This is a genomic window from Candidatus Hydrogenedentota bacterium, from assembly GCA_016791475.1.
GTDB lineage: Bacteria > Hydrogenedentota > Hydrogenedentia > Hydrogenedentales > JAEUWI01 > JAEUWI01.
Window position 1 is genome coordinate 48,876 of the sequence record JAEUWI010000031.1, and the last position, 40,714, is coordinate 89,589.

31 protein-coding genes are annotated in these 40,714 nt (G+C 60.2%); 21 read left to right on the forward strand and 10 right to left on the reverse strand.

What is annotated here, in order from left to right; all coding sequences use genetic code 11:
- Together JNK74_16785 and JNK74_16790 are read left to right on the forward strand one after the other, a co-directional pair.
- Positions 1 to 540: hypothetical protein (locus tag JNK74_16785; protein MBL7647840.1), on the forward strand; the 540-nt coding region annotated here is incomplete at its 5' end.
- Between the two features lie 137 nt (positions 541 to 677).
- Complete coding sequence (locus JNK74_16790) at positions 678 to 3,206, forward strand: leucine--tRNA ligase (protein ID MBL7647841.1); 2,529 nt, start codon at positions 678 to 680, stop codon at positions 3,204 to 3,206.
- A gap of 763 nt (positions 3,207 to 3,969) precedes the next feature.
- On the opposite strand, the gene JNK74_16795 is transcribed toward JNK74_16790, so the two are convergent.
- The 3 genes from JNK74_16795 to JNK74_16805 all read right to left on the reverse strand — a co-directional run bounded on the left by JNK74_16795 (position 3,970) and on the right by JNK74_16805 (position 8,060).
- Positions 3,970 to 4,452, reverse strand: coding sequence for a gamma-glutamylcyclotransferase (locus JNK74_16795; GenBank protein MBL7647842.1), 483 nt, complete (start codon positions 4,450 to 4,452; stop codon positions 3,970 to 3,972).
- Positions 4,453 to 4,468: 16 nt separating this feature from the next.
- Positions 4,469 to 6,661: a hypothetical protein gene (locus JNK74_16800; protein MBL7647843.1), complete on the reverse strand. Its 2,193-nt coding sequence runs from the start codon at positions 6,659 to 6,661 to the stop codon at positions 4,469 to 4,471.
- Between the two features lie 142 nt (positions 6,662 to 6,803).
- Positions 6,804 to 8,060, reverse strand: a complete 1,257-nt coding sequence (locus JNK74_16805) for a tetratricopeptide repeat protein (protein ID MBL7647844.1) — start codon at positions 8,058 to 8,060, stop codon at positions 6,804 to 6,806.
- 222 nt (positions 8,061 to 8,282) lie between these two features.
- On the opposite strand from JNK74_16805, the gene glgA reads away from it, so the two are divergent.
- Together glgA and tsaE are read left to right on the forward strand one after the other, a co-directional pair.
- Complete coding sequence (gene glgA / locus JNK74_16810; protein ID MBL7647845.1) at positions 8,283 to 9,698, forward strand: glycogen synthase GlgA; 1,416 nt, start codon at positions 8,283 to 8,285, stop codon at positions 9,696 to 9,698.
- Complete coding sequence (gene tsaE, locus JNK74_16815; GenBank protein ID MBL7647846.1) at positions 9,680 to 10,174, forward strand: tRNA (adenosine(37)-N6)-threonylcarbamoyltransferase complex ATPase subunit type 1 TsaE; 495 nt, start codon at positions 9,680 to 9,682, stop codon at positions 10,172 to 10,174. The genes glgA and tsaE overlap by 19 nt, the downstream gene beginning before the upstream one ends.
- Before the next feature lie 223 nt (positions 10,175 to 10,397).
- Here the strand turns inward: tsaE and JNK74_16820 are convergent, their stop codons facing one another.
- Entirely contained in the window at positions 10,398 to 12,704 is a 2,307-nt protein-coding gene (locus JNK74_16820) for a protein kinase (GenBank protein ID MBL7647847.1), read from the reverse strand.
- A 489-nt stretch (positions 12,705 to 13,193) separates the two neighbouring features.
- Between JNK74_16820 and JNK74_16825 the strand changes: the two genes are divergently transcribed.
- The 12 genes from JNK74_16825 (at position 13,194) to JNK74_16880 (ending at position 23,058) form a co-directional block, all read left to right on the forward strand.
- A complete protein-coding gene (locus JNK74_16825) occupies positions 13,194 to 13,919 on the forward strand; it encodes a metallophosphoesterase family protein (protein ID MBL7647848.1) in 726 nt (241 codons plus the stop codon).
- 12 nt (positions 13,920 to 13,931) lie between these two features.
- The gene (hisB, locus tag JNK74_16830; protein ID MBL7647849.1) at positions 13,932 to 14,525 is read left to right on the forward strand and encodes an imidazoleglycerol-phosphate dehydratase HisB; all 594 of its coding nucleotides are present in this window, start codon (positions 13,932 to 13,934) and stop codon (positions 14,523 to 14,525) included.
- Positions 14,522 to 15,166, forward strand: coding sequence for an imidazole glycerol phosphate synthase subunit HisH (gene hisH / locus JNK74_16835; protein MBL7647850.1), 645 nt, complete (start codon positions 14,522 to 14,524; stop codon positions 15,164 to 15,166). The genes hisB and hisH overlap by 4 nt, the downstream gene beginning before the upstream one ends.
- A gap of 17 nt (positions 15,167 to 15,183) precedes the next feature.
- The gene (locus JNK74_16840; GenBank protein MBL7647851.1) at positions 15,184 to 16,014 is read left to right on the forward strand and encodes a universal stress protein; all 831 of its coding nucleotides are present in this window, start codon (positions 15,184 to 15,186) and stop codon (positions 16,012 to 16,014) included.
- Positions 16,015 to 16,034: 20 nt separating this feature from the next.
- A complete protein-coding gene (locus JNK74_16845; protein MBL7647852.1) occupies positions 16,035 to 16,913 on the forward strand; it encodes an HDOD domain-containing protein in 879 nt (292 codons plus the stop codon).
- A gap of 46 nt (positions 16,914 to 16,959) precedes the next feature.
- Positions 16,960 to 17,208, forward strand: coding sequence for a hypothetical protein (locus JNK74_16850; GenBank protein MBL7647853.1), 249 nt, complete (start codon positions 16,960 to 16,962; stop codon positions 17,206 to 17,208).
- A gap of 65 nt (positions 17,209 to 17,273) precedes the next feature.
- Positions 17,274 to 18,428: a glycosyltransferase family 4 protein gene (locus JNK74_16855; protein MBL7647854.1), complete on the forward strand. Its 1,155-nt coding sequence runs from the start codon at positions 17,274 to 17,276 to the stop codon at positions 18,426 to 18,428.
- Entirely contained in the window at positions 18,409 to 19,509 is a 1,101-nt protein-coding gene (locus JNK74_16860; protein ID MBL7647855.1) for a glycosyltransferase, read from the forward strand. The genes JNK74_16855 and JNK74_16860 overlap by 20 nt, the downstream gene beginning before the upstream one ends.
- Positions 19,506 to 20,309 (forward strand): glycosyltransferase family 2 protein, encoded by an 804-nt coding sequence (locus JNK74_16865; GenBank protein ID MBL7647856.1) that lies wholly within the window; start codon positions 19,506 to 19,508, stop codon positions 20,307 to 20,309. The genes JNK74_16860 and JNK74_16865 overlap by 4 nt, the downstream gene beginning before the upstream one ends.
- A gap of 78 nt (positions 20,310 to 20,387) precedes the next feature.
- Entirely contained in the window at positions 20,388 to 22,286 is a 1,899-nt protein-coding gene (locus tag JNK74_16870) for an ABC-F family ATP-binding cassette domain-containing protein (GenBank protein MBL7647857.1), read from the forward strand.
- 117 nt (positions 22,287 to 22,403) lie between these two features.
- Complete coding sequence (locus tag JNK74_16875; protein ID MBL7647858.1) at positions 22,404 to 22,760, forward strand: hypothetical protein; 357 nt, start codon at positions 22,404 to 22,406, stop codon at positions 22,758 to 22,760.
- A gap of 76 nt (positions 22,761 to 22,836) precedes the next feature.
- Positions 22,837 to 23,058: a hypothetical protein gene (locus tag JNK74_16880; GenBank protein MBL7647859.1), complete on the forward strand. Its 222-nt coding sequence runs from the start codon at positions 22,837 to 22,839 to the stop codon at positions 23,056 to 23,058.
- Between the two features lie 127 nt (positions 23,059 to 23,185).
- Here JNK74_16880 and JNK74_16885 read toward each other — a convergent pair whose 3' ends face one another.
- The 5 genes from JNK74_16885 to gatC all read right to left on the reverse strand — a co-directional run bounded on the left by JNK74_16885 (position 23,186) and on the right by gatC (position 27,740).
- Positions 23,186 to 24,028, reverse strand: coding sequence for a serine/threonine protein kinase (locus JNK74_16885; GenBank protein MBL7647860.1), 843 nt, complete (start codon positions 24,026 to 24,028; stop codon positions 23,186 to 23,188).
- Positions 24,029 to 24,055: 27 nt separating this feature from the next.
- Entirely contained in the window at positions 24,056 to 24,448 is a 393-nt protein-coding gene (gene rsfS, locus JNK74_16890) for a ribosome silencing factor (protein ID MBL7647861.1), read from the reverse strand.
- Between the two features lie 12 nt (positions 24,449 to 24,460).
- The gene (gene gatB / locus JNK74_16895) at positions 24,461 to 25,888 is read right to left on the reverse strand and encodes an Asp-tRNA(Asn)/Glu-tRNA(Gln) amidotransferase subunit GatB (protein ID MBL7647862.1); all 1,428 of its coding nucleotides are present in this window, start codon (positions 25,886 to 25,888) and stop codon (positions 24,461 to 24,463) included.
- Between the two features lie 80 nt (positions 25,889 to 25,968).
- The gene (gatA, locus tag JNK74_16900; GenBank protein ID MBL7647863.1) at positions 25,969 to 27,435 is read right to left on the reverse strand and encodes an Asp-tRNA(Asn)/Glu-tRNA(Gln) amidotransferase subunit GatA; all 1,467 of its coding nucleotides are present in this window, start codon (positions 27,433 to 27,435) and stop codon (positions 25,969 to 25,971) included.
- Positions 27,432 to 27,740, reverse strand: coding sequence for an Asp-tRNA(Asn)/Glu-tRNA(Gln) amidotransferase subunit GatC (gatC, locus tag JNK74_16905; protein ID MBL7647864.1), 309 nt, complete (start codon positions 27,738 to 27,740; stop codon positions 27,432 to 27,434). Before gatC ends, gatA begins: the two co-directional genes overlap by 4 nt.
- A 318-nt stretch (positions 27,741 to 28,058) precedes the next feature.
- Between gatC and JNK74_16910 the strand changes: the two genes are divergently transcribed.
- Positions 28,059 to 29,102: a DUF1016 family protein gene (locus JNK74_16910; GenBank protein MBL7647865.1), complete on the forward strand. Its 1,044-nt coding sequence runs from the start codon at positions 28,059 to 28,061 to the stop codon at positions 29,100 to 29,102.
- Between the two features lie 278 nt (positions 29,103 to 29,380).
- Here the strand turns inward: JNK74_16910 and JNK74_16915 are convergent, their stop codons facing one another.
- Complete coding sequence (locus JNK74_16915) at positions 29,381 to 32,383, reverse strand: family 10 glycosylhydrolase (GenBank protein ID MBL7647866.1); 3,003 nt, start codon at positions 32,381 to 32,383, stop codon at positions 29,381 to 29,383.
- A gap of 542 nt (positions 32,384 to 32,925) precedes the next feature.
- Between JNK74_16915 and JNK74_16920 the strand changes: the two genes are divergently transcribed.
- Genes JNK74_16920 through JNK74_16935 form a run of 4 tightly spaced genes read left to right on the forward strand, consistent with a single transcriptional unit; the run spans position 32,926 to position 40,645 of the window.
- Complete coding sequence (locus JNK74_16920; protein ID MBL7647867.1) at positions 32,926 to 37,155, forward strand: response regulator; 4,230 nt, start codon at positions 32,926 to 32,928, stop codon at positions 37,153 to 37,155.
- Positions 37,152 to 38,018: a protein-glutamate O-methyltransferase CheR gene (locus JNK74_16925; GenBank protein ID MBL7647868.1), complete on the forward strand. Its 867-nt coding sequence runs from the start codon at positions 37,152 to 37,154 to the stop codon at positions 38,016 to 38,018. The genes JNK74_16920 and JNK74_16925 overlap by 4 nt, the downstream gene beginning before the upstream one ends.
- Positions 38,011 to 38,634: a chemotaxis protein CheB gene (locus tag JNK74_16930; protein MBL7647869.1), complete on the forward strand. Its 624-nt coding sequence runs from the start codon at positions 38,011 to 38,013 to the stop codon at positions 38,632 to 38,634. Before JNK74_16925 ends, JNK74_16930 begins: the two co-directional genes overlap by 8 nt.
- Positions 38,606 to 40,645 (forward strand): response regulator, encoded by a 2,040-nt coding sequence (locus tag JNK74_16935; GenBank protein MBL7647870.1) that lies wholly within the window; start codon positions 38,606 to 38,608, stop codon positions 40,643 to 40,645. The genes JNK74_16930 and JNK74_16935 overlap by 29 nt, the downstream gene beginning before the upstream one ends.
- The last annotated feature ends 69 nt before the right edge of the window (positions 40,646 to 40,714 follow it).

Genomic DNA, 40,714 nt, shown 5'->3' on the forward strand with positions numbered 1-40,714 from the left:
GAGGGAGAAGGCGAGGGAGAAGGCGAGGGAGAAGGCGAGGGAGAAGGCGAGGGAGAAGGCGAGGGAGAAGGCGAGGGAGAAGGCGAGGGTGAGGGAGAAGGCGAGGGAGAAGGCGAGGGAGAAGGCGAGGGTGAGGGAGAAGGTGAGGGAGAAGGCGAGGGAGAAGGCGAGGGTGAAGGTGAAGGTGAAGGTGAAGGAGAAGGTGAAGGTGAGCCAACGACCGAGCAACATGCCGAGGCCTTGCTGGAGGAGTTTCAGTCGGCCGACGCCAACAGCGACGGGCGTTTGAGCTTCTCCGAAGCCAATGCCGCCCTTGGCGCCTTCAGCCGCCAGCAGTTCAGCGATCTGGACACCAATGGCGACAACCTGCTCTCCGAATCAGAGCTACGCGCCATTCTTGGCGAGGAGGTGGAGACGCCCGGCTGCGCACTGACCACCAAGACGGTCCAGAAACACCTGGGCGACCTGTTCCTCTTCGGACTCGCCATAACGAGTCTCGCGGTGCACAGCGCAACGCGGCGTCGGGACCACGTAGGCTGATCTAGATCGAATAACTTTATTCCTGGGCCCGCGCGTTCCGTTCGCGCGGGCCCTTCGTGCACCCATGGGCCGTCGTATGCTACAATCCGCCCCTCGTTTGAATCCCGAAGCCCCAACGGCGGAGTTGTATCTTTTCCATGTCTGACGGCAATTACAGTTTCCAGGAAATTGAGAGGAAGTGGCAGCAGTTCTGGCTTGAAAACAAGACCTTCAAGACCGTGCTGGACACTTCCAAGCCCAAGTATTACTGCCTGGACATGTTCCCCTATCCCAGTGGCGACGGGCTTCACGTGGGTCATCCCGAGGGCTACACGGCAACGGATATCGTCTCGCGCTACAAGCGGATGCGGGGCTTCAATGTGCTCCATCCCATGGGCTGGGATGCCTTCGGCCTGCCCGCCGAGCGCCATGCCGTGCGCACGGGCGAACACCCCGCCATCATCACGAACAAGAACTGCGACAACTTCCGGAGCCAAATCCAGGCCCTGGGCCTTTCCTACGACTGGGACCGGGAGATCAACACCACGGATCCGAATTACTACAAGTGGACTCAGTGGATCTTCAAGGTGCTCTACGATCGCGGTCTGGCCTATGAGGTCGAAGCGCCGGTGAACTGGTGCCCCGCGTTGGCCACCGTTCTCGCGAATGAAGAAGTAAAAGACGGCAAGTACGTCGAGACCGGCGACCCGGTCGAGAAGCGCGCCATGCGCCAGTGGATGCTCAAGATTACCGAGTACGCCGAACGACTCCTTCAGGACCTGGACGATCTCGACTGGCCCGAGGGCATCAAGGCCATGCAGCGCGAGTGGATCGGCAAGAGCACCGGCGCGGATGTGGATTTCATGATCGTGGGCACGGGCGATGTGTTCACCGTCTTCACGACGCGCCCGGATACCCTCTTTGGCGCGACCTATTGCGTGCTCGCGCCGGATCATCCCCTGGTGAAGGTCATCACCAAAGACGCCCAGCGCGCCGAGGTGGAGGCCTACGTCACCGCGACGGGCAAGAAGAGCGCCCAGGACCGCATGCGCGACGACAAAGAAAAGACGGGCGTCTTCACGGGCGCCCTCGCGATTAATCCGGTCAACGGGAAAGACGTGCCTATCTGGATTTCGGATTACGTTCTATCCGAGTACGGCTACGGCGCGATCATGGCCGTGCCCGCCCACGACACGCGGGACTACGAATTCGCCAAGACCTTTGGCCTTCCCATCGTGGAGGTCATCGCGGGTGGCGACATCACGAAAGAAGCCTTCACCGGCAACGGCACCCTGGTCAATTCTTCCTTCATCGACGGCATGGACGTACCCACGGCGAAGCAGACCATGATTGAGTGGCTCGACGAGCAGGGCATCGGCAAGGGCACGGTGAACTACAAGCTCCGCGACTGGCTTTTCTCCCGCCAGCGCTATTGGGGTGAGCCCTTCCCGCTCATTCGCACGGCCGATGGCACGATGAAGACCATCCCCATGACGGATCTGCCCCTCACGCTGCCGGAACTCGACGAATACAAGCCCACCGCCGACGGCGAACCACCTCTGGCCCGCGCGACCGAATGGGTAAACACGACGGACGCGGAAACGGGCCAGCCCGCCACCCGCGAGACCAACACCATGCCCCAGTGGGCCGGTTCCTGCTGGTACTTCCTGCGCTATTGCGACCCGACCAATAGCGAGGCCGCCTGGTCGAAGGAAGCCGAAGAATACTGGATGCCCGTGGACCTTTACATCGGCGGCGCGGAGCACGCCGTGCTGCACCTGCTCTATTCGCGCTTCTGGCACAAGGTGCTCTACGACGCGGGCTACGTCCACACGAAGGAACCTTTCCAGAAGCTTTTCAACCAGGGCATGATCCTCGCCTACTCCTACAAAGACGAACAGGGCAAGTATTACTACCCCCATCAGGTCGAGAAACAGGGCGAAGGCTATGTCGTGAAGGAAAAGGGCGTCAGCGTCCACACCCAGATCGAAAAGATGAGCAAGTCCCGCTACAACGTGGTCAATCCGGACGACGTGGTGAAGGCCTATGGCGCGGACTCCATGCGCCTCTATGAAATGTTCATGGGACCACTTGATCGCGACAAGCCCTGGACCGACGAAGGCGTACAGGGCGTGCACCGTTTCCTCAAGCGCGCCTGGTCACTTTTCATCGATCAGGAAAGTGGCGCGCTCCACGGCCGCATCGTGGAAAGTGGGGGAGACGCCGCCATCACGAAAGAGGTTCACAAGACCATCAAAGCCGTGACCCACGACATCGAAGGGTTGCTTTTTAACACTGCGATTGCGCGCATGATGGAATTCGTCAACGCGGCGCTGAAAGCGCCCGCCGTGGACAAGGCCGTCATGGAGCAATTCATCCTCGTGCTCGCGCCCTTCGCCCCCCACATGGCCGAAGAGATCTGGCAGCGCCTGGGCCACAGCGACACCCTGGCCTATGCCGGCTGGCCGAAGTGGGATGAATCCCTGCTCGTGGAAAACACCATCGAGCTTCCCATCCAGATCAACGGCAAATCCCGTGGCACGGTCACCGTGGCCATCGACGCCGACAAGGACACCATCCTGGCGGCGGCCAAGGCTGAGCCGAAGATCCAGAGCGCCCTGGAGGGGATGACCGTGGTGAAGGAAATTTACGTGCCCGGGAAGATTGTGAATCTGGTGGTGAAGTAACAGTTCTTTCCCCCGAGCGTAGGATAGCTAGCTGGACTACTGACGACTTCCAAAAGTCGATACCGGAATCCGGGTGTGTAGTTCATGGGGTAGATCCAAACGGGAGAAAAGACATGGAGCGGCTGATACTCGTATTCGGTGGGTTCATAATCGTGTTCCTGACGTTAGCCAGCGCATTTATGACGATGCTCGGAGACGCGATAGGCGCGTTCTGAGGATCGCAAGTAGATCGCCAGGCTACAAAGCGCTGCGTTAACGACAAGTCCGCGTCATTGGTCCGACTTAATTTGTGTCCTGTCGTGGTTGGTAGTTTCAGTCTTGCAAAGCTGGGCTGCCCCCTGACCACATCACCCTTTCACCGGATGTAGCAAAGAGTTGGTCGATTCTGGTCGACAAGCTGGCGAAGTCGGCTTTGTGCACTGGCGTTTGGAGTGTATGCCGACTACCTGTAGTCTCGGGTCGGCAGCGATGCTAAGTTTGAGCGGAGTCTTTGCTCCTCACACTATTCTTAGTACCCGCCACTACCTGCACCCCCACATATTGCGCCGAATCGCGTTTTCCGTGTACAATTGAGGGGCAATTAAGGGCGGCATACTACGCGCGCTGTCGTGCGTCGCTCGATTTTTTTACTCAATCCAGAAGGTAGTACCCCATGGGTCTTCTTGCCCTGATCATCGATATCTCCACCAGCATCCTCCAGTTTGTCATCTTCACGATCGAAGCCATTCTGTCGGTGCTTTTCGGCACGCCCGCGGTCTAAGCGCTACGGCGTCCAGACGCCACTGGAAATGCGGTGGCCGCCCTCTCCGGTCGTTCGGATATAGGTCCACGCGGGGAGGGTGTCCCGTTCGGATGCGGCGGGGATCAGCACGCGCTGGTAGAGGCACGCCTCGCCCGAGCGCACGTCTTCATACTCGTCCAGCGGCGGAACGCAGGCGGTCGGATCGCGCAAAACCGCGATCTCGCCGTGCACCCAGCCCCAGTCGCCGGATCGCATGCGGAGTGGGTGGGTGGTGCGCCACTGCGCCGTGGTGACGTCGAGCAGGGCATCCTCCGTGCCCGTCGCCAGGACGCTTTCTTCGGGCACCTCCAGCGCGGGATAGCCCGCTTCAAGCTGGAAGAGCCGTCCCCAGACCCGTGCGGGTTCGGCATGCACCAGCCAGGGCGCCACGAGGTCATGGCGGCATTCGCCGCGCATCAGGGTGCCGTAAAAGAAAAACCGAATCGTTATTTCGCGTTCGTTCATCGCCGCCATTTCTTCTTCAAGGTGTCGCAGGGGCGACTTCGGGAATCGTGCCCCGGTAGTTCACCTCGCTCCAATCGTTGATCCCGATGACCGGCTTCGCAAACTCAATTGCCCGGTCCTCATCAGGCGTGCTCAGGGCCTGGAAGACGTACCAGACGGGCTTCCTGCCGTGGGGGTCTTCTTCGTCATCGGGATAGCGCCGCAGGCCGATGCGGAGTCCGCCCTCGTGGCGGTTGTCCACCCAGTTGTGAAAGTGAAACATGCTCACGCTGTCGAGGGGTTCCATCTTTTTCCAAAGGTAGGCCATGCAGGCGGCCTGGTCCGTCAACGACTTTTCCGAGTAGTCGGGTGAGTTTGGACCCTGCTCGGTAAACTGCAGATCGCGCCGGGTCTCGCCCCTGTACCAAGTCTCAGGATTTTTCACCCAGGCGTCAATCACTTCCATGTTCTTGAAGGTAATGCGCGGTGTGTCGAAGGAGAACCACGCAGTTTCATCTTCCCAGGCGCGGGGATCGCGCAGGTCTTCCGGATAGGGATGGTACGCGATGCCCCAGGGGAAGTCGCCCTCGGCCCGACTGAACTCGAGGAGCAATGCGAGCAACTCTTTGCCACGGTAACAGTGCTCGGCGTAGACCGAGTTCCAGTGGTGTTCCAGTGAGATATAGACCTTCGCGTAGGGGTCATATTGCCAGGCGATAAGTTGGGCCATCCGCATGGACTTGTGATAGGCGTCCATGTAGGTCAGGGGAGGCTTGTCGCCCATATTCGTCCAGACCCAGCCGGAATTCACCTCGTTGTGCAGGATCCAGTGGTGGATGCGCCCATACTGCCCGTCGGGCTTGCTGTAGCGTTCCGCCAGGAAATTCATCGCTGCCGCGTAGGCGGCCACACCCTCGGCGCTCGTGAAATTGGGCATGACGAAGATGCCTGCGGGATCCGCATCCGGGTGGGCCACGATGCGCCGGAATTCGCCCTCGGGCGCATCCTTGCCTTGATTGAGCAGGATGATGGCCGAGACGATCAGGTTGTATTTCGCGGCGGAAAGCATGTGGTCGTCCAGGTTCGCCACCGCCGCGTCGTCCGTGTACCACGTGCGCCCGCAATACGGATAAGGCGTGCGTCCCTCACCTGGCTCCGTGCGCATGTAGCTGTCCAGCATGATATTGATCGTCACGGCGGAAACACCCAGGGCCTCAATATCCTCTACGGGCCGGCCCGGCGAGAAACCGCCCAGGCCCTTGCGATTGCGCGGTTTGGCTTCGGTGAGGCCTGGTCGCGGCGTAACCTGGGTAGCGTAGGTCCCGAAAGTCATCAGTGGGTCGTATTCACTTGGTTCCTGGAGTATGGCCCATCGAGAATAAAGCCGGTCTCTACCATCCTCCGCGTATCGGGGTGCGTTGATTTCAAATTCTTCGTCCCATCCGGCGGTGATCTGTTCCAACTTGTTCAAGGAGGATGTGTCCCCATAGTCCGCTTCGATGGGAATCTCCACCAGCCAATGGGCGGCATTCGGGTTGTCGCCGTCGCTTCTCCCGAGGGCCCCGCGAATTGCAATGGTGGATTCGCCCACTGATATGTCGATCCCAGAGTGGATGTCCTGGCCGAGGTAGGCATTCAGTCTGGCATCGGCCGCCTCGGCGCCTGAGAGCGGGGGCTCGGCTTCAACGTTCCCTTGAGAATCGGACCTCCCGTTTCGGGCCGTGCTCTCATTCGCACGCTCTTCCGGGGTTTGCGCACGCAACACCATATTTCGGATCTGAATCGACCGGCCAGCCTCCCGACCGAAGTCAATGCGGAGCTGGTTGTAGGGCTGGCTTGCCCGTACCCGCGCGGGCCATATATCGATGCGACAGGACGACCAGCCCTGGCTTGGGACGAGGCCTGGACCCTTGACACTATTCTCTTCGCGTCCCGGCGGCACGATGAAAACCTGTAGGTCGGTGGTGCCCGTCAGGCTGAAGTATTCAAACTCCAGAATTGAATTGGGTGCAACCGTGGTTCCCTCCGGCAGGGGCTGAGTAAACAGATACGGGTCGGGTCCTGTGGTGTTAATCTCCACCATCCCTTCGCCAACCGTCGCGATGGTCAAGTCGTTTGCGCCGTCAGGCGCAATTGTAACCGGAAGGGGCTGCTGGGCGCGGGCGGCCAATGCCAGGATGCACGCGCAGAAGCCGCAAGAGAGGCGGTTCCACAGTGAAGGGGGGAGCATGGTTGGTTCCTCGGATGCTTCGTTCATGGGATCCTGTGCGGGGCGGAAGGGATGAATCTGGCTCAGCGCCGCGGTGCATCCATCTTTCGGATGCGAATCCGTGCCCTGGAGAAGTGAATACGTTGTGGACTCGTGGAGTTCCCTACTTGTACGCCGCCTTAAGCTTCTCTTCGAGCGCGGCATAGTCCATGCCGAAGGCTTCTTTGATAGCGTCCTGGGGCGGGCTACCATCCTTCATCCGACGGATTGCGTCCGCCATCTTTTTTGTGCCCCCTTCATTCCAGAGAATCTGGGTGGCGGCGTGTGCCTGGGCGTAGGCGAGGGCCAGTTCATTGGCGTCGAGTTGGTCCAGTTGGCGGGCCTCAAGATCCGCCAGGGAGGAGGCGTGATCGGCGGTATAGGCCTTGCGCAGCATGCGTTCACGGGACTGATCCATCTGGCGCGAAAACGTTTCGGCGAGACCTTCGTTCAACCACCACGGTACGTGTCCGCCGCCAATCTGGGCGAGGACGACATGGACATATTCGTGGGTCAGGCGGGTCGAAAGCACCTGGGGCGTGAGGAATCGCTTGTTTTTTCCGGTGATAGGGGCGCGGATCTTGCCATCGAAAAGGGCGCCCACATGGGCGGCGGACTGGGTGGCTTCCGCAAACTGTTCGCCGCTGTAGAGCACCACCTGCACGGGCTCCGTCGGAAAGGCGCCCCCCAGCTTCTCGCCTACAGACTTGTAGGCGTCTTCCAGCACGCGAAAAACGCCATCGCGCGTGGCTTCCGAAAGCGCTTCGGCATAGCGGAGCTGAAAATGGCCCGCGTCGTAGGCGGTGAAACCGGCTTCAACGCTGTTTTCGCGAGAAAGCTTGTCCATCTTTTCCTGGAGCCCCGGCCAGGCGGGATCGAGCTTGAGCACCTCGTCCCACTGGGCGCCCGCCTCCGTAAGCTTATTTTGCTGATAATAGGCTTCACCCAGGAGAAAGCGCGCTTCCTTGCTCGCGCTGTCGAGGGCAACCGCCTTCTCCAGTTGGGTGGTGGCGGCGCTCAGGTCACCCTGCTTGAGGCGGTACGCTCCGGCCTGGGCGAGGGCGGAGACGTTGTCCGGGTCCACCTCAAGCCCCAGATTGACCCGCGCCAGGGCTTCGGGCAGCTTACCCGCGACGGCCAGATCGTTGGCCATGGCCTGATGGACCGCGCACAGGTTTCGTTTGATGGAAGGATTGTTCGCTTCCAGTTCGAGGGCTTTGCCGAAGTTTTCCAAGGCCAGTTCGTAGCGTTTTTCTCCGAAGGCCATGACTCCGAGTTCGTTGAAGCCCTTGGCCGGGGGCGCCTGCTGCGCAACGGCGCCGCTCGCCGATACAAGAAGGGCAAGGAGGGTAAAAGCGTTTACTGATGCGTGCATTCGCATGGGGCGGGGTTCCAGATTGCATTGGAAACGAGTTTCGGGGGCAAACCCTCCGACCTACGATATCACGCCGCTCCAAAGTGCATCAAACACCCCGGCCCAAGCGCCATGCATCGCCCGTAGCGGATCTGGTAAAGTGTTGGGGTCAGCAACCAAGTATGGATAGGGCCCGACGTGACTACGCCAATCAAAATTCTGTTTGCCACCGCCGAGGTGGCGCCTCTGATGAGCACAGGCGGTTTGGCCGACGTTGCCGCCGCCCTTCCCAAGGCGCTGAAACAGGCGGGCCACGATGTGCGCTTGATCATGCCCTTCTACGGCACCCTGCCGGCCCTTCCGGAGTCCGCGCGCCGGGGAATGTGCGTGGCCCACATGGGCACCCACACGGCCTATGGCGCGCTGTGGGAGACGGTGATTCCGGAAACGGATATTCCCCTCTACCTCATCGAGCATGGTCACTACTTTTATCGCCCCCGGCCCTACGGCGATGGAAATCACGAGTACCACGACAACGCCGAGCGGTTCTGCTTTTTCTCGCAGGCGGCGCTGGATGCAATTCCCCAGACGGGGTGGAAACCTGATCTGGTGCATTGTCACGATTGGACCACGGCGCCGATCCCGGTCTATCTCAAGACCTCATTCGCGCGCAACCCCTTCTGGGCGGATACGCCGTGCCTGTACACCATCCACAATCTGGCCTATCAGGGGCGCTACGGCGCGGACAAGATGGCCAGCACCGGATTTGATCCGGAGCTCTTTCATCCCGAGTGCCTGGAGTACCACGGCGACCTGAACTTGATGAAAGGCGCCATAACGTTGGCGGATCGCATCTCCACCGTCAGCCCGCGCTATGCCCGGGAAATTCAGACCCGGGAATATGGCGAAGGGCTGGACGGGATCTTGCGCAATCGGGTCGGGTCCCTTACGGGCATCCTGAATGGCGCCGACTATGCGCTTTGGGACCCGGCCACGGATCCCTACCTTCCCGCCAATTATGATCGCGGCGATCTGAGCGGCAAAGCGCTTTGCAAGGCCTTTATCCAGCGAGAATTCGGGTTGCCGGAGGCGGATGTGCCGCTCTTTGGCATTGTCAGCCGCCTGGCCTGGCAGAAGGGCATCGACCTGCTGGTGGAGGCGATCCGGGCCTTGCCCGAAGGGGCGGCTCAGGTGATCGTGCTGGGTTCCGGCGACCCCTGGCTCCAGCACCAGTTGAAAGAGCTGGAGGCGCAACGACCAGCCGATGTGCGTGTTCGACTCGATTTCAACGTGCCCATCGCCCACCAGATGCAAGCCGGGATGGACTTCTTTCTGATGCCTTCCCGCTATGAGCCGTGCGGCTTGAGCCAGTTTTACAGCTATGCCTATGGCGTGATCCCCATCGTACGCCGGAGCGGTGGTCTGGCCGATACCGTATGGGATCTGAACCCGCTTAACGAGCAGCGGGGCGTGGCGACTGGCCTTTCCTTTGTACCGCTGACCTCCCATTCCCTCGCGCTTCGCATGCGGCAGGCGATCACGCTCTATGGTGATCGCGAGCGCTTCACCGCGCTTCGTGACCGGGGTATGGCCCAGGATTTCTCCTGGTCGCGTTCCTGCAGCGAGTACGTGGCGCTCTACAGAAAATGTCTGGAGGCGGCCTGATCGTGGAGTTCAGTTTCGAGACGGGATCACCGGAGCAGACGGAAGCGGTGGGTTTCTTGCTGGCGGGCCTGGTGCCTCAGGGGACGTTGGTAGCCCTTCACGGCGATCTGGCGGCGGGGAAGACCTGCCTGGTGCGGGGCATGGCCCGGTGCTTCGATCAGCACGCGCCGGTACATAGTCCCACCTTCACCTTGGTCAATCAATACGGCAGCGACGCGCCCCTGTATCACCTGGATCTTTATCGCCTGGGTGGTCCGGACGAACTGGCGGATTTGGGCTATGAAGAAGTCTTCGACTCCGAGGGCCTTTGCGTGGTCGAGTGGGCGGAGCGGGCCGAGGGCCTGCTTCCGGCGCAGCGCATCGATATCCACCTGGCCCACGCCGGGGGTGATCGGCGCACATTGCGATTCCACAACCGGGGCATTGCGCTGCCGGGGGATTTCGAATCCCGGCTGCGGGCGTTGCTCGCCGAGTAGGGACCACTACCCGGTGCTAAACCGCCAAGACGCGGAGAAGAGAGCGGGAAGGAAGCAATTCGCGACTCCGATTCCCCTCGTACGCCAATCAAGAACGATTCGTGTTGACTCACCTCTCAACTTTGCGCCTTGGCGCCTTTGCGTGAAAAAAATCCGGAACCCGGCATGCCGGGTAGTATTAGATAATCGCCAGAGTCTCGTGGTGCCGCAGTCGTTGTAACGGCTATTGCTTGTCCACCATCCGCAGGTACTGGAGGAGTTGGCCCGCCGAATCAAAGCGCTCCGCCGGATCTTTGGCGATGGCCTTCATGATGATGTTGTCCAGCAATTCGGGAACACCCTCCACGACTTCACTGGGCCGAGGCGGCATTTCGAGGATCTGGCGTTCCAACACATTGCCATCGCTGAATACGGTTTTTCCGGTGAGCAGTTCGTAGAGCACGAGGCCAATGGCGTAGATGTCCGATTTCGGCCCCACATCACCGCCACGGGCCTGCTCCGGCGACATGTAGCAGGGCGTACCCATAATCACATGGCTGCCGGTCAGTCGCTGTCCGTAGCCCTTGGCCAGGCCAAAGTCCATCAGTTTGACCAGTCCCCCCTTGGCGATGAGAATGTTGTCGGGCTTGATGTCCCGGTGGACGATACCCGCCTGGTGGATGGCTTCCAGGGCGGAACAGGCCTGGCCGATCAGGTTGACGGCCTCACGCACCGGCAGTTTGCCCTTCTGGCCGAGGTACTGGTTCAGGTTGGGGCCCTCAACGTACTCCATGGCGATATAGGTGTTGCCCTGCTCGACGCCTATGTCGTAGATGCTCAAGATATTCTGGTGGGACACCTGGGCCGCCGCCCGTGCTTCGCGCTGAAAGCGCTGGCGGAATTCTTCCGAGCCGTCCACCAGTGAACCGAGGAATTTCAGCGCTACGGGACGATCCAGTTGGGTGTCGCGCGCTTTATAGACCACGCCCATGCCGCCCCGGCCCAGTTCACGCTCCAGGTCGTAGCGATTGTGGAGACCCTTCTCGACCATGCTCATCACGGGCGACTTACCGTCCCGCGGGGGCGCCGGCGTAGCCATGGTCGGCATGGAAGAGACATCGCGGCGCACGTCGCCCCCGTGCATGGAAATTCGGGACTGGACGTTGGAGAGACGCTGGCTCACGTCGCGGAAACTCAGGTCGACACTACGAATTTTCAGCAGCGTTTCTTCCGATTCCTTCAGTTTTCCGAGTTGCTCATAGGCCAGGGCCAGCATCCAGAAGTAGTCGATATTGTCCTTGCGCACCCGCTCGCCCATGAGGTGGTTTTCAAGGGTCGCGGCGGACTGAGCGAAGGCCTTCAATTCATAGAAGGCGCGTCCCAGCAAGGCGCGGGATTCGGCAAAATTGGGATGGTTTTCCGGGAGCTTTTGAAGCAGGCGCACGGCGTCTTCCCAGTTTTTCGCGTGAACCATGGCCAGGCCGGCGCGATAGAATTCCTGAGCCCGCTCGTAGTTGGTGGCGGCCCGGAGGGGTTCATTGACCTTGGCAAAGCAATCACCCGCTTTGCGGAAGTCCCCGCCGCCCTCATAGGCCATGCCGGCTTCTTTCCACTTGCCCAGACTTTCATAATAGCGCCCGCCGATTTCCGAGGCGCGCTTGGTTTCGCCCGCCTGATTCATGCAGCGCGCGGCGGCCTCCAGTTGGCCCGCGAGCAGGTAGGCCTCGCCCGCCATCACCAGTTCGCCGGCCTGCTGGAAGAGTTTTGCGGCAACTTCCGGGCGCTTGACGCTCTGCATCCTGCGTCCGCAGTGGACACAAAGCATCCGGAGTTTTTCGTTTGGCAGCGCCGCCTGAACCTTCGGGTCCTGCAGAAACTGGGCACACGCGTCCGCGCCAGCCATTTGCGCGGCGGCGTCCTCGGAGCCGGGCGTGGCGAAGTAGGCCTCAAAGGCAGCGAGACTGTCCGTATAACGCCCGGCCAGATGAAAGCTGTCCGCGGCCCGGGCGAAGGATTTGGCCAGTTTGAAGGACTTTGCGGCGGAGCGGTAGCTCTTCTTTTCCATATACAGTTTGCCGGCGGCCTCATATTCACCGGCGCTATAGAGGAGGCGCGCAGCCTTCTGGGGGTATCCCGCTTTGACCCATTCCGCAGCGGCCTCTTTTTTTCGACCGCCCCGTTTCCAGGACTTGGCCGCTTCCTTGTGGCGTCCCAGGGCGGCGTAGACCTCGCCAAGCTTTTCGTGGCTGCCCTCCTTCTTGAGTCTCCCGATAATGCCCTCGGGGTTCTCCTTGACCGCCTTGTGCTCTTCTCCCGAGAGGCCACTGCCGCCGAGCTTCCCGTAGGCCTTCAGCTCCCGGTTGTAACTGCTGCGGCGGCGATATTCCTTGAAGCGGAGGTAGATCTCATAAAAGAAGATGAGAATGCCGATGGTGCAGGCGATCTTGAAGGCGATTTCCTTCCAGCCGAACATATCGATGCCCAGGTACTGCACCACCCAACCGAGGGGTACATTGAGCACCCCGTTCCAATAGCTGTCCAGAATACCCATAGTTTCGCCTCGTTGTGGGAAAAAGAATGATGCCTGTTGATAATGAAAAAATCTATTGAGTATCCTACTCGACGTTTGGCGACGGAGACAAGAGGCTTGTTGTGGCGTCTTGAGGTGACCCGGAGCGCGGCCAGCGGGGAGAAGAATGCCCCGGAAGTGTGGCTTTTTTCGCCTGGACACGGCGTCGCAATCCCTGACATTGAAGGTTCCATACTATTGAGCGGAGTGGCGCGGCGGGCCCGGAGGTGAAGTGCGGGGCCGGGCTGGCTTGTCCCCCGTCGGGGTGGAAAGTTCATAAGCGCTTGAAAATCCTCGCGGTTCCGTGCAAAATATGGGGGGAGCAATTGGAGAGTAGTGCGGCAGCAGGCAAACACCCATGTAACGTGTACGACAGCGGCGTAAGCAGCGAGGCTGTGCGGTACTCAGGCACGAGTGGCGAAGTAGATTGTCGCTGGTCGAAACGAAGTAAGTAGCAGGAGATACCGTACATTGAGGTATGCCATAATTTCCGATATCCATGCCAATCTCGAGGCCTTTTGCGCGGTGCTCGAGCGAATCGAGGATATAGGTGTTGACCAGATCGTCTGTCTCGGTGATGTCGTGGGGTACAACGCCAGCCCGAATGAATGCGCCGATATCCTTCGTGAACGCAATATTATGACCGTGTTGGGCAACCACGACGCGGTGGCCTGCGGCCTGGAAGATCCCTGGGGCTTTAATCCGGTGGCGCTGGCGGCGGCCATGTGGACCCGCGAGATGCTTTCGGACGAGAACCAGGAGTGGCTCCGCAGTCTGCCGGATGTGCTGAATTTTGAGACCTTTGCGGCGGTTCACGGGGCCCCCAGGAACCGGAATACCTACCTCTTCACCTGGGAGGATATTCTGCCCCATTTGTCATTTCTCGATGAGCAGAACTGCAATATCTGCTTCATGGGGCACACCCATAGTCCGGGCATCTTTTCCACCGACGGGGTGTATTCCGTTGACGACGACAGCAAGTTCGCGCTGGGCAGCGGCAAGAGCTTTTTTATCAATCCGGGTTCGGTCGGCCAACCCCGTGATAGTAATCCCCATGCCGCATTTGGTATTCTAGATACGGACGAAAATGTTTTCGAGCAGGTACGCATGAAGTACCCGGTAGAGAAAGCAGCAAAGCGGGTGATTGAAGCCGGACTGCCCCAATTCCTGGCCGAGCGACTCGCCCTTGGAAAGTAGGGAGGCCGCCTGATGCGTCAAGCACAGGTTAACCGGAAGACCAACGAGACGGAAATTGCCCTGCGTGTCAACATTGACGGCACGGGGGACGGTCGTATCGACACGGGCATCGGCTTCTTCGACCATATGCTCAATCACATTGCCCGCCACGGCCTGATTGATCTCGATATCCAGGCGGTGGGGGATTTGCACATCGACCCGCACCACACCGTTGAAGATGTGGGCATCTGCCTGGGCAAAGCACTCCTGGAGGCGGTGGGTGTCCCCAAAGGCATCCGGCGCTACGGCCATGCCGTCATTCCGATGGACGAGGCCCTGGCGGAAGTCGCCGTGGATTTCAGCGGGCGGCCCTTTCTTGTCTTTAACGCCGATTTACCGAAGGGCAGCCTGGGTGGTTTTGACGTGGAGCTGGCGGAGGAATTCATGCAGGCCGTGGCGGTCAACGCCCGTCTGACGCTCCATGTAAACCTGCGCTACGGCAGGAACACACACCATTGCATCGAGGGTATTTTCAAGGCGTTGGCGCAGGCCTTGCGCCGCGCGCTGGAGCTGGATCCGCGAAACGGCGACACCATACCCTCCACAAAAGGAATGTTGGAAACGTGATAGCCATTGTCGACTATGGCATGGGAAACCTTCGAAGCGCGCAAAAGGGATTCGAGAAGGCCGGTCATCGCGCCGTGATCACGCGGGACCCCGACGTCATCGACTCCGCCGCGGGCGTGGTGTTGCCCGGCGTGGGCGCCTTCAAAGACTGTATCGACGGGCTGCGCGAGCGCGGTCTGGTGGACTCCGTGAAGGCCGCCGCGGAAAGCGGGCGTCCCTTTCTGGGGATATGCGTCGGCCTCCAATTGCTTTTTGAGTACAGCGAAGAAGGCGAAGGCGCGGCGGGGCTGGGCATTTTCAAGGGGCGGGTGGTGCGTTTTGACCCCGCCTCGGAAACGGGTCTTAAAGTCCCCCACATGGGCTGGAACCAGCTTCAGTGCATTGGTGAACCGGGTCCGGAAAACCTGCTCGAATACGCCAGTCGGGACCCCTACGCTTATTTTGTACACAGTTATCGTGCCGTGCCCGCGGACAGCGGGATTGTCCGCGCGACCTGCACCTATGGCACTACTTTTCCCGCAATCATTGGCGAGGGCCATGTTTTCGCGACCCAGTTTCACCCGGAAAAGAGCCAGCAGGATGGTATTGCTATTCTGCGTGCCTTCGGAAATCTGGTTTCCGGGATGAGGCGCGTGGCGTAACCCGGATGGAGACACACATGATCAAGCGAATCCTGGTACCAACGGACGGCAGTGAGTTGGCGCAGACGGGGGCGGCCTATGCGATTTCCCTTGCCCAGTCCTTCAAGGCGCACATTCAGGGTATTTATGTGATTGACGTGAAGCTTCTGGAGGGACCCTTCCTCCAGGACTTATCTGCATCGCTGGGCACGGCCCCCTATGTCAACTATCAGGGCAACATTTCCATGCTTCTTGAGGAGCGGGGGAAAAGCGCCCTGAAGGCGTTGTCCGAGGCCTGTGAGGCGGCGGGCGTGCCTTGCGAGACGACCCAGGCATCCGGTGTGGTGCCCCGGGTTATCGTCGAGCACAGCGGTCTGGCGGATCTTATCGTGATGGGGCGAGGCGGTGAGCACAACGAATGGCTGGACGGACTGGTGGGTTCCACGGCGGAAGCGGTCATCCGCCGCTCCGAGTTGCCCGTTCTGATTACGGGGACACCGGATCCGGGCCACGAGCGCGTGCTGATGGCCTATGACGGAAGCAGCCATTCCCAGAACGCCCTCCGCACGGCGGTGGCCTTTGCGGAGATGTGGAACACGTCCCTGAACATTCTTATCGTGGGTGATGGTTCCAATCCGGCGGCCGCCGCGGAGGTGGCGGGATACCTGGAGGCACACGGTGTCAGTGGCCAGGTCATCGAGTCGACGGGTGATTCCGGTGAGCAGATCGTGGCCCATGCGAAGTCCACGAATGCGGACCTTATCGTGATGGGGGCCTACGGCCATTCAAAAGTTCGTGAACTCGTGGTGGGTAGCACGACAACTTATGTCATTAATCATGCGGCGTGTCCGGTGCTTCTGGCGCGCTAACCTTTTCTGGAGTACCCTTTATGTCGGAGGAGAAGCAAAGCGCACCGGAGCAGGTGATTGGGGTGGTGGGGGACCTTCCCGCCCTGCCGGCCGTGGTTGCCGAGGTGCTGCGCATCACCGAGGATCCATCCACGTCCACTGCGGACGTCAGCGATATCATACAAAGTGATCCCGCGATGACGGCGAAAGTGCTTCGGGTCAGCAATTCCTCCTATTACGGCATGAAGCAGTACGTGGGGACGCTCAAGCTCGCTCTGGTGATCCTCGGGGTTCGCGAGGTGCGCAACATCGTCCTGGGTATATCGGTGTTCGAGACACTGAACGAGCAGGGCGGCGACATGAAGATCGCTCAGGAGATCTGGAATCGTTCCCTGAAGACCGCCGGTCTTTGCAAGAAGCTGGCGGGCACGCTGGCTCTGGGGCTCCAGGGCGAAGAGTTTATCGCGGGGCTCCTGTCGGATATCGGTGTGATGGGCATGCTTCGCAAAGACGGCAAGGGCGCCTACCGCTCGATCTACGAAACGCTCGGCCACGATCCCCGTATCCTGTGCAAGGCCGAGAAAATGCAGTATGGTTTCACCCACGCGGCGGTAAGCCGGGCGATGGCCATGCAGTGGAGTCTGCCCCAGACCCTCTCGGATGCCCTGGGCCACCAGTATCGGGCCGAGGGGGAGAGCCTGCGCACGGCCAAGGATCCGAAACTGGCCGCCGTTATCCGCATTGGCAAGGCGATCGGCCACACCGGGGACAACGAAACCCGGATCGATCTGGCCCTGGAAGAGCTGGAGGCGTGGAATATTCTCTCGGATGCCCGCAAGCCCATTGCGGACGACGCCCGCGGCCCCCTGCTCCTCGAATTTCTGGACGAAATGCAGTCCGTCGCCGCCCTTCCGCTCTAACCAGCCCCCTATTGTCCGCAGTTGTTTCGATGAGGTCCGTTTCCGGATGGCAAGCAAAGAAAAAGTAGAAATTAAGCGTTCCGACAAGTTTCAAGAGGTCGACGAAGAGTTGACGCGTGCGATGGCGGAGCTGGATTCCACGATCGAGCGGGTCAGCCTCATCTTTCAACCGGAATCGGACCTCGCGGCGACAGGCGGGGAAGACCTGAAGTCCGGGGATGGTCAGCCCGCGGAACGGGAGGCCCTGGAAGCCGAGGCGCCGGAAGAGCAGTCGGCTTCGTCCGAGGAACAGTAGCGCCCTCCTGGCCTTCCGGCCGGGAACGGGATGGCCAGGCGCGTGCCCGGGGCCGAGGAAACGGAATGTCAACAGGCCCTTTGCATATCTTGCTGACCGACCCCCACAGCGATGGCGGCGGGCAGGTGCGCTACGTGCAGAGTCTCGCGGGCGAACTCCGGCGCATGGGGCACCGCGTCACGATCGGTTGCCGCCCGGGGAGTGTGCTGGTCCAGGTGGCGCGTGATACGGACAGCGACGTTCTCGATTGTTTCCACTACGCCCGGGGAATGCGCCCGGCCCGCTGGATGCGGGATATCCGCGCCATGGGACGTTTCGTGCGCGATGCGCGCCCCGACCTTGTACACGTGAACGGCTCCCAGGATCACTGGGTCGCCGCGCTGGCCTGGACACTTTCCGGCCGCGACTTTCCAATCTTGAGAACGCGCCACAACACCTACTCGGTGAAGCGCGGCGCAATAAACCGATGGCTGAACTCCCACTGCACGCGGCACCAGATTGCCGTATGCGAGATGGTGCGCCAGTCGCTGGCCGCCCACCCGGCTTTTGAAGCGTCGCGCCTGACCGCGATTCACAATGGCGTGGACACGGCGCGTTACGCCCCGGATCCCGTCATGCGGGCCACGGTGCGGGTGGAGTTCGGCTACGGCGATGACGACATCGTATTCGGCATCGCCGCCCGACTGGTGGAGGCGAAGGGACACACCTACCTTTTTGAGGCCGTTGCGCGGATTGCCTCGGAAGTACCCGCCCTGCGCGTGCTGGTTCTCGGCCAGGGCGCGCTGGAATCGAAGCTGAAAGACCAGGTGCGGCGTCTCGGGCTGACGTCCAGGGTCCACTTTGGGGGGTTTCGAACGGACATGGAGCGCTGCGTGCACGCCTTTGACGTTGGGGTGCTGCCGTCTATCGACTGCGACACCTCGTCGTTCAGTTTAAAGGAGCAGATGTCCGCCGGAATTCCGGTCATCACCTCCGATTACGGCGGTCTTCCCGAGATCGTGAGCGATGGGCGGGAGGGCCTGGTAGTGCCCAACGGCGCGATCGCACCCCTGGCCCGGGCGCTGTCCGAAATGGCGCTCCATCCCGAGCTCCGGCGCCGGATGGGTGAGGCCGGGCGCGCGCGCGTACTGGGCGAGTTTTCCCTGCAGGCTTTTGCCGGGCGGACCGTGGACGTTTACCGAAACCTACTGGAAACAGCCGATGAACATACTTCATCTTGACGATCAACTGGGATGGCGTGGTGGCGAGCAGCAGGCAAGCTGGCTGGTCCAGGGGCTGGTGGCCAAAGGCCACAAGGTCTGGATTTCTGGCAAGGCCGACGGCGAGTTCCTGAAGTCAACCCACGGTGGCGCGCCCCTGATCCGGCTGCCGCTGCCTTTCTGGGCGGAGGTGGACCTCTATACGTGCTGGCGACTCGCCCAAGTGGTCTATCAGGAGGAAATCGATATCATTCACGCCCACACCAGCCACACCCACACCATCGCCTGCATTACGAAGGCCATGGCCCGGCGGGGATCGGCCGTCGTTTCGCGCAGGGTAAGTTTCCCTCCAAAGACTGACCGATTCAATCAGTGGAAGTATCGCGCGCCCGATGCGCTCCTCGCCGTCTCCGAAAAAGTGGCGGATGTATTGCGGGAGAGTAATCTTCCCCAGGAGAAAATCATTCGCGTGTACAGTGCCATCGATCTTGCCCGGCTCGATGTGCCGCCCGCAACAAGGGAAAGCCTGGGGCTGGACGAAAAGGCGACCTTCATGCTCTCCGCCGGCGCGCTCGTGGATCACAAGGATCACGCCACGCTCCTGAGCGCCATGCCCGCGGTCGTTGCGGCGGTACCGAAGGCGCGCCTCCTGATCGCGGGCGAGGGAGAGCTTCGCGGGGCCTTGGAACAGCAGATTGCGGCGCTCGACCTCGGCGCACACGTCACCTTGCTCGGCCATCGTACGGATGTCCCCGCGCTGGTGAACGCGGCGGATCTCTACGTGTCCTCCAGTTGGTCCGAGGGCCTGGGAACTTCGGTACTTGAGGCCCTCGCCTGCAAGACCCCCGTGGTCGCGGCGGAAGCGGGCGGTATACCGGAAATGATACTGCCGGGGAAAACCGGGCGTCTGGTGCCGAACCGGAATCCGGAGGCGCTGGCGGACGCGATCATTGATGCCCTGAAACACCCGAAGGAAAGCGCACGGATGGCAGGCGCGGGGAAGAAGCTGGTGGAGCAATCCTTTACCGCATCGCGAATGGTGGAGAGCACGCTGGAAGTCTATTTGAAGCTGATTGCAAAGGCGCGGGAGTATACGCCATGAACGGGGCTCCCACAGTGCCGCGCGCGCATGCCCTTACGGTCTTGATTCTGGTTCCCAATGCGCAGGACAGGCTCGAACGTTGCCTTGAGAGTGTGACCTGGGCCGATGATATTTTCTGTGTGGTCGATTCCAAGACAAACGACGGATCCGAGGCCATCGCCCGTCGCTACACGGACCACGTGGTGACCCACACCTACGAGAACGCTGCGGCCCAGCGCAATTGGGCCCTTCCACAAATCGGGACGGAGTGGACTCTCGTGCTGGATGCGGATGAATGGATTTCCAATGAACTTGCCGCCGAAATCCGTCGGATTATCGCGGCCCCCGGCGGCCTCAATGGCTACCAGATAAAGCGGCTGTCCTATTTCTTCGGGAAGCTGATTCTCCACTGCGGCTGGCATCGCGACTACAACCTCCGTCTCTTCCGCACGGCCCAGGGCCGCTACCTCGACAAGAAGGTCCATTCCCGGGTGGTGGTGGAAGGCGCCGAAGGCCGTATCGACGCGATCATGTATCACGACACCTACCGAAACTTTGACGAGTATTTTCGAACCTTCCAGCGGTTTACAAGTTGGGGGGCCGAAGATGCCTACGCCCGCGGCAAGCGGGCCGGTCTGCTTGACCTGACCGTGCGCCCCTTTCTGCGTTTTGTTAAAATGTACATCCTCCGACAGGGCTTCCGGGACGGATACCATGGCGCGGTGCTGTGCGGCCTCGCGGCCTGCTCGGTATTCACCAAGTACGCCAAGCTCTGGCACCTCGCCCAAATGGATTCACAGGACGGCGGCCAGGACCGGTAGGCCAGTCCGTACCCGGAGTGCTCTCGAGCAGAGCCGCCCAATTCAACATTCGCCACGACAAGTCAGGTAGTAGCATTAATGAGTTTAGTACGCCTTGAAAACATAACCAAGACCTATGCCGGCCGCGAAGTGCTGGACAGTATCGACTTCCGCGTAGAGGAGGGCGAGCACGTGGGCCTGATCGGCCGGAATGGCACCGGCAAGTCCACCATATTTCGTCTCATTACCGGGGACATCGAGCCGGACAAGGGTATCGTGGACCGGATGAAGCGCATGCGCGTGTCCTGCCTGTCCCAGCTCCACAAAGTGGACGAAAGCATGACCATTTACGACATCGTGCTGGAATCCTTCGAAGAAATCCTGGCCCTGGAGGTGGAGTTGGGCGTGCTCGAAGAGCGCATGTCGACGGGCGACGAGGACGCTCTTCACGAATACAGTGAGAAGCAGGAAAGCTTTTCGATCCGGGGCGGCTATGATTTCCGGGTGCGAATCAAGCAGGTCCTTCAGGGACTGGGCTTCGCCGAGACCGAGTTCTCCATGCCGTTCATGAATCTCAGCGGCGGACAGCGCACACGCTTGATGCTGGCCCTGGTGCTGCTGGAAGAGGGCGATTTACTCCTGCTGGACGAGCCGGAGAACCACCTGGACCTGGAGGCGCGTGAATGGCTTGAAAGCTATCTCAAGTCGTGTCCAAAATCCGTGGTGATCATTTCCCACGACCGTCAGATGCTCAATAACGTGGTCGACCGGGTGGTGGAGTTGGAGCGGGGCGAAATCAGGAGCTATCCCGGAAACTACGACGAGTACCTTGCGCGAAAATCGCTCCACCGGGAGCAGCAGCAGGCCGAATTCGAGCGCCAGCAGGAGTTCATTCGCAAGGAACAGGCCTGGATTGATCGATTCCGCTACAAGAACACCAAAGCCAAGCAGGTGCAGAGCCGGATCAAGCGTCTGGAAAAGCTGGACGTGGTCGATGCGCCCCTCGCCGAGGCCAATTCGGTCAAGTTCAAGATGGGGGAGGTGGCCCGCTCGGGCGAGCTGGTGCTTGAGGCTAAAGATCTTTCCATGGGCTACGGCGGCCTGACGCTGTACAAGAAGGTCAGCTTCACCTGTTGTCGCGGCGAACGTATCGGTATCGTTGGTCCCAACGGCACCGGCAAGACCACCCTGCTGCGCCAGCTTGCCGGCCAGCATCCGGGACTTTCCGGTGAAGTCACGCTGGGCCACAAGGTGATTCGAGGATTCTACGAACAGAATCACGAGTCGCTGAACCCTTCCTTCGACATTCTGACGGAAGTCCACTCCGCCAAAGTGGAATGGACTCCGGAACAGATTCGCAGCTACATGGGCCGCTTTCTCTTTACCGGCGATGATGTGTTCAAGAGCATCGACAGCCTCAGCGGCGGGGAGTTGAGCCGGGTCGCCATGGCGAAACTCTTGCTGGGCGGGGCCAACCTGCTGCTGCTGGACGAACCGACAAACCACCTGGACATTGTCTCCCGGGAGGCGCTTGAAAAATCGCTTGCGACCTATGAAGGGGCGATTATCGTCGTGAGTCACGACCGTACCCTGATCGACAAGCTGGTGGAGAAACTGATCGTCATCGAAAATGGTGTTGCCTCGGTGCACCTGGGCAACTACAGCGACTATCGCTACAAGAACCGGGATGTCCCGGAGAAGAAGGCCGAGGCAACGGAAGAGGTGCTCAAGATCCGCCGGGGCGAGAACCGGAAGGAGAAGAAGACCGACGACAAGGAGCGGCGTAAGATCAAGCAGAAGATGGAGAAGCTTGAGCAGGACATTGAATCCATCGAGGGGCTTGTGGCGGAGATTGAGCTGCGATTCACCAAAGTGGATCCGACCGACTATGGCGCCCAGCAGGCTCTGAAGGAAGAGTACGAGGCGCTCAAGGCGGATCTAGGGGAAATGTATCAGTCCTGGGAGTCCCTCGCGTCGGGTGAGTCGGAGGTAATGTGAAAAGTGCGTTTCGGGATGCGATGAGCGCCAATGGCTCCGCCGGGGGAAGTCTGACCTGTGCCGTCGGCGTCCCGACGGCTTAAGCCGTTGCGCGATAACAGGAAGGGGTACTCGGTAATGTCCTTCGGATTCGCGGGTACTGTAGCTGAGAAATCGCGAGACCGTGAAAAAATAATTGACAATAAAAGGTTTACATGCTATTACAATGTCTGTAAAATAACGCAGGGCATGTCGGAATTCATGCTGTCGGAAGTTCAAAGCGCACAGGGCGTTGGCCGACGGCAGATTGACGTGACGGGCCAGCTACCATTTTGTGGAACGGGGATGATTCTGGGAGTGCTATCCTTTCGGGTTGCGCTCAAGTCGAATCCGAAAGTTGTAGAACAGGAGAACATCACGAATGAAACACCACCGATTGGTGAGCAAAACGCCGCAAATTTCCCAGACCAGCGGCAACTTTCAGGCCAAGGTTGACTTCAAAGTTAGTTTCTCGGCCCAGATTGTAGAATTCGTTTTTAACAAGACCTCCTAACACCAGGGAATTTGCGCAATGAAATTGAACGGACATCTTCGCTTTGTGAGCAAAGCCCCTACGGCGGCCCAGTCGAACTTCGCAATCAAGTTGCAGGGAACGCTGGACATCATCGACACGCTGCTGCTGGCCCAGCGCCAGGCACAGTGGAAGGCCTTTTTTCCCGAAGGTGGTGCAACGGGTGAATCCGGCGGTACGGATACGGGCACAGATACCGGTGGTACGGGCGGCGAACTTTAATGTTCCAGACCTGCAATTCGGCGGTGCCGGGTTGTTGATACTCCTATAAAAAAGGCCCGCCTGAAACGTAGTGCGTTTCAGGCGGGCGTTCTATTGTGTGTACAGGAAAAGTCCGGCGGTGGATCGGTCAGATGCGGCTGCGGCCCATTTCGGCAATCGCGATACGCAATTCATCGCAGTCGCCGAAGCGATCCGCGGGCTTCTTGGCCATGAGCTTCAGGATAACGTCGCCCAGGGCGTGGGGGCACTTGGGGTTGACCAGCGAGGGGTGATCGGGCTGGACACTCAGGTGGCATTGGTAGAGTCGTTGAAGATTGTCAACCTGGAAGGGGAGGCGCTCGGCGAAGAGTAGATACATCGTCACCCCGAGGGAGTACTGATCACTCTGGGGGGAAGCGCCCTCGCCCCGAATGATCTCGGGCGGCACATACATCGGCGTGATCTGCTCGCCCGCCCCTTTGTCGATGAGGTCGAGGAGTAGGCTGTTTCCGTAGAGGGAGAAGTCGGCCAGCTTCACCATGCCCGTGCGGGTGAACAGGATGTTGGCGGGCTTGATGTCGTGGTGTATGATTTTCTGCTCGTGAAGGTACTGCAGGCCGGAGCAAATCTGGGAGATGATCCCGATGCGCTCCTTGACGTTCCACGGGCGATTGATGAGGTACCACTTCAGATCGGGGCCGTCCACGTACTCCATAATCATGCACTTGCCGTCTTCGCCGTCCAGGAAGTCATAAATCTTGACCACGTTGGCGTGGCTGTACTTCTTGAAGCGCTTGACGCTCTTGACGATATCCCGCAGGTGGAGCATGTTCCGGAAGAAGTTTTCACGGAACAGCTTGATCGCGACGACTTCGCCCTTCTTGGTGTCGATGCCACGATATACCCGACCGGTGCCACCCTGGCCGAGAATTCGATCGAGCTTGTAGTGGTAGAGCTTCGGCCTGTCCGGAGTAAATTGATCTTCGGCCATGTTGTATCCCTGTCGAAGTCCCGCCCCTCAGGGCTTCAGGTCAAGCTTGAACTCTGGCGCATCCGCCCAGAGGCCGTCGAGGTCATAGAATTCCCGCGCCTGTTCGCGGAAGATGTGGAAAAGGATATCACCAAAGTCGATGATGAGCCAACCGTCGTTGTAACCGCCCTCGGTGTAGATGGAGGGTTTGCCGATTTCACGCATTCCCTCTTTAACGGCGCTGAAGACGGCCTTCACCTGGGGCTCGCTCGTGGCCGTGCAGATCACCAGCGCGTCCGTCGTCACTGTAAGCCCGTTCACATTGTAGACTTTCAGATCTTTGGCCTTCTTTTCCAGCGCGAGATCGGCCAGTTTGTAAAGATTGGCCTCAAAACGTTCTTCTTCGGATATTTCCTGTTTCTTCGGGACTAGCGTTGCCAACGGGCATGCCTCCTATTTCGCAAGTTGCTTGCGCAGTATGTCGTTTACCATTTGTGGATTGGCCTTGCCTTGGGTTGCCTTCATGATCTGCCCGACAAGGAAGCCAAGCACCTTGTCTTTACCCGCCCGAAATTCTTCCACCTGGGCGGGGTTCCGGGCCAGCACCTCCGCCACCGCGGCCTCCAGCGCGCTGCTGTCGCTGATCTGAACGAGACCTTTTTCTTCCACGACCGCTCCCGGGGTTTTCCCCGTGCGGTACATCTCCACCAGCACCTCCTTGGCTATCTTACCACTGATTGTACCATCTTCAATCAAGTTTATCATGGCGGCCAGGGCGTCGGGCGTTACTTTGATGGCCTCGATTTCGCCCTTCTCCTCCACAATCAGCGCCTGGAGATCGCCCATGATCCAGTTGGCGGCCTTCTTCGGGTCCGCCGCCTTCGCCACGGCCTCGTAATAGTCCGCCATCGCCCTCGACGTAGTCAGCACGCCCGCGTCGTAGGCGGACAGGCCGTACACGTTGACCATGCGGTGCCGACGTACGGCCGGCAGCTCCGGGAGGGACTCGCGAATCCGCTGCTCCCACGTTTCGTCAACCGCGATGGGTACGAGATCGGGTTCGGGAAAATAGCGGTAATCGTGGGCAGATTCCTTTGCGCGCTGGGAAAAGGTGACGCCCCGTTCCTCGTCCCAGCCCCGCGTTTCCTGAACGATCTTGCCACCTTCTTTCAGCACCTGAATCTGGCGGGCGATTTCGTACTGGATCGCCTTGTGCGCGCCGCTGAAGGAGCCCAGATTCTTCACCTCCGTCTTCGTGCCCAGGGTGGTGCTGCCTTTCGGACGCACGCTGATGTTCGGCTCGGCCCGCAGCGCGCCTTCCTCCATGTTGCAATCGCTCACATCGAGGTACTGAAGGATCTGCTTCAGCTCGGTGAGGTAGGCGTAAGCCTCGTCCGCGCTGTGAATGTCCGGATCGGTCACGATTTCAAGCAGCGGCACACCGCAGCGATTGAAATCCACGCCGCTCTGCCCGCCGCCCAGCGCGTGCGTATTGCGCGCCGTATCTTCCTCGATATGGGCGCGGGTAATGCCGATGCGCTTAGTCTCGCCATTGACTTCGATATCCAGATGGCCGCCGTGGTTCACGGGCAGATCGTACTGGCTGATCTGATAGTTCTTCGACTGGTCGGGATAGAAATAGTTCTTCCGGTCCATCTTTGACCAGCGGGAAATTTTGCAGTCCAGCGCCAGACCCACGGCCACGGATTTGTCCACCATGGCGCGGTTCATTACGGGCATGGCGCCGGGCATACCCAGACACACCGGACACACGTTCGTGTTCGCGGGCGCGTGGAAGTTCGTGCTGCAGCCGCAGAATAGCTTTGACTTGCAGTTCAACTGCACGTGCACTTCCAGGCCGATTACCGCTTCGTATTCCATCTATGAGCTCCTGGTCCGCGCACACGGCGCGGCACCTGAAATCTGTTTCATTCGATCAGTCTGATCAGTCCGATTCTTCCCTACCCGATCGCCGCCTTGCCCAGATTCAGGCCCGAGTGCTGCTCGTAGCAATACGCCGTGCGCAGCAGGGTCGCCTCATCGAAGGCCTTGCCGATCAACTGAACGCCCACCGGCAGGCCGGAGGCGCTCAGGCCGCAAGGCATGGAGAGGGCCGGCACGCCCGCGAGGTTTGTGGAAATCGTGAAGATGTCGTTCAAGTACATCTCCAGCGGGTCCTTCGACTTCTCGCCGCGCTTGAAGGCGGGCGTGGGGGCGGTAGGTGTGAGTATCACGTCGCATTGCTTGAAGGCTTCGTCGAAGTCCTGGGTGATCAGGCGACGCACCTTCTGTGCCTTCAGATAGTAGGCATCGTAGTAGCCGCTGGAGAGCACATAGGTGCCCAGCATGATCCGCCGTTGCACTTCAGGCCCGAAACCCTCGCTCTTGGTTTTCACGTACATCTCGGTCACGTTGTTGGCAGCGGGGTGACGGAAGCCGTAGCGCACGCCGTCGAAGCGGGCCAGGTTTGCACTCGCCTCGGCCGGGGCCACGATGTAGTAGACCGTCACGGCATATTCGGAGTGGGGGAGGGACACCTCCACAATCTCCGCGCCCTGGGCCTTCAACACCGCCGCACTCGCCTCCACCAGCGAACGCACCTCGCTGCCAAGGGCGTCGATGAAGAATTCCTTTGGAAGCCCGATGCGCAGGTCTTTCACGCCGCCCTTCAGGCCAGCCACGAAATCTTCTGCCGGCAGATCGGCGCTCGTGGCGTCATGGGGATCTTTGCCGCAGATTACGTTCATCGCCAGGGCCGTATCGGTCACATCTTTCGTGAGGGGGCCAATCTGATCCAGAGACGAGGCAAAAGCCACCAGGCCGTAGCGCGAGACGCGGCCATAGGTCGGCTTCAGGCCCACGCAGCCGCAAAAAGCAGCAGGTTGGCGAATCGAGCCGCCCGTGTCGCTGCCAAAGGACATGGCGCAGGTGTCGGAGGCCACCGAGGCGGCCGAACCGCCGCTGGAGCCGCCCGGTACGCAGTCCAGGTTCCAGGGGTTCGAGGTCTTCTGGATCGCGCTGTTCTCCGTGGAGGAGCCCATGGCGAATTCGTCCATGTTCACCTTGCCCAGGAGCACGGCATCCGCCGCCAGCAATTTTTCCGTCACCGTGGCGTTGTAGGGGCTGCGAAAGCCCTGCAGAATGCGCGAGGAGCAGGTGGTAAAACCCTCCGTCGTGCAAATAAGCTCTTTCAACGACACCGGCACGCCAGCCATGGCGCCCACGGGTTCCCCCGCCGCGATCTTTGCGTCGATGGCGGCCGCCTGGGCCAGCGCGTGGTCGTGCCACACCTGGGTGTAGGCGCCCACCTGGCCATCCACCGCTTCGATGCGGCTCAGATAGGACCGGGTAACTTCCACGGCGCTGACAGCGCCGGAGGCCACGGCCTCGCGAATCTCGAAGGCCGTCTTCTCATACCACTTCGTCATGCGCCACCGCCTTCCACATCCAGAATCTTCGGGACGATAAAATACTCATCGTCATGCACCGGCGCGCCGCGCAGGGCCAGCTCGCGGGGCAGCGAAGGCGCCACCACGTCGTCGCGAAACACATTCGTCATGGGCATCGCGTGCATCATCGGCTCCACGCCATCCGTGTTCAACGAATTCAGCGTGTCCATATACGTCAGAATATCGCTCATCTCCTGGGCCATCCGCGCTTTCGCGGCGTCATCCAGGTCGAGCTGGGCCAAACCGGCCACATACTCCACATCCTGTAAAGATATCTTGCTCATTCAGTGCTTTCCGGGGTAAATGAGGGCATTGCGGGCCTGTAGACTATCACAACAGGCCGTTTTGATTCCATTTTGAGCTAAAATTGGGACGGGCGCGCGCTCGAGAATCCGACCATACGAGGCCCCAGTCACGTCATAACGTGGCCCAGGGGTGGAGGGCGCCAACCGCAGGGCGCGTGGCGGTCCCCACGAGTTTCGCATTGATACTTCATCAAACAATGCGCATTCCGCTCAACGAAATGCTAAACTTTCTCAGAGCGACCCGCAACCACGTTGAAAACGTTTTCTGATCGCGCGACAAGGCAGCGGAGGGCCAACATGAGCGAATTAACGTCCACTGACTACCCCGGCTTTCTCATGGAAGTCAAAAATCGTATCCGACGTGCCCGATACCAGGCGCTGCGGGCAGTCAACAAGGAGCTTCTTGAACTCTATTGGGACATTGGGGAGTCCATCTATCAGCGTCAAGAGTCGCTTGGATGGGGTAAGGCTGTGGTCGAGAACCTGGCACGCGACCTCCAGGCGGAGTTTCCGGGCCGAAATGGGTTTTCAGCGCAGAATCTTTGGTTTATGCGCCAGTTTTACGTTGAATACATCGGAGACTCAAAACTCCAACCATTGGTTAGAGATTTAAGTTGGACCAAAAATGTCGTCATCATGACCCGATGCAAGGATGCCCTGGAACGTGAATTCTACCTACGCGCCACCGCCCGATTCGGTTGGACAAAGGCCGTCCTCCAGCACCAGATTGACAATAAGAGTTACGAAAAATACCTGCTTAATCAAACCAATTTTGATGATGCCCTGCCGGAGGATATGAGGGCACAGGCCTCCCTGGCCGTGAAGGATCACTACACCTTCGATTTTCTGGATCTGGCCGATGAACACTCCGAGCGCGAGCTCGAACGCGCTCTGGTCAACAATCTGCGCCGGTTCCTATCGGAGATGGGCGGCACCTTCACTTTCGTGGGTAATCAGCACCGAATCGAAGTGGGAGGAAAGGAATACTTCATCGATCTGCTCCTCTTTCACCGGCGGTTGCGGTGTCTCGTTGCACTTGAACTCAAAATTGGCAGCTTCGAGCCCGAGCACAAGGGGAAAATGGAATTTTATCTTGAGGCCCTGGATGCTCAGGAGCGTTTGGAGGGCGAGAACGCTCCGATCGGCATTATTATCTGCCGCGACAAGAACAAGACTGTTGTGGAGTACGCGCTGCGATCCGCAGGCAGACCCATCGGCGTTGCGACTTACACGGTGGTTCCCGAACTCCCTGAGGCTTTTCGTGCGGAGCTACCCAGCCCCGAAGCGATTGCCGAGCGCTTGCGCCTGTGGGCTGAAGGGCATGGGGCAGACAATGAGTAGAGCGAGCGCCTGCGTCGCGCCAGTTCAATTTCAAACTGCCACTGCGAGGTTCCCGAGTCCTGCCGTGCGCAAGTTACTACCTCATTGTCAGAGCGATTTGCGTTTCCGCCCATTTGGCCAACGGTGCTCCAGGGAGAAATACTTCTTCTAGGCAATCGGATACAAAGAACCCTGGGCAGAAAAATCTATCTCTTAAACGAAAAGCCTTTTCAATTCAGTGGCTATTCGTATGCGTATAAGCGCAATCAGTACCGTCATCGACGTTGAAGAGTGCGATGTTACGGGATAGATGCCTGTTCGGTCGTAGTCTCAATGTAGCGCACGATCAGCTCCAGACGGTCCAACTGCACTGAACCACCCTCGACGGCGCGAGAGGTGGCGAATCGCACCTCCACCTCATTGTCGCCAACCCGAAAATCCTGGACGGGCGGCGAAAGTTCAAACCAGGCGGGTGCCGGGGTTGCTCCCCGGGGGGCCTCCGGCGTCGCCGCCCCGAGATCTGCGCCGTTCAGGGTAACGTGGAGGCTATCGCCCTCGGCAGCCGCGCTCACGCGTATTCGGAGACACACCTGCGGCACCTTGCCCTCCGGGGCATTGGCGGCGAGGTCTTCTCCAATGGGCAGCATTGCGATCACGCTTTCATTTGGCACGAGCGCGATCGGAAGGCGGTCGGGCACCACGAGCGCCGCACGGTCGAAGCCCCAGAAGTCACGGGGCTCGATGGCATCGATGGCGTAAATCTTATTCAGTCCCTTCAGTGTGTCGGGCGAACCGAGGCGACTGAGCCGTTCGTCGGGCTCGGTGGGGAAGAGATTGAAGGTGTAGATGCCGTCAACGCCCGAATTCCAGGCGTTCATGGCCGCCGCCCACCAGGCCTCGTTCGTGTGGTAGGTGTGGGCGGGCTGAAGGCCCGAACCGCAGATATTGGCAAGTGCGGGGACTTCGTGGCGACGGGCCAGGGCCACCATCGTGCGCAACTGGGGCGCCATGGCCATGGGGCCAAGATCACCGCCCAGTATCAGCAGGTCGACCAGATCTTCCTCCAGCCAGGTCTCCACGTCGAGGCCGATGGCCAGGCAGCGTTCCACGCTCAGGGGAATACGGCAGGCCACGAGAAGCGGACGTTGCCGCTGCGCGCCCACCGCATCGGCCTGGGCGCGCACCTTGCGCATGAAGTCGTTCATCATGGCGACATGCTCCGGGGTCGCGGGCAGGTCTTCGTTCGTTTCGCGAAAGAAGCGAGGATGGCGGAACCAGTCCATCTCGATGCCGTCGATATCGTAGCGCGTGAAGACGTCGTCGAAGATGTTGAGGAGATGTTCGCGCACTTCGGGAACGGCGAAATCGAGCGCGGCCCACCATTTTCGCGGGTCGGTCATCTCGTACTTGTCATAGTCCTCGGGCACACCGAAGAGATACTCCGGGTGTTCCCGTTTCCATCGCGAGCGCGACCATGGGGCGAAGCTGTCTTCAATGTTGTTCATTCGGCAGGACCAGAAGGTCGCCATACCGTTTTCATGACCAAACTTGACGGCCAGTGCGAGGGGGTCGGTGCCCTGCTTTTCCAGAGCGTGGAGTCCGGCGCTCAGATCCTTCACGTACTGTTCATCGCTGTCCGTGACGAACTCTCCGAGGGCCTCGCCGACTTTCGGAATGTGCCCCCAGAAGAGACCGCCACCGCCGGTGCAGTAGGAGATGGTGTCCACCTGCGTGTTCGCGACCTGCTTCAGCCGGAGCGCCAGAAACTCGTCGGGCGTGGTGAATGGTCGGGTGTCGCAGCCATCGTCGTTATACATGATTCTGCGTTTGCGCCAGGCGGCGGCCTTTCGCGCCGCCTTCATGTCCGCCGCGGTATTCGGGCGCACTTCGTAGGAATAGAGGGAGGCGTTCTGCAGGATGAAGCGGAGCTGGATGCGTTCGTGATTCTGGGGGAGTATCGGGCTCGACTTCCAGCGCAGCGTTTCGCTGGTGCTGTCACCCGTTAGTGGCATGGAATCGTCGCGGCCATAGCCCTCGATCACGGCTCCCTGGTCATCCAGCACTTCCACGCGCAGGCTGCCGCCCCGGGCGGCGTAGTTGACCGCCAATTGGCCGCCCGTGTTCTTCACGGGCGCGGTGGTGACGCTGCCTTCCTCTGCGCCGGCGTCCAGCGAGGCGAAGCCATCCTTGCGCATCGTCGCAAGACCGATGGCGGCTTTGGCGTTATCGTCCTTGTGCGTACCGTCGAATCCGCCGTAGTACAGTTTGATGGTGTCGCCCTCAACCAGCGGATGGTTCGTGGTGAAGAGCATGCCGTCGTCCCAGGAGCCCTCGGGGCCCAGCGGCAGGATCGGCGTGCGCGGCGCTTCCTGCCGGATCCAGTTCTTGCCATCCCGACTACTCACCAGCTCCACAAAGATGGGGCCGTCGTCCCCCTTCGCGGTGATTCGAAAAACCCAGAGAAATCCAATATACATGGATTCATAGGGAAAGGCGCAGAGGCCATAGAAATCGGTATGCTCCACAGGGCCCGAAGCCCACCGGTCATCAAACTCGTCCGGCTCCAACACCAGCGTTTGTGCGGGCCACGATTCAAACACCTTTGTCTCCGCAAAGCCCACACAGCGCCGCCGAAAGCCCCGGACCTCCGCGAACTTCTTCGGATAGCCAAGGTAACGTTCGGCAAGCGCGTCCCAGGTGAAATTGCCGACATCTCCGACGGGATCCACCAGCACCGGGTTCTGCGGCGCATCGGTCCAGTGAATCCCATCGGGCGAGGTTGCCCCATAGTATCCACTCACGACGTTCACCGGCGGTGTGCGGCCATAGTCCCAGTTCAAGAGTTTGTAGCGCCGCTCCGGCGCGCTCTCCCACGGGGTGTAGATGACTTGCGGGTTGTGGTCCTCCTTCGTCCTTCGGAAAAGGATGTTGTTTTCCTTGCCGCCGTCGTATTCGACCAGGCCCAGGCTGGGTTTGGCCCACCGAAGACCGTCGTCGCTTTCGGCGTAGAGGTTGTGATATTCGCCGCCGGCCCAACTGTGGTACCACATGCGATAGCCCGGACCGTCCTCCGCGGGCAGCACCGTACCGTACACGTAAACGGTGCCGCCTTCCCAGGGCTTCTCCGGCGCCAGCACGGGATTGGCGGGCGACTTCTCGAAGGCATGATAGACCCTGGAGACATTGGACTTCGCCGCGATTCCGCCATCGTCAACAAAAAGCTGCCAGGGCCCGCTCAAGTCGGCCGGGGAGGTGGTGGATCCGGCGGCGGCCAGGAGAATCAAGGGGATCAACTTGAGCACGTATTCTTACTCCTCGTGGTACTGGTGGTCCGTCTACGCTTCGGTCACGCGATTGCCCGAGTATGTTCTCGTGTGTGCGTTGGTGAAACACCAAGCGAACTCGTCGCGGTCTAATTGCAAATTCGCGGATGCGGCGTGACCTCGGGACCGCCATTCTGACACATTTGAGAGCCTGAAAGTAGCGCTGGAATAATTTGGAGTTTTGGTGTAGCATAGTAGTGGGGGAGAGTTGTAAGCAGTCGCGGACTCCTGATCGCTGGCGTCTTAGCGCGACTGACGGATGGGATACCAGCCATGAATTCCCACGGCGACCGAAGGGGGGACGTCACCTTGGCCAGGTTGGTGCGTTGCACGGGCAACGTGCCTGCGCTCCCACGCTTTCCCATCGCCGATCAGAATTTAGCCCTCTCCTCTTCCCTGCGCAGATCTGCTCGTTTGTTTGCCGAAGTACCCATAGTTTGGGGGCCAGGCGGGGGTGATCCCGGTACTGCTAAAGATCTCTTCGCCTGGTCCAGTGCCGGGGAACATTCTCCGAGGCCGACATGTTGAAAAACGCTCGTCTCGCTACCCGTATCGGCCTTGGCTTTCTCTCTATCGTGGCGATTTCCGCCCTGCTCGGCATCTTCTGCGTAACCAGCATGAGTCGGGTGGAGTCGGTTGCCAGCGATCTTGCAGGGGAGCATATTCCGGCGGTCAGCATCGCGAGCGATATTGAGCGCTGGTCCTATCTGACCATGTATGCGACGCGGGGGTACGTGTTTGCGGGCGATGGGAGCCTGAAGGGAACGGCGGAGGAGAACCTGGCCAAAGTCATGGCGAGTATCGACGCCGGGCTGGCCCACGCCAGCGCCCACGACAACCGCGCGCTTGCGGATCGCATCCAGGTGGCCCGGGATCAGGCCACCGTGTACGCAAATCGGTTTCACGAGACTGTCCAGGAAATCGAGACCATGGCGGGCGATCGGAAAGACTTCGAGGCCTCCATGAACCGCTTTCTCCAGGCGTGCGAAGGGCTCCTGGCGCTCCAGTATGACGGCTCTGAATCGGGGAAGGAAGGAGACGCCGCGGGGGGAAGCGAAAAGGCCGCACCCGTCCCCGACATCGGGGCCGATCACGTGGAGAAGGTGCGAATTGCGGAAAGCCTGCTCGCGGTGGGGAATGAGATCCGCCTGGACGCGTGGCGCGCCATCGCCCTGAACGACCCCGCGATTATGCGGGCCACGCAGGCGAACTACAAAGAGGCCGACACCCTGCTGCAAGCGCTCAGCCCCCGGGGCACCGGGACCGACGAGCGCGATCTCATCGAAGAATGCCGCGCCGCGCGGGAAGACTGTGGTATGACGATGGACAGTTTCCTAATGCGCTGGCAATCCCGCCTGGAGAAGGACGAGGAGCGGGCGGTTGCCGCCCAGGGCGTGCTCGATACCGCCCGGGACGCCGCGAAATTGAACATGGAAACCATGGACCGTTACGCCAACTCGGCGGCGGAGCAACTCTCACAGACCTCGAAGACCCTCGCGCTGGGGCTTTTCGTTGGCGCCGTAGTCGCGTTGCTGCTGGCCGGCGCGATAACGTCCGGAATCACGGGGCCGCTGGAACAACTCACACGCGCGGCGGGCCTGGCCGCTGAGGGGGACTTGCGCGAAGTCCCGGAGATTCACACGGGGGGTGAGCTCGGTGCGCTTTCGGCCACCTTTCGTCGCATGAACCTGTTTTTCAGGGAGATGGGAGAAAAGGGGGACGCCCTCGCGCGCGGGGACTATACGATTGAGATTCGACCGCGTAGCGAGAACGACGCCCTTGGAAAATCCTTCGCCGAAGTAACACGTACGCTTCGCGCCGTGGCCGAGGTTTCCCAGGGGGGGGCTTCGGGCGACTATTCAGCGCAGGTTGAGGTAAAAGGAGAGCGGGACGAACTCGGCAGGGCCATCAACGAAATGATCAGGCGTCTGAGAGCCGTTGCCGAAGAAAGCAAATCCCGCGAGTGGTTTAAGACGGGCGTCGCCGAGCTTGCGGAGCACATGCGCGGCGAGCACTCGGTAAAATCACTGGCCGAAGCCGTGGTCACGTTTTTGTCCGACCATCTGGACGCCCCGATGGCCACGCTCTACGTCCCGGATCCCGCGCGGCAATCCCTCCACCTGAAGGCGAGCTGCGCGGCGGATTTGGATCGCGTACCGGTGACAATTAATATCGGTGACGGCGTCGCCGGGCAGGCGGCCGCGGGCCGACGCGCCAGAACCATCACCGATCTCCCGTCGGAGTATCCGTTCATCTCGTCCTCGCTGGGCGCGACGCCGCCCGGCAGCGTCCTGGCGTATCCAATCCTTCATTCCGGGGAGGTGACGGTCGTTCTGGAGCTTGCATTTATCGGGACGCCCGAAGACCGGGTCCTGGCATTTCTTCGCACGGTGGAGGAGGGTATCGCGATTGCGTTTGCCGCGGCTGTGAGCCGTCAGAGGATGCAGGAACTGCTGGAGGTGCTGCAGGCCCAGACCGAGGAACTTCAAGCCCAGACGGAGGAACTCGAAAGTCAGCAGTTGGCGTTGAAGACGAGCAATGAGGAGCTCGAACAGCAAAGCGAGGAACTCCGCTCATCGAATGAAGAGCTTGAAGAGAAGACCCAGGCCCTGGAGCGGCAAGCGGCCCAGCTTGAAGAGCGACGCCAGGAAGTGGAGCGAGGCAAGCATGAGATTGAGGAGAAGGCGAGCGAGCTTGAGCTTGCCAACCGCTATAAGTCGGAGTTCCTGGCGAATATGTCCCATGAACTCCGCACGCCGCTCAACAGCCTCCTTATCCTGGCCAAGATGCTCGCCGGAAACGATGAGGGTAACCTGAACGACGAGCAGGTGGCCTCCGCCCGCATTATCTATGAGGGGGGGCAGGATCTCCTCCTCCTGATTAACGAGATCCTGGATCTGTCGAAGGTCGAGGCCGGCATGATGGAGATACGCCCCGAACCCATCGGCCTGGAGGGCCTGCTTGCGCGCACCCAGAGTCTCTTCCAGCCCACCGCCTCCGAAAAGGGGCTCGACTTCTCCGTCACGCGACTTGGCGGGACTCCCGACTCACTCTTCACCGATGGGCAGCGGCTGGAGCAGATTCTGCGCAATCTCCTGTCCAACGCGTTCAAGTTTACCGCCGCGGGATCGGTACGCCTGGAGGTTCATAAGCCGGGGCGTGAGGCCGAACTCGCCTATGGCGGCCCCTGGCGGGATGGTGGAATCGCATTCTCGATTCACGACGCGGGCCCCGGAATCCCCGAAGACAAACGCGAGGCCATTTTTGAGGCGTTTCGCCAGGCGGATGGTTCAACGAGCCGCCACTACGGCGGAACGGGTCTGGGCCTGAGCATTTCCCGTGCGCTCGCCCATCTGCTTGGCGGGGAGATCGGGCTGGAAACCAGTGTCGGCCAGGGAAGCACGTTCACGCTCTATCTTCCCATCTCGGTGAACGTCCCACCCGGCGGCGGAACGCGTGGATACCCAGTGCCGCCGCCCGCCCCGATTCCGGCGGAGCCGGTCGTTTCGGCGCCAGGGGGCCAGGAGAGCGCGCCACAGCCCTTTGTGCCCGATGACCGGGAATTGATCGAGCCGGGTGATCGCACGGTGCTGATTATCGAGGATGACCGTACGTTTGCCGGGATTTTGCTGGAGCAGGCGCACAAGAAGGGTTTCAAATGCCTGACGGCCGGCGACGGAAGCGGGGGCATCAGGCTGGCCAATCAATTCAAGCCAAGCGCCATCATTCTGGACCTGGGATTGCCCGATATCGATGGTGGAACGGTGCTGGATAGCCTGAAATACAACCTCGCCACGCGACACATCCCCGTGCATGTGGTTTCAGCCAGGGATAAGTCCAGGGAGATGCTCAACAAAGGCGCGCTGGGGTACCTGAGCAAACCAGTGGACCTGATGGCCATCGACCAGGCCCTGGAACGGATCGAGGAGCTCCTCGTCAGTACCGCCAAGAGAATACTTGTGGTGGAGGATGACGGTCACAGCCGCAGCGCCATCGAGAAGCTTCTGGCCGCCGAAGGGGTGGAGATCATCGGATCCGGCACGGGTGCCGACGCCATTGAACGCGTGAATACCGGGAATTTCGACTGCATTATCCTCGATCTCGGTTTACCCGACATGTCCGGCTTCGACGTGCTCCGATCCCTGGCGTCCAATCCTGCCATTGCCCTTCCCCCCACGATTGTATACACGGGGAGGGAGCTGACCCGCGAAGAGGTTCGGGAACTCGGAAAGTACACGACCAATGTGGTCGTAAAGGGAGTAAACTCGCCGGAACGCCTACTCGACGAAACTTCCCTCTTTCTCCATACGGTCGCGTCCAAACTTCCGCGTGTCCAGCGCCAGATGCTTCGCATGCTCCACGATCCGGAGCACCTGCTGAAGGGGCGGAAGGTACTGCTGGTGGACGACGATCTCCGCAACAGTTTCGCCCTTTCCCGCGTATTGGAGAAGGCCAGTCTGAATGTATTTCTGGCGGAGAATGGCGAAGTCGCGCTTGACACCCTGGACCGCGAGCCGGACATCGAGTTGGTCCTGATGGACATTATGATGCCCGTGATGGACGGCTACGAGGCCATAGCCCGGATTCGCGCCCAGTCCCGCTTCAAGGAGTTGCCCATTGTGGCGCTGACGGCCAAGGCCATGCAGGATGACCGGGCGAAGTGCATCGAGGCCGGGGCCAACGATTATCTGGCCAAGCCGCTGGATACCGACAAACTCCTGTCCCTGATGAGGCTCCTGCTGTACAAATGAGAGACAAAGTACTCCGAGATTTGGAAGTCGAATTGCTGCTGGAGGGGATTCAGCGCCGCTACGGCCATGACTTCCGGCACTACGCGCGGGCCTCCCTGAACCGCCGCGTTGGTAATCTTGTCCTGAAGATGGGGCTGAAGCATGTGTCGGAGCTCATTCCGCTGGTGCTGCGCGACGAAAGGGTCTTCAACGACTTTCTTCGGGAAATGTCCGTCACCGTGACCGAGATGTTCCGGGATCCACAGTTCTATCGGGTGCTGAAGGACGAAGTGCTGCCCTATCTCGCGACCTACCCGCTCATTCGGATCTGGCACGCGGGCTGCGCCACGGGCGAAGAGGTCTATTCCGTCGCAATCGTGCTGAAGCAGGCGGGCCTGTACAATCGCGCGCAGATCTATGCGACGGACTTTAACAATGAGTCCCTCGACCATGCAAAGGCCGGCGTGTACGAACTGGATCGGCTGGCGAAATTCTCGGCCAACTATGAAGGTACCCTTCCGGTCGAGTCTCTGTCGGAATACTATGTCACCAACGATACCTCCGTGAAGATGCTGGACTCCCTGAAGCAACACATCACGTTCGCCAATCACAATCTGGTGACCGATGGCGTGTTTGGCGAAATGAATCTCATCATCTGCCGGAACGTCCTGATCTACTTTGATCGCGAGCTGCAGGACCGTGTCCTGCGCCTTTTCCTCGACAGCCTCGGGTATCGCGGGTTTCTATGCCTCGGTTCAAAGGAGTCGCTGGGGTTTTCGGGGGTTGGGGAGTATTTTGAACCGGTATCCAGGAGCGAGCGGGTCTTTCGACGTCTACGCCATGAGAGTCAGTTCGCGCTCGCGGGAGGCGCCCGCCATGATTGACGCCATAGCCATTGGCGTTTCCGCCGGGGGCGTGAATGCGCTCACCAATCTGCTGCCCGGCCTGCCCGCGGACTTTCGCTGTGCGGTGATGATCGTGCAACACCTCCCCGAGGACTCCATGGGAGCCCTCGTATCCATTCTCCACCAGACCTGCCGGATGCCACTGAAGGAGGCCGAGGTGGGCGAGCGGATACGGGGCGGCAGTGTTTACCTTGCCCCGCCCGGTTACCATCTCCTGGTCGAGAACAATCGCACCTTCAGCCTCTCCAATGACGGGCCGGTTAACCACGCCCGCCCGTCCATCGATGTATTGTTCGAAAGCGCGGCGGACGCCTATGAGGAACGGATCGCGGGAGTTATTCTAACCGGGGCAAACTCCGATGGCGCGGCCGGACTCGCCGCGATCAAGCGGGCGGGGGGCGTTACCATTGTACAGAACCCCGAAACGGCGGAGTCTCCGGCCATGCCCCGCGCGGCCCTGAGAGCAACGCAAGTGGACTTTCAGTTGAATCTTGTCGATATCGCACCCCTCCTCTGCACCCTGAGCCGCACCCGAATGGGTGACGTACCCGCCCAAGGAACCAGCCATGCCGCCCAATCCCGCTGCCCCGGTTGACGAACCGGTCAAGGTCCTGGTTGTGGATGATCGCCCCGAGAACATCTACGCCATGGAGCTTCTCCTCAAGTCCCTCGATGTCACCGTCGTCAGCGCCCAGTCGGGGCAGGATGCCCTGCGATTGCTGCTCCACCACGATTTTGCCGTGGTGCTGCTGGATGTGCAAATGCCGGAAATGGACGGATTCGAACTGGCCGCGCTGATGCGCAGCAATCGCAAGACCGCCACGGTCCCGATTATATTCCTCACGGCGCTCAGCAGGGAGGACAAACACATTTTCCGCGGTTATGAAAGTGGCGCCGTGGACTATATTCTCAAGCCGGTGGAGCCCGAAATAGTCCTGAGCAAGGTGCGGGTCTTTTGCCAGTTGTATGCCCAGCAACAGGAACTGGTCCGTGAGATCGAGCGGCGCAAGCAGACCGAAGAAGAAAACGTGGTTCTTATTGCCGAGATCCAGGACGCGCTCGCGGAGCGCCAGGCCTTTAACGAGGCCCTGAGCGAGGCCAAGAGCCGCCTCGCCGTGATCCTCGAATCGATGCAGGCGGCGGTCCTCGTTGTTGACGCCGAAACCCGAACCATTACCGACGTCAACCCCACGATGGCGAACATACTTCAGCAGCCGGCCGAGGAAATCATCGGGCGCGAGTGTTGTAGTTTTCTCTGTCGCGGCCGCGAGGCCAATTGCCCGGTTTGTGAACTCGCCCATATGCAGCATTCGACCGAAGGCGTCCTGCACGATGTCGGCGGCAAGGATATCGAGGTGCTGAAGACCGCCGTGCCGGTGGTGATGGGCGAGCGACTCCACTATGTGGCCAATTTCCTGGATATATCCGAACTGAAACGGCTCCAGCGCGAGATGCTTCAAGCGCAGAAGTTGGAGGGCCTCGGCGTGCTGGCCGGCGGCATTGCCCACGACTTCAACAACCTGCTCATGGGTATCCTGGGCTATGCGGAACTGGCCATGATGGAGGTCCAGGCGGATACGAAACTGAAGCGTAATGTGGAACGGATACAGACCTCGGCGCAGCGGGCCGCCGACCTCACCAAGCTCATGCTCGCCTATTCGGGCAGAGGCAGCTTCGAGGTGCTCCCCCTCGATCTCACTCACCTGGTCGAGGAAATGGCCTCCCTGCTGGAGGTCGCCGCCTCAAAGAACGTATCCCTCATCCGCCGATTTGCCCCGGAACTCCCGCCGGTGGAGGCCGACGCCACGCAACTGCGACAGGTGATCATGAACCTGATTACAAACGCGTCCGAGGCCATCGGCGATCGCAATGGCAACATCACTATCGCCACCGGACTGAAGAACTGTAACACGACCTATCTGGAGCTGGCCGATCCCAGCCCGTCGTTGCCTCCCGGCCTTTACATCTACCTTGACGTGTCTGATACCGGATGCGGCATGACACGGGAAACGCTCAAGCGGATCTTTGACCCATTCTTCACGACCAAGTTCACCGGACGCGGCCTCGGTCTATCCGCTATCCAGGGAATTGTCCGCGGACACGGGGGCGGGATCGTCGTGAAAAGCGAGCCGGGAATCGGTACGACATTTCGCATACTGCTCCCGCCGAGTGAGCGGCCGGTGAGCGTTCCCCAGGACCGTCGCGTCCGCATCGGCGACTGGCAGGGCAGCGGGACTATCCTCATCGTCGATGATGAAGAGAGCGTGCGGGAACTGACCAAGCTCATGTTAAAGCGCTTCGGATTCACCGTGCTTACCGCGGAGGACGGGGCCCGCGCCCTGGAAATATTTGAGAACAGGCCGTCCGAGATCGACTGCGTTCTTCTGGACATGACCATGCCCCGAATGAACGGCGTCGAGACCTTCAGGGCGATGCGGAAAATCCGCCACGACGTTTGCGTGCTCCTTACCAGCGGCTTCGCCGAAGAGGATGCCTCGGAGCGATTTCGCGAACCCGGTCTCTGCGGTTTTCTTCAAAAGCCCTATCGTCTTCGTGAATTGCGCGGCAAGATCGAGGAGATGATGCAGTCGCGCTCCCCTGAGTGATCCCCAGTTTTCGATTCTTTGCAATTGTTTGTGTAGCAGATAGTTAGCTGTTGACGTAGCGCCAAATTT

Excerpts from the sequence above, each read along its gene's own strand:
- gatB (MBL7647862.1), bottom strand. The coding sequence starts at position 25,888 with ATGGAATACGAAGCGGTAATCGGCCTGGAAGTGCACGTGCAGTTGAAC.
- gatC (MBL7647864.1), bottom strand. The coding sequence starts at position 27,740 with ATGAGCAAGATATCTTTACAGGATGTGGAGTATGTGGCCGGTTTGGCC.
- JNK74_16885 (MBL7647860.1), bottom strand. The coding sequence starts at position 24,028 with ATGGCCGAAGATCAATTTACTCCGGACAGGCCGAAGCTCTACCACTAC.
- tsaE (MBL7647846.1), top strand. The coding sequence starts at position 9,680 with ATGTCTGGAGGCGGCCTGATCGTGGAGTTCAGTTTCGAGACGGGATCA.
- glgA (MBL7647845.1), top strand. The coding sequence starts at position 8,283 with ATGAGCACAGGCGGTTTGGCCGACGTTGCCGCCGCCCTTCCCAAGGCG.
- JNK74_16880 (MBL7647859.1), top strand. The coding sequence starts at position 22,837 with ATGAAATTGAACGGACATCTTCGCTTTGTGAGCAAAGCCCCTACGGCG.
- JNK74_16790 (MBL7647841.1), top strand. The coding sequence starts at position 678 with ATGTCTGACGGCAATTACAGTTTCCAGGAAATTGAGAGGAAGTGGCAG.
- JNK74_16935 (MBL7647870.1), top strand. The coding sequence starts at position 38,606 with ATGCCGCCCAATCCCGCTGCCCCGGTTGACGAACCGGTCAAGGTCCTG.
- JNK74_16925 (MBL7647868.1), top strand. The coding sequence starts at position 37,152 with ATGAGAGACAAAGTACTCCGAGATTTGGAAGTCGAATTGCTGCTGGAG.
- JNK74_16930 (MBL7647869.1), top strand. The coding sequence starts at position 38,011 with ATGATTGACGCCATAGCCATTGGCGTTTCCGCCGGGGGCGTGAATGCG.
- JNK74_16795 (MBL7647842.1), bottom strand. The coding sequence starts at position 4,452 with ATGAACGAACGCGAAATAACGATTCGGTTTTTCTTTTACGGCACCCTG.
- JNK74_16820 (MBL7647847.1), bottom strand. The coding sequence starts at position 12,704 with ATGGGTATTCTGGACAGCTATTGGAACGGGGTGCTCAATGTACCCCTC.
- JNK74_16865 (MBL7647856.1), top strand. The coding sequence starts at position 19,506 with ATGAACGGGGCTCCCACAGTGCCGCGCGCGCATGCCCTTACGGTCTTG.
- JNK74_16860 (MBL7647855.1), top strand. The coding sequence starts at position 18,409 with ATGAACATACTTCATCTTGACGATCAACTGGGATGGCGTGGTGGCGAG.
- JNK74_16845 (MBL7647852.1), top strand. The coding sequence starts at position 16,035 with ATGTCGGAGGAGAAGCAAAGCGCACCGGAGCAGGTGATTGGGGTGGTG.
- JNK74_16850 (MBL7647853.1), top strand. The coding sequence starts at position 16,960 with ATGGCAAGCAAAGAAAAAGTAGAAATTAAGCGTTCCGACAAGTTTCAA.
- hisB (MBL7647849.1), top strand. The coding sequence starts at position 13,932 with ATGCGTCAAGCACAGGTTAACCGGAAGACCAACGAGACGGAAATTGCC.
- JNK74_16805 (MBL7647844.1), bottom strand. The coding sequence starts at position 8,060 with ATGCGAATGCACGCATCAGTAAACGCTTTTACCCTCCTTGCCCTTCTT.
- JNK74_16800 (MBL7647843.1), bottom strand. The coding sequence starts at position 6,661 with ATGCTCCCCCCTTCACTGTGGAACCGCCTCTCTTGCGGCTTCTGCGCG.
- JNK74_16920 (MBL7647867.1), top strand. The coding sequence starts at position 32,926 with ATGTTGAAAAACGCTCGTCTCGCTACCCGTATCGGCCTTGGCTTTCTC.
- JNK74_16870 (MBL7647857.1), top strand. The coding sequence starts at position 20,388 with ATGAGTTTAGTACGCCTTGAAAACATAACCAAGACCTATGCCGGCCGC.
- gatA (MBL7647863.1), bottom strand. The coding sequence starts at position 27,435 with ATGACGAAGTGGTATGAGAAGACGGCCTTCGAGATTCGCGAGGCCGTG.
- JNK74_16875 (MBL7647858.1), top strand. The coding sequence starts at position 22,404 with ATGTCCTTCGGATTCGCGGGTACTGTAGCTGAGAAATCGCGAGACCGT.
- JNK74_16855 (MBL7647854.1), top strand. The coding sequence starts at position 17,274 with ATGTCAACAGGCCCTTTGCATATCTTGCTGACCGACCCCCACAGCGAT.
- JNK74_16840 (MBL7647851.1), top strand. The coding sequence starts at position 15,184 with ATGATCAAGCGAATCCTGGTACCAACGGACGGCAGTGAGTTGGCGCAG.
- JNK74_16910 (MBL7647865.1), top strand. The coding sequence starts at position 28,059 with ATGAGCGAATTAACGTCCACTGACTACCCCGGCTTTCTCATGGAAGTC.